The following is a 55,234-nucleotide window of genomic DNA, read 5'->3' as shown; positions in this document are numbered from 1 at the left end:
GTTGAAAGTAGGTGCCTTGTTCGCGGCCGTCGCCCACCGGACGTTCGCCGCCGCACAGCAGGCGGCCGCCTTCCTCCAGACCCAATGCAACGTAACGTTCGACCGTTTCGCGATGTGCCGCGGTAATCAGTGGACCCATCTGCGTTTCGGCACGCGACGGATCGCCGACGCGCAACTTGCGTGCGCCTTCCGCGAGACGCTTCATGAACGCGTCGTAAATCGAGCGCTGCACGAACAGCCGCGAGCCCGCGATACACGCTTCGCCCGACGAACTGAAAATGCCGTACAGCACGCCGTTCACGGCGTGATCGAGATCGGCGTCGTCGAATACGATGGTCGGCGATTTACCGCCGAGTTCCAGTGACACCGGCATCAGCTTGTCCGCAGCGATGCGCGCGATGCCGCGGCCCACTTCGGTGCCGCCCGTGAACGAGACTTTCTTCACCAGCGGATGGCGCACCAGCACGTCTCCGATTACCGAACCTTTGCCGGGCACCACACTTAAGACTCCCTTCGGCACACCGGCTTCTTCGCAGATGCGCGCCAGCGCCAAAGAGACCAAAGGCGTCACTTCCGCGGGCTTCAACACCACTGCATTGCCACCAGCCAGCGCCGGAGCCAGCTTCTGCGCGTCAGAAGCAATCGGCGAATTCCACGGCGTAATCGCCGCGATCACACCGATCGGCTCGTAAATGCTCATCGTCAGATAATCACCGCGCGAGGGCGTGACTTCTTCGTCGAGTGTTTCCAGGCAGGCCGCGAAATAGCGGAAGGTGTTGGCGGCGCTCGCCACCAGTACGCGCGTTTCGCCAATCGGCTTGCCGTTGTCGCGGCGCTGCAATTGCGCAAGCGCTTCGTGACGCGCCATGATCAGATCGGCGATGCGGTACAGAATCAGCGCGCGCTGATGCGGCTTCAAGCCCGACCAATCCGCGCGGCGCCATGCGATATCCGCGGCTTCTACCGCGTCGCGGGCGTCGTCGGCATTGGCCGTCGAGATTTCCATGTTGACCGACTGATCCGCCGGATACAGGCTTTTGTACGGGTTGCCACGCCCTTGCCGCCATTCGCCGCCGATGAAAATGTCGCCGTTGGGCACGAGGCTGGTATCGAAGTGAGTCATGTCGGTCGTTCCAGATTGCTTCAGCTAATCAGCTAATGGCTTAAATCACGCAGCGTGCCGCGCGATTGCGCAACGCACGGATCGCGCTGAACGCGGTCAATGCAGACGTCTTGGGGTTATCCGGCAGCGGTTTGCCGCACATTTCCAGCGACATCTCGCCGAATGCGCCGCGTGCCACGATTCGATGCACGTTGCGCGACACGTTCGGGTCGGCGATCAGGCGTACCGTGGTGTGGTCCAGGCCGAGGCCGGCCAGCGCGATCGTCGCGGCGACGTTGGCGTTCTTCGGATACAACCGCGCTGCTTCACGCGCGCTGCCTTCGAAGATCACGCGCTCTTCGGTCAGCGCGTGCAGATCGCACATCTGTTCCGCGGGCGTGCCGAGCCAGCCGGTGGGCGGCTTGCGGCCCGTATACAGCACTTCGTCAAGGCCGCCGAGCTTCGCTGCAGCCAACGCATCCACGCCGCCGATCGCGCCCGAGAGCAGCGTCAACGTCGCGTCGCCTTCATCGGCGGCAGCGGACAGCGCGTCGAGCAGCATCATGTCGGAGAGCGCGCCGATCGACGCGACCGCGCAATCCGTGCCGGCTTTCAGCAACGGCACCACGTGATCGACCAGGGCGCTGTGCCCCGCGCATTCCAGCGCGAAATGCGGCTGGCTGCTCAACGCGGACACGGAGGCCACCACGTCGACCGACGCACCCACCACGTCACGCACCGACGCCATATGACGTTCCGGCACGATCACGTGCGACACGCGTACGGTCGGATCCGACTCGACCGAGCGATACACCGCCTGGCCGATCGCGCCGAAGCCGATCATCGCGACGTCGACGGGTGCGTGATGCCCCGCGTAGCCGGTCTCACGCATGTTCCGGCTCCTTTTCCTTGACCGGCGGGCCCGCGAACGCGGTAGCGAACGAGCCGACCGACAGCATGTCCACTTCGACCAGCACCGGACCGGTCTTCGCCATGCCTTCACGGATGATCTCCTCGGCCTGGTCGAGCGATTTGATGCGGTAGTGCGTGAGCTTCAGGCTCTCGCAGAACTGCGCGAAATCCGGCTGGTGCAGATCGACGTAGCAGCGGCGGCCGCCGTATTGCGCGTCCTGAATGTTGCGGATCACGCCGTAGCACTGATCGTTCATCAAAACGATCATGACATTGGCGTTTTCCTGCACGGCCGTTGCGAGTTCGCCGACGTTCACCATCAGGCCGCCATCGCCGACCAGGCACACGGTCTTCGCGGCATTGCCCGCGAGTGCCGCGCCGATCCCCATCTGCATGCCCTGGCCGATGCCGCCGCCGAGTGCATGAACGCCCGCGCGCGGCGAGAAGATCTTCAGCATGCGGTTACCCCACGTGCTGTTCGAAATCGTGACGTCGCGCACCCAGTTGTAGTCGCGGCCCACTGCCTGCTGCAGGGCGTCGACGAGGCGCTTGTACGGGCCGAGACCCTTGCCCACATCGGCGACGGCGCTTTCGCGTGCGGCGGCCAGGTCCTGAGCGAATGTCGGATCGACCTTCAGGCGCCCTTCGAGCAGCGTCGCGAGTTCTTCGAGTACGGCCGATGCATCGCCGTGAATGAACATGTCGTTGCGATAACCGCGGTTGTCGGCAAGCGCGTCAGCGTCGACGCGATACAGCGGCTGGGGCAACGCCAGCTTGTACTTCAGCGTTTCATTGCCACGCAGACGCGAACCGACCACCACCAACGCATCGCACGTCTTGTAGAAGCTTTCGACAGCGGCATGCACGTTGAACGCACCGAGCGTCGCGGGATGATCTTCCGGCAGCACGCCACGGCCCTGCACGCTGGTCACCACACCGAAGCCCAACGCCACGAGACGTTCAACCGCGGCACGTGCATGACGCGTGCCGCCGCCGAGCCACAACAGCGGACGCTTCGCATTCGCCAGTTGATCCGCGAGTTGCACGACACGCTGGCTGCAATGCGTAAGCGTGGTGACATGAGGCGCGGCCAGATCGGCGGGCCATTCGACTTCGGCAGCTTGAATGTCGATCGGAATTTCAACGCTGACCGGGCCGCTCGGCGCGGTTTGCGCGACACGTACGGCTTCGCGGATCGTCGGCAACGCGGTTTCGACCGAACGCACGCGGAACGCGGCCTTCGAGATCGACGACAGCATCGACAGTTGATCCGGCGCTTCGTGGATATACGCGAGGTCCTTGTCGAGATACTCAGTTTCGATCTGACCGGTGACGTGCAGCAACGCGGTGCCTGCGGTCAGTGCTTCGACCATCGCGCCCGCTGCGTTGCCCGCTGCGGTGCCCGTGCTGGTGAACGCGACACCGAGGCCGCCGGAGACACGTGCCAGTCCGTCGGCCATGTTCACCGCGCCCGCTTCGCCACGTGCGCCGACGTAGCGAATCTTGCCGCGGTTGTGGATCGCGTCGAGAATCGGCATGTTGTGGATCGAGATCACGCCGAATGCGGTTTGAACGCCGCATTGCTCGAGAAAAGCGGCGATCAGTTCGCCAACGGTGGTTTTGTTAGACATGTCGTGCAACGCCTCCAGAAACATCGATGTGACTGCCCGTCGTATAGGACGACAGCGTCGTAGCCAGATAAAAGAGCGCTTGAGCGGCTTCTTCGGGTTTGCCGAAGCGGCCTAGCGGAATGTTTTTCTTGCGCGCCAGTTCGGCGGTCCAGTCTTCCCAGCTCTGGCCCGGTTGTGCTTCTTTCGCGTAACGGCGGCGCCACTGACCCGATTCGACGATGCCGATCAGAATCGAATTCACGCGGATACGTTGCGGCGCGAGTTCGACCGCGAGTGACTTAATGAGGCTCAACACGCCGGCACGTGCCGACGAAGTCGCCACCATGTGCGGCTCGGGTTGCAACGCAAGCAGCGAGTTCACGCAAACCACTGCCGGATTTGCAGCATCGCGCAGCATCGGCAGGAACGCGCGGGTCGGGCGAATCACGCTGAAGTACTTCAGGTCGAGTTCTTCGCGCCAGGCGTCGTCGGTGGTGTCGGCGAACGTCGACACGCGGCCCTGGCCGGCGTTGTTCACCAGCATGTCGGTACGGCCGAAACGCCCTTGCACCGCTTGCGCGAAGGCCGCGACTTCGCTCGCATCTAGCACGTCGCAGGTTTGCGCCAGCAGTTGCGCTTGAGGAAACTGCGCCTTCAGCGCGGTTTCCGCTTGCGCGAGACGCTCCGTGTCGCGTCCGCAGATCGCAACCGAGGCGCCTGCCCGCAGAAACAGTTCGGCGGTTGCAAGGCCGATGCCGGACGAACCGCCCGTCACCACCGCCACCTGTCCGGTCAAGTCGATTTGAATCATTTGAGCCCCAATGCCTTCATGTATTTCGCGCCTGCGTCCGGGCCACCCTTCGGCCGATAGTTGAGCCGCTGCGAGAGTTCGTCGGCCGCGCGGCGGACCTTGTCGATCAGGCCGCTGTCGAGCAGCGAAGCGTCGATCTCATGACGCGGAATCGTCGTCGTAATCACGGCGACAATGCGGCCCGTGTCGTTGCGCACCGGCGCGCTCACCACCGAAATGCCGCGTTCGAACGACGACTCGCTGATCGCGAAACCGCGCCGTGCGTCGTCGCGAATGCGCTCGTACAGATCGTCGACGGTGGCGGGCGTCTGTTTCGTGAAGCGTTCGAGTTCCGGCTCGGGATAGAGCTTCTTCAAGTCGTCGAGCGTCATGTCGCCCATCAGTACCTGGCCGTGCGTCGTCGCATAGGCAGGCAGGCGGGTGCCGACATTCACCTTCACCGAGCTGAAAATCGGCGCATGGCTTTGTGCCTTGGCAACGAATACGACATCACGTCCGTCGCGAATCACAATGTGACTCGTCAAACCCGTGTCGTCGCGCAGCGCTTCGATGATCGGCAAACCGAGGTCGGTCAATTCGAGCGAGCTCAGATATTCGAAACCGAGCCGCAGCACCGCGACACCGAGGCGATAGTTGCGGTCCTTGTCGGCGCGCTCGAGAAAGCCGAGCGATTCGAGTGTTTGCAGCAGACGGAACACCGTCGTGCGGGGAATCTTCAGGCGCTTCGATAATTCCGGTGCGCCGAGAACCGGCTCGCGCGGCGAGAACTCCGTCAGAATCTTCAGACCGCGCTCCAGACCCGGTACGCGATAGCTGATATCGCTGCTGGTGTCTGCGTCGTTGCGGTCGGCGTCCGCGTCGCGCTCGGCGCTAACCATGTCATGCGTGTCGGACGTCATTCATTGGCTCCGTTGTCTGTCGCTCGCGCGGCAGAACGTGTCGATGATCGCGGTGTACGCGGCAGGTGCTTCGATATAACCGGCATGTCCGGCGCGTGGCACAACCTGCAGTTTGGTGCCCGCGGCCAGTGCGAGCCGCTCGCAGGCTTCGGGCGTCGTAATGGTGTCTTCAGCGCCGACCGCGACGTTGACGCGGCCTGTGTAGCGCGCGAGATCGCGGGCAAGATCGGCGTTGGCCAGAAGATGCGTCGCTTGCGCGTAGCCATGTGGGATCACGCGCGACATGTTCCAGCGCACCCATTCGCGGGCTTCGTTGCTCGCATAGGCGGACAACATATTGGCGCTGCGTTTTTCGGCGAGACCCTGCGGACCCAGCTCTTTCAGCATGGCAAGACGTTGATCGCGTTTCGTTTCGCGCACTTCCGCTGCGGAAGCGCCGTAACCGCCAGCCGGCGACAACAACAGCAAGCCGGTCACGCGCTGTGGATTCGTCACAGCAAACGCACCCGCGATAATCGCGCCAAGCGAATGACCGAGCAGCACGCAGCGTTCAATACCGAGTGCGTCGAGCCACTCTTTCAATACCGTCGCGTAGTCGCTTGCAGTGGGCGAATCGGCTTCTACTGGCGTCGATGCGCCATACCCCGGCGCATCCCACGCCAGCACACGGCGCGCTTCGCTCATCGCCTCAAACTGCTGTACCCACGAAGCCGCGCCCGAACCGATACCGTGAAGCAGCACCAAAGGCAGCGCTTCACTTTCGGCGCTATCCGCGTCGCGATAGCTCACCGCGCGTTGCGATGCCAGCCAGATCTGCTGCGCCGGGAAGCGTGCAAGGCGCGCTTCGAGCGTAGCGTTCTGATCGGCGGTAGCGGACGGGACTGCGGACATGATTTCCTTCGTGGGCGTTTTTAAAGCAATGCCTGTGTTTAAAGGCTTAGCGCTTGAGCTTGGCCAACGGCGAATCCGGCGGATACGTCGGCGTAATCGGCTTGGCTGCGCCGAGCATCACGCACATCAACGCGTCTTCTTCGCCGATATTCACTTCCGTGCGATACACGCCCGGCGGCACCGAAATCAGATCGCGCTCGCCCAGCACGGCTTCCCACGTTTCGCCGTCTTTCTCGCAGATCACTTTCATCTTGCCGCGCAGCACGAAGAAAATTTCTTCGACATCCATATGGATATGGCTCGGGCCGATGTTGCCGGCCGGGATCACCATCGTCGAAAACGTGAAGCCGCCGGCAGGCACCGTATTCATGTCTTTCGCGACGCCCGTGCCGCCCGTGCCGACATAACGCATTTGCGCGCGGCGATATTTCGGGTCGTAGTCGGCCTGGAACTTCAGCGCGTCCCAGTCATAGCGACGCGTTTCCAGGCGCGCGACGCGGCTGTCCAGCCATTGTGCAAAGCTCGCGTCCGCAGGTTGTTCCCACGATTTGCGTTCGAGTTCGGCGTCCGCCATCTCTTTCTCCTTTCGATTCGACAAGATCAATTCATCACGAAGCCGCCGTTGACCGGCAACAACTGGCCGGTCACGAAGCGCGCGGCATCGGACAACAGGAACAGCACCGGCCCGGTGACGTCGTCGGGCACTTGTGCGCGCGTGAGCGCGCGGCCTTGCAGGTAATACTGGTGACGCTCGGCAGGCACGTAGGCGGTGGCCTCGACTTCGGTAAGACCCGGCGCGATGGCGTTAACCGTCACGTGATGCGCACCGAATTCGCGGGCCAGCGAGCGGGTCATCGAGATCACGGCGCCTTTGCTCGCGACATAGGCAAGCAGCTTCGGCGCGCCCCACATCGCCGTATCCGACGCGATGTTGACGATGCTGCCGCGGCCCGAGTCGCGCAGATACGGCAGCGCGGCGGTGCTCATCAGCCACGTGCCGCGCACGTTGACGTTCATCACGGCGTCCCACGTGTCGACCGACAACTCGTCGGCGAACTTGCCGCCCGAGTTGGTGATCGCCGCGTTGTTGATCAGCGCGTCGAGACCACCGAGTTGCGTTGCGGCCTGATCGGCGAATTGCCTGATGCTGGCAGGGTCGGCGAGATCGAGCGGCAGATACGTCACCGCATGACCTTGCTCGACCAACGATGCAGCAAGCGCACGGCCTTCGTCATGCAACACGTCGCCGAACACGACTTGCGCACCGGCTTGAACCAGCGAGCGGACGAACGCTGCACCTAGGCCGCGCGCGCCGCCCGTCACGAGGACGCGCCGGCCTTGGAGTGCAGGCAATGCCGGAAGCGCTTCGTTATGCATGGCTGTGGCCTGCTGCTTCAGTTTGCGCAGTGCCGGCTTGAGCCGCTTGAGCGTGAAAAGCATCCAGTTCAGCGAAGTGCTGTTGCGCGCGCTGACGGAACATGCGGCGCACACGCGTCATGCCGACGTCGTGCTGATAGAGGAACTCGTGCTCGCGTGCATTCGGCGCCATGCTTTCGAGAACATAGCGGTCCTGTTCCAGCACGGCCCAGTGCAGACCTTCCAGGCGGTTGCGATACATGAAACGCCATGCGTCGCGCTGCCAGCCCGACACCTTGCGTGTGCGCCAGAAGTAAACCTGGCAATTGTTCTCGTCGACCGGCGTAGCAAAGCCGATGATCCCGAAGTTGCCGCCCGGGCCGAACTTCTTCTTGTACGGAATCGCGAGGCGCATCCACAACGCGCCGGTTTCGCCCAGTTCGACCCAGTCGAAATTCACGTCACGTTGACCGACCTTCTCGAACATCAGACCCGTTTCGGTCTTGCGCACACGCATGTCGGCCTGCTTGTCGCCCTCGGCCATCGAATGCGACGTCGCGTGCAGATACGCGCCGTGCATCGGGTCCATCACGTTGTCGATCGCGTACTGGTAATTGCACTTCCAGTTCGACATGCACAGGAAGTTCGCGTACTCGTCGCCCACCAGTTCTTCCGGCAGCACGAGCGGCGTAGGTTCTTTATGAGCGTCGTCGCCGAACCACAGGAAGATCGCGCCGGCGTGCTCTTCGACCGGATACGACTTCACGCACTTCTGGCCTTCCAGCGGGCAGGCCGACACCGCCGGCACCTTGACGACCGTGCCGCCGCCGTCGATCTCAATGCCGTGATACCAGCACGCGACGCTGCCGCCGAGGTTCCAGCCGAGCGAGAGACGCGCGCCACGGTGCGGGCAGCGATCTTCCAGCGCGCGGACTTGGCCTTCCTTGTCGCGCCACAGCACGATCTGATCGCCGAGGCGCGTGACGCCGATCGGCGCGTCGCCAACTTGCCAGCTCGGTGCAACGGGATACCAGTAATTACGCAGGCCTTTGTTCAGATACGACTGGATCGGATCGGCCGCGGCTTGTGTCGTTGTAGTGGGGGACGTCATGAAGAGACTCCGGATACGAAAGCGATGAGGCGTGTTCGGGAAAGTGCGCTTATTCGGCGAGCAGGCGGAATTCGGCGGCGAGACGGTCGGCATCCCACGTGTTGCCTTCCGGGGTGCGGAAGCCCACGCGATTCAACCCGTCAACGACTTCCTGCAACTCATTCGCGCCGGCTTCGAAAACTTTTTCGAGCGCATCGCCGAAGTCGTTTTCGTATTGGGTCGGCTCGGCTTTACGTGTTTGCCAGATGAAGTTTTCGGTCTCGCCCGGCTTTTCGATCACACCCTTGCCGGCGACGTTGTTCGGCTGCGGCGCGAGCCACGGCTTCAGGAAGGGATTGAAGTTCACGGTTTGCTCTCGCATGTCATTCCACCTTGATCTGGATTTCTTCGCCGGCGAGGCGTACCGAGTACATCTTCAGGTCGCGGCCACCGGGCTCTTTCAGACATTTGCCGGTCGGGATATGGAACACGGCTTCGTGCAGCGGGCATTCGACGGTGTCGCCGTCGACAAAGCCCTGCGTCAGCAACGCGTACGCATGGGGGCAGACGTTTTCCAGCGCGTACAGCGCATCGCCCACCTTGTAGATGCCGATTTCGGTGCCGTCGAGTTTGAACTCGAGCGGCGCGTCTTCGGACAGGTCGCCGGCATGGCCGGCGCAGCGCCATTGTTCACTCATTTCTCGCTTTCTCCTGAAGCCTTATGTTCCATACAAGGAACATCAGTTCGTGTATGGATAATTATAGGAGTGACGTTGGCCAGAGAAAATAAAAATCTGGGCTGGTAGGGGAAAACACCGACTGTCGCGTTCACAACACAGCTTTGCGTGAACTGACATGAATGGCCTTTTTTGCTCAAGAGCCTTTACAGGCTTGAGTTTCCACATAATTTTCAGACGAATGCCAAAGCCCTGATGCGGGTTTGTACGGGGTCCGAAAATTTATTTTGACCACTTCCAGACTCACTATAATTTTCCATAGGCGATACAGACGCCCATAGGTGGAACATAAAGCGGTGCGGTTTTGGCGCATAAACCCGAAGCTGCATTCATCCCAAAGCAAGGATCAGGGACGACGAAATCGGCGCGAGCTATCCGTCGTGTGATCAGGAGAACCAACGGTGAAGCACATCATTGCGGCGGCCGGCTTGACGGCAATCTGCGCGACGACTGGCGCATGGGCACAGAGCAGCGTGACGCTATACGGCAGCCTGGATGCCGGTATTGCATACATCAGCAATGCGGGCGGCCATTCGAAGTGGATCGAAGAACAAGGCAACATGCAGCCGGACCGCTGGGGCCTGAAGGGCGTCGAGGATCTGGGCGGTGGACTGAAGACGGTTTTCCAACTGGAAAACGGCTTCTACACGAACACAGGCGCGTTCGCCAAAGCCGGAACGCTGTTCAATCGCCAGGCGTTCGTGGGCTTAAGCTCGGACCAGATCGGCACGGTGACGCTAGGTCATCAGACACCGTTCAGCTTCGACGTGCTGGACCCGTTTAGCACCGCTTATCTGGCCGCGAGCTGGTACGCGTTCCATCCGGGCAACATCGACGAACTCGCCGACACCGGCGTGGTGCCGTTCGACAACTCGGTGAAGTTCCGCTCGGCGAGTTTCGCCGGCTTCTCGGTCGGCGCGATGATGGGTCTCGGCAACACGACCAATTTCTCGACCGGCAAGACACTGAGCTTTGCGCTTAGCTATGCGAACGGTCCGTTCAAGGCCGGTGCGACCTATGCGAACGAGCACAATCGCACGCCGTCGATCGTGACGACGGGCATCACCAGCTTCCAGGGCGTCGCTGCAGCGAACTACACGGCGGACAAGGTCGAGAACATGGGCGCGGGCGCGTCATATCAGTTCGGCAAACTGCTGGTGCACGGTTTGTACACGCGTGTGAAGCTGGAATCGTCCGGCCATTCGGACACGTACCAGAGCTACGACGTGGGCGCGAATTATCAGTTCACGCCGTTCAACACCGTCGCGGGTGGTGCCGCGACAACCACAATGGCCGGCCATCGCTGGACGCAGTTCGAGATCGGCGATATCTACGCGCTGTCGAAGTCGACGCAGTTGTATGTGAATGCGCTGTATGAGCGTGCGGGCTCCAATACGGACGCCGCGTTCTTTACGGCAGGGGTGTCGAGCGGCCGGAACCAGACGATTTTCCTGACGGGTATTCACCACTCGTTCTGATGTCGGGCACGCCGGTATAGATACTGGCGCTGCAATGCAAACGGCCCGGCTGCTTGTGCAGCCGGGCCGTTTTACATGAGCCAAAACAGAAGCCGGATCAGCTCGCCGCAACCGGTCTGCGACGCGCTTGAGCCGCAGTCGGATCATCCGGCCGCGGACGGTAGCTCAGACGCTCGGACAATTCGAGCGCCGCCTGGCAAACCGCGATGATGAGCGGCTCGCGTTCTTCCGCTTCGCCGATATCCGAACGCGGAATGGTGACCGTCAACGCGGCCGTGATCTTGCCGCTTTGATCGCGCACCGGCGCGCTCACCACCGAGATCCCTCTTTCAAAAGACGCTTCGCTCAACGCGTAGCCGAGCGCCGCGCTTTCGCGCACTCTTCCATACAGCTCTTCGACAGTCGCCGGCGTGCGTTCGGTAAAACGTTCGAGTTGCGGTTCGGGGTACAACTGACGCAATGCTTCGAAACTCAAATCGCCCATCAGCACCTGGCCATGCACCGTGGCATGCGCGGGCAGACGCGTCCCGACGTGCACCTTCACCGAACTGAACATCGGCTCATGGGTTTGCGCTTTGGCGACGAACACCACGTCGCGCTGATCGCGGATCAGCAGATGCGTGCTGAGGCCGGTCGCGTCGCGCAAACGTTCGAGAATCGGCGTGCCGACGTCGGTCAGTTCGAGCGAACTCAAGTATTCGAAGCCAAGCCGCAGCACCGCAACGCTCAAACGGAAATAACGGTCGCCATTCACGCGCTCGAGAAAACCTAAAGCCTCGAGCGTTTGCAGTAGACGAAATGTGGTGGTGCGTGGAATGCCGATGCGCTTCGACAATTCGGGCGCACCGAGAATCGGCTCGCGGGCGCTGAATTCGGCGAGGATGCGCAGGCCGCGTTCCAGCCCCGGCACGAGATAAGTCGATCCGCCGGTGCTCTCTTCATCGGTGGAATCGGTTGAATCGGCGTTGTCCGCGTGGGACAACGCCGCATCGTTCTGCGACGTCGAGGCCAACGCGCCGCGTGGTCTCGCGTGCTTGCGTCCCGCTCCTGTGTGCTCTTCTTTTGCCATCTTGGCTGCCGTCTTTGCCGTTGTCTCTACTGTTCATCGGGTACAGATCAACATGATAGCGCGAAGCACACGGTGGTCATTTTCGTTTCGCGCGGTGCTATCCTTTGATGCGGTTCATTGCGCGAGGTCTCCGCACCGCGCTTTCGTTCCCGTCAGGTGTCCGGAGGCCACGCCCATGTCCGAATCCGTCCAGGTTCAAGTTGCCGACTCGCATCTTCATCCGGGCAGCGCAGTGCCTATCTCTGAACCCGGTGCCGCGCGCACGCCGCCCCGAGCGGTCGCCAAAGGCTGTTGAGCGCTCGTCACGCTAAATCGAAACCTACCGATGACAGACAACGACTCCCCCCTCCCGCCGAACCCCGACAACGCCCCCGACGATCCTGAGCGCCGCCGTGTCCTGACCGGGCTCGCGGCAGTCGGAATCGGGCTCGCCCTAACCGGTTGCAAAACCGGGCAAAGTGCCGCGAGCGACGCGGCGCCGCGCAGTGCCGCCGACTTGCGGCTCGACGCCGCGCTACACGACCAGGTCAGGCAAATCGTGGTGATTTATGCAGAGAACCGCAGCTTCGCGAACCTGTACGGCAACTTTCCCGGCGTCCAGCATCCACTCGACGCGGTCAGCGCCGAGCGTTATCTGCAACTCGATCGCGACGGCAAGACGCCGCTGCCACGTCTGCCCGCCATCTGGGGCGGCCTCGTGCCACAAGCGCAGGAAGTGGACGGCAAGCGCTACATGATTGGCCAGAAAGATATCGGCAACCTTCGCAACGGCCCCTTCCATATCACCGACGCGCAGGGCGCGGCGTTGCCGAACGGCGTGATCACGCGCGATCTGGTACATCGCTTCTATCAGAACCAGATGCAGATCAACGCCGGGCGCAACGATCAGTTCGCCGCCTGGGGCGATTCCGGCGGCCTGGTGATGGGCCACTACCGCAACTCCGCCGACACGCTGCGTCTGTGGAATCTCGCGCAGCAATACACGCTGTGCGACAACTTTTTCATGGCGGCCTTCGGCGGCTCGTGGCTGAACCATATCTTTCTGATCTCGGCGCAGGCGCCGTTCTATCCCGACATCCACAATAGTCCGGCGAAGAAGATGGTCTCGGTTGTCGAAGGCGACGATCCGACCGGCATCCGGCTGAAACTGGCGGCCGACTCGCCCGCGTCCGCGCTCGACGGTCCGCCGAAATTCGTCAACGACGGCGCATTTACCGCCGACGGTTACGCCGTCAACACAATGGCGCCGCCGTATCAGCCGAGCAACGTGCGGCCGGCCGAAGGCGGCAATCCCGCGTTCGCCGACCTGTCGAATCCGCGCGTGCTGCCGCCGCAAAACTTCGCGACGATCGGCGACCGTCTGACGGACAAGGGCGTCGACTGGGCGTGGTACAGCGGTGCGTGGCAGTACGCGCTGGAACATCAGGACACGGGCGCGGTGCCTGACTTCCAGTACCACCACCAGCCGTTCAACTACTTCACCAATTACGCGCCAGGCACAGCGGCGCGGCGCAAGTATCTGCGCGATGCGGGGCTCGGCAACGACGCGTCCACCAACCGCCTGCTTGCCGATATCGACGCGGGCCGTTTGCCGGCTGTCACGTTCTACAAGCCGCAGGGCGACCTGAATATGCATGCGGGATATGCGGACGTCGCATCGGGCGACCGTCACATCTCGACTGTGATCGAGCATATTCAGCGCGGCCCGCAGTGGGCCAATACGGTCGTGGTCGTCACGGTGGATGAAAACGGCGGCTGGTGGGATCCGGTCTCGCCGCCGAAGGGCGACCGTTGGGGGCCGGGATCGCGGATTCCCGCGTTGGTGATTTCTCCGTTGGCGAAGAAGGGGTATGTCGATCACACGGTGTACGACACCAATTCGATTCTTCGCCTGATTAGCCGGGTGCACGGGCTGGCGCCGCTGGATGGGATCGTCGCACGAGATCGGGCGTTTGCGCAAAATGGCCTGGCGCCGCTTGGAGATTTGACCGGGACGCTGGATCTGGCCTGAACCGGAGCCTAACCTGCTGAGCCGTGCGCGCCACGCACCGGTTTTTTCGTGCCGGATCGTCGTACCTTTTGCCTTGCATAACACGCGTCGCGGCATAGACTGTTAAAGCAATATTTTGCAATTCGTACGGAACTGCCATGCGCCTGACCATCCTCATCAACGGTTCCGATCCCACCGTCAATCACGATTACGCTGTGTTATGGCTCGACACCGAAGAACACCGGTGGTCGAGAGAAGCGCATCAAGGGATCGATCTGCCCCCGTGGGGCGAGTTACACGACGACAATGGCGTGACCACGCTCTGTGCGCCGAGCGCGGATGCGCCGCTGTGCACACTGCGCGGCTTGCACGTCGATCGCAAACAACACGTAAGCGCGGCACAAGGCGCCGCAGCGTGGACAGCCTTGCCCACGCATGCGCCGACCAGCGGCTTCTGGCGTCTGCAAGCCGTCGACCGCCAGAACGTGCACGCCGAAAATAGCGTTTTCGGCAATTAGGTTCCGGCGCTTTTTCGCCAGTCGAAATTTCTACTCATCCGAACCGCACTGCCTGAGTGCAGACACGGACGCGGGCGCGTTCGTGTGCGGATTTGACCGTCAATGCGCATCGCGTATTCAACTTTGCGCGTTTAAGCCGTTCTTAAGTTTGCGTGAGTAGAGTTTGAATTCCACGCATTAGGGTCGCCGCAAGGCGGCCCGTTTTTTTTGGTGCAGGGCTTTTTGCCGTGCACCGTGCGCCGGGCGCTTCTTCCGCTTCTTCCGCTTCTTCCGCTTCTTCCGCTTCTTCCGCTTCTTCCGCTTCTTCCGCTTCTTCCGCTTCTTCCGCTTCTTCCGCTTCTTTCGCTCGAAGTATTTTCATCGTCGCGGATGCCGCGCAAAAGCCATTTTTTTCTCCATGTTTTCCTGCGTTCTGCGTCGCTCGATACGGGCTTGCGACGCTATACTTGCGCCCCCATCCCTCGACTGACTGACACATGAAGAAGTGGTTTGCCTGTCTGTTGTTCGCCGTTGCCGCTCAAGCGAGCGCGGCGCCTTCCTGCACCCAGTTCACCCCGAATGCGCAATGGCCGGTTCTGACCAATAAGAAGATGGCGCCGAAAACGCGCATGCTTTGCTATAGCGATTTCGCGGTGCTGCATTCGGGTATCACGCATGGTCCGCTGTGGTCCGCCGAGCATCTGACGCGCGACCATATCGACGCCGCGAAAGACATGGTGCGCACCAACAAATTCTTCGAAGACGCGCGTTTGCCGGACGGCGAAGGCGCGACACTCGCGGACTATAAGCGCAGCGGCTTCGATCGCGGCCACATGAGTCCGGCGGGCAATCGCTGGAATCAGGAAGCGATGGCACAATCGTTTTCGCTGGCGAACGTCGTGCCGCAAAATCGCGAAAACAATCAGCGCTTGTGGGCACGTATCGAAACATCGGTGCGAAAGATCGCGATGTCGTACGACGATACCTATGTCGTCACCGGGCCGATTTTCAGCGGCCAGCAATTGCAGACCATCGGACCGACGCGCGTCTTCGTGCCGACGCAATTGTTCAAGGTGGTCTACGTGCCGTCACGGCAGATGGCGTTCGCGGTGATCGTAGACAATGTCTCGACCAACCGTTACGACATCAGGACGATTCACGAACTCGAGGCAGCATCGGGCATCCGTTTTCCGGGTATTCCGGAGAATCTCAAAGATCAGCGACCGGGAGGACTAAAAGGTGTTTAAACCCTATTCGAACGATGACGACGTGCTCAACATCCAGGGCGATGCACTCACCGTCAGCAACGGCACGACGCGCGTAGTGCTGAACGGCACGCTGGAGTTGACTCAGGACCAGCGCGGGCTGAAGGCGGCGCTGGCACTGAAGGAAGCAATCGACGCAGTAGTGGCCGCGCTACAGGCGCAGACCAATTTGCCGGCCAAGGTGAAGGACGAGCCGGATGCAAAGCCGGGTGTCGTGCAGAACCCGTTTCAATAGCGCGCTCGGGAATCGCCAGAGCACGCGGGTGTGGATTCTTTTCGTTGCGCCTGTCGCTCGACAGGCGCACGCCTCATGTCAAACCGGGCCTGATGTAGCCAATCCGCGGAAACAGCACGGGATGAATCAGGACCCCGATATGTATCCGCCGTTACGTTTTGTCACCAGAACACCGTCAACTGCTGTCTTCCCGCCAACGTTAAACCGGCAGCGCTGAAACATTTCAGCCGCGACACAAAGAACAACCGGTTTAACCAGGAGTTACATCATGAAGACGCTTTTCGCTGCTCTCGCTTCCGCTCTCGTCGTGTCGACCGCATTTGCTCAAACCGCAGCGCCGTCGGCCGCGCAACCCGCGCAAACGCAACCCGCCGGCCAGGCGAATCTGAAGGCGAGCACCGCCGTGCAAACCGGCGCCACGGATGAAGGCTCCGCCACGACGAAAGCGCCGACCAAGGCCGCGACGAAGGCGCATGTGAAAAAGACTTCTGCCAGCAACCACGCGGCAAAGACCCATAAGGCCACCAAGAAGACCACCGTCGATACAAGCGCAAGCAAGAACAAGACGGAGAGCGCGAAAGAGGCCAGCAATGCCCCGGCAAAAGCCGACGGCGCAAAGACCGACACGACGAAAACGCAATAACACGTGATCGGCTTTCGGCACACACTGGCCAGGCATGCGTAGTTAATCGAAGCCAAACGGTGCCGTTCAGGGAGGGCGAGTCTGATGACTCGCCTTTTTTTATGGGCGCGTCGCATGAACCTGGTTGAAGCTCACGCAAAGTTAAATTGCCAGCAGGGCTTCTGATCCCATTCGAGCAACGCGTCGAGCCTGGTTCGCATAATTTTTCAGCGGACACCTCAATTTTTGCACTGCGTTTACTCGCACAAGCCTAAGCTCGAACTGTCCTGATCAACCATGGCGTCAACGAACGCCGCATTAAATGGCTCTCACGCAATCGCAATCAATCGACAACCTCGAAACGCGACCGCTTAGCGCGCCGCCGGTCCAACACAACAATGTCATCCCTTTCCCCGCGGCTCGTGCCCGCTTGCAAGTTACCCTGCCCCATCCCGCGCACGATCTTCCCGGCACCCAGCTCCGCACACTGCTTCATTCGCCGCTCGGCGTGTATGTGGTCAGCACGGAGGCCGTGCGCGAAGAAGTGCGCGTGCAACTCGACATTGCAGTCGACGACCTCGACTTCACCTTGCATACGCTGGTCTCGACATTGCCCGCAGCACTGATCGGACCATTGAAGCGCCATCATGCCGTCGCAAAGACGCGTTAATCATGTTTTCAGGTATCCGGTTGCCGATCGTCACTCCGTTTCGTCATGGCGAAGTCGGCGCGCAGGTTTTGCAACCTGTCGCTCGGTGCCGAGACGCTCGACCAGTAGTGCCGAAACGATGAGCTAACGCGAGAGAAGTCGAGCAGGTCCGAGAAAGAATGCCGACTGAGCTTCGGCAGTTTTGGGTACCACGGCAAGCGAGACGACGATCGCTGCGAGCAGATGCGTGGCCGCGCGTGACCTCAGCGCGACCCAGTTCCTTCAATCCGTAGCGGGATTCAGATCGGCCAGCGCGCTGAGCTTTTGCACATCGGTAATTTCGATTTCCGCATAGCCCAGCTTCAGCGCACCCTGCGTTTCGAACTGCTTGAGCACCTGATTGATTGTCTGCCGCGACAAAGCCAGCATCATCGCCAGATCCTCCTGCGGCACTTTGAGGACACGCCGCAATGCGCCGGCTTCGCCGTAGCCGCCTGCCATCAACAACAGGCGACGCGCCACGCGCTGCGCGGCGGGAAGCAACGCGGCTTCTTCAATGGCGTCGAAAGCGAGGCGCAGCTTCTGCGTCAACAGCAAACCGAAGGCGTGCCAATACTCGGGCGTGCGCTCGAGCAGCACGGCAAGCGCGGTGCGCGGCACATGAAACAGCTCGGAATCACGCTCGGCATACGCATCATGGGTTCGCGGCCGATTGTCGAACAGCGCGATCTCGCCGAACCAGTTAACCGGCTCGATGACCGCAAGCAACGCTTCCTTGCCGGCCGAACTCGCCGCACCGATTCGCACCAGACCGTCGAGCACACAATAGAGGCCATCGTCGGAATCGCCGCGCGTGAAGAGACGCTCGCCCGCCGCCAGGCGCTCGACACGCCCCGCTTCGATCAACTGCGCCCGCATGGCAGCAGGCGCCGAGCGAAACCATGCGCTGCGCTCGAGCAGGTGACCAAGCTCATTCGATGAAAAACTTGCAGTCATAGGACGGCATCCGTGCCCGATTGTCGGCTACCCGATGGTTTCAAATTCCGCTGACCGCGATTATGCTGACTTTGATCGAGGAGCGGCATACATGAGAACGCTGACGCAACAACTGACGCAATACGCGGCCTACCACCGCGACCGGCGCAATATCGCCACGCATTTCATCGGCATTCCGATGATCGTGCTGGCGCTGGCGGTGTTGTTGAGCCGGCCCGCTTTGAGCCCCGGCGCACTGCCATTTGCGTTGCCGTTTACCTTGTCGCCTGCGTGGGTATTGTTCGTCGCTGCGACCGTCTATTACCTCGTGCTCGACGTGCCGCTCGGCGTGATGATGGCCGTGATATCCGTATTGTGCGTCGCGTGCGGACAATGGCTCGCCGCGCAAACTACCTTCACCTGGCTCGCCTCGGGCATCGGACTTTTCGTCGTCGGCTGGGTGTTTCAGTTTATCGGCCACGTGGCGTACGAACATCGCAAGCCGGCATTTGTCGACGACGTAGTCGGTCTGCTGATCGGGCCGCTATTCGTCCTCGCTGAAGCGTTGTTCGGTTTCGGCTGGCGGCCGGCGCTGCGCGAAGCGATCGAAGCGCAAGTCGGCGCGACGCGTATCAATGCGGATCGCGCGGCAGCGCATCGCTGAATCGCGGCGGCTGATTCGGCGGCTCAAGTTCAACGCTGCACGCCGCCGTCCCCGACCCTGCTCCGTCACTCGCGACGCAGCCGGTGTGGCTCAAGCAACGCACTTCACCGCGGCGCAAGCCGAACGAGCCGCACGCTGTGCAATGCCGTCAGCGCAACCGCAATCCAGATCGGAATATATGTGGCTAACTGCGCGGCACTCAGCACCTCGCCGAGCAAGGTGATCGAGACCAGCACCAGCAGCACCGGCTCGACATAGCCGAGGATGCCGAACAATGCGACCGGCAACAAACGGCTCGCCTTCAGATACGAAGCCAGCGCAATGGTGCTGAGCGCGCCGAGTCCCGGCAACAGCAGACACCACATATCGATACGTCCGCCGATCATTGTCAGCGAACCGCCGACGACGATGAACACAGCCGCCGCCGGCAACAGCAGCGTCATTTCTACCGTGAACATCGCCAGCGAATCCTGATTGATTTTGCGGCGCAGCACGAAATACGGCGGATAGCCCAGTGCGACCAGCACGGTCGGCCACGAAAACGCACCCGTCATCCACAGTTCATGCCCCACGCCCAAAGCAGCACAGATAACCGCTAGCCACTGCAAACCGTCGAGGCGCTCGCGATAGTAGAAGCGCCCCACCAGCACCATGACCATCGGCAGCAGAAAATAGCCGAGCGAGACTTCAAGCATGCGTCCATGCAGCGGCGCCCAGAGAAACACCCATAGCTGCGCGCCCAGCAGAACCGCGCTGACGACCATCGCCACGCCGAGCGTCGGCTCCGTCACCATGCGGTAAAGAAGTTGCCTGAGAATCGGCAGACGTTTGCGCAACGCGATCAGCAATAGCGCCCCGGGCACGGTCCACACGATACGCCACGCGAAAATGTCGAGGCCGCTCAACGGCGCAAGCAGCCTGGCGTAAGCGGACAGTAAAGCAAACATCGCCGACGCGCCGACCGACAACGCGATACCGCGCTTTGGGTCATACTGGTTCATTGCCCGGCCCGTGGCGCAATCATCCCGGCATACGGCGTGGATGCGCAAACCGGTTCAGATACTGGTGTGTGCGGCGCAGCATGCCGTTGCGCGCCTCGAGTTGTTGTCATTGGAAGTGAAGTCTCACAAGCAGGCAGTGCGGATCAAGCGCTGCATTTTTATCGTGGATAGGCGATGCAAGCGGGCATTCTAGACGGGTTCCCCGTCAACGTGCCCGCGCGTTCCTTGCAGTAAGCAGCAATTTTTCCCGTGCGCATCACGCGCTGATGCACTAGAACATAACTTCACGCGCGACAGGCGGACCCGTAGCTTCCGCACCGGCAACTTCTCGCGCAACTGCTCAAGCTCGAATCTTGCTAAGAAGTGTGGCAACACGATTTGCGCCGCGATCCGGGACATCCTGGACCACCGTCGCAACCGTCATCTGCAACAGCAACGAGCCGGGCCGGCACCGGCAGTCCAGGCGGACCGAGCCAGCCCTTCTTTCCCACGGCACGCAGCAACTGCGTTTCATTGCACCTGCCGTTACCCGGCCAGCAATCCTGCTCATCGAATGTGACTACTGGAGCCAGCATGACCCAGCCAGCCCTATCGCACGACGCATCGCCCGATCTGCAACGCGCTACTTTCGCCGCCGACGTTCGCGCCGGACTCATGCACGCGCCGCAGAAGGAACTGCCCTCGAAGTATCTGTATGACGAAGTCGGTTCCGCGCTCTTCGAAGTGATCACGGTACTGCCCGAATACGGCGTGACGCGCGCCGAGGAGAACCTGCTCACGAAGCACGCAGTGGACATCGTCGCGCACTTGCCGCACGACGTGACCGTCGCCGAACTGGGCAGCGGCAGCGGTCGCAAGACGCGGCGCATTCTGGAGGCGCTGTGTAAAAAACGCCCCACGTCTTACTTCCCGATTGAAATTTCGCGCAGCGCATTGCAGTTATGCAGGCGCGAACTTGGCGACATCGAGCGTATTTCGATTGTCGGTTATGAACGCGATTACCTGGCCGGACTCGCCGAAGTGAGCAAGGATCGCGCGGCGGGTGAGCGGTTACTCGTACTGTTTCTTGGCAGTACGATCGGCAATTTCGGCAGACTCGCGGCGACGCGTTTCCTGCGCGATATCCGCAACATGCTCGCACCCGGCGACGCGTTGCTGCTCGGCACGGATCTGATCAAGCCGACGCCGGTACTCGTGGCCGCCTACGATGACGCGGTCGGCGTGACTGCATCGTTCAATCTGAATCTGCTCGCGCGCATTAATCGTGAGCTCGACGGCGATTTTCCGCTCGATGCATTCGAGCACGTCGCGCGCTTCAATCCGGACGCGCGCAGCATCGAGATGCATCTGCGGGCGAAACGCGATATCACCGCGCACGTGGGCGCCGCGCAATTGACGGTCTCGCTCAAAGCAGGTGAAACGATCTGGACCGAGAGCAGCCACAAATACCGCGCTGACGAGGTGCCCGCGATCGCCGACGATGCGGGCTTCGTGTGCAGCCATCAGTGGATCGAAGATGGATGGGGGTTCGCCGAGAGCTTGCTGGTGGCGCGCTAGGCGCAAAGCGTTATCGGCTGACCAAGCGGACAAACGAGACTCGCAAACTGCAAGGCGGCGCGCTATCGAGGTGATGGCGCGCCGCCTTTGTTTCGTGTGAAGCTTGCGGACTCAGTGCTGCTCGAACCGCTCGTAACGCTTTTCGGTCGCGCGCTCTTCACCGGTCACTTCGGTCACGCGCGCCGCCGGCGGCCCATGACGCAGCCACGACAGCATCCGGTCGACCTGGTTGGCCGAGCCCTGCAACATGGCTTCGACGGAGCCGTCGTCGAGATTCGCCACCCAACCTTTGATACCGAGCGCGTGGGCCTGCCGCACGGTGGCGTGGCGAAAGCCGACGCCCTGCACGGTGCCGCGCACTCGCACGTAATACGTTTCGATCCGCTGATCCAGATCCGGGGCCATGCCGTCCTCGCTTGACAATCTTTCAAGCCGGCATTCTAGCCGCGTCGCGACGAGAATGCTCGGCCATCCCTGAACTCACCTGGGCAGCCCGGCGCGACACACGGCGCGCGCGACACGTACAATCCGTCGACTGTCACGCAGGGAATCAAACAGAATGACCGAACAGAATCGCGATCTCGTGCTCGTGACCGGCGCATCCGGCTTCGTCGGCTCGTCGGTGGCGCGCATCGCGCAACAGAAGGGTTTCAAGGTGCGCGTGCTGGTGCGCGCCACCAGTCCGCGCAAAAACGTCGAGGCGCTGGATGCGGAAATCGTCGTCGGCGATATGCGCGACGAAGCGTCGATGCGCAACGCGCTGCGCGGCGTGCGCTACCTGCTGCACGTGGCGGCAGACTACCGCCTGTGGGCGCCGGACCCGAGCGAAATCGAGCGCTCGAATCTCGAAGGCACCGAGGCGACCATGCGCGCGGCGTTGAAGGAAGGCGTCGAACGCATCGTCTACACGAGCAGCGTGGCGACGCTGAAAGTCACCAGTTCCGGCCAGTCCGCCGACGAAACCTCGCCGCTCAAAGCCGATCAGGCGATCGGCGTGTACAAGCGCAGCAAGGTGCTGGCCGAACGCGCGGTGGAGCGCATGATCGCCGAAGACGGCCTGCCGGCCGTGATCGTCAATCCGTCCACGCCGATCGGTCCGCGCGACGTCAAGCCGACGCCGACCGGACGCATCATCGTCGAAGCGGCGCTCGGCAAGATTCCCGCATTCGTCGACACGGGACTGAACCTCGTGCACGTGGACGACGTGGCCGCCGGCCATTTTCTCGCGCTCGAACGCGGCAAGATCGGCGAGCGCTACATTCTCGGCGGCGAAAATCTGCCGCTGCAGCAAATGCTCGCGGATATCGCGGCGCTGACCGGCCGCAAGGCGCCGACGCTGAGTTTGCCGCGCTGGCCGCTTTATCCGCTCGCCGCGGGCGCGGAAGCCGTCGCCAAGATCACGAAGCGTGAACCGTTCCTCACCGTCGACGGTCTGAAGATGTCGAAGAACAAGATGTACTTCACGTCGGCGAAGGCGGAACGCGAGCTCGGCTATCGCGCGCGACCCTATCGCGAGGGTTTGAGCGATGCGATCGACTGGTTCCGGCAAGCCGGGTATTTGAAGCTCTGACGCGGGCAGGACAAGCGGCACCGTCCCGCGCGGGCTGTATTACCCAAAGTCGTGCAGGCTGCGCTGGCCCGCGCAAGCGTCATCACCCAGGCCGCGCAAGCTACGCCGCGCCGGACAGCATCGGTGCGGCCTGCATGCACTTTGTTACAACGTCACTGTGTTTGCGACAGGTAAAAGCCTACGCGCAGCAGGTAAAATCGTGGGTCTTACCAGAGAAACCTCGCATGAATCTTCACGAACAGCTCGGCGCCCTGGAAACAGGCGTCGATCAGCTCATCCAGGCTGTCGTGGCCCCGCAGGCCAAAAACATCACCGAGACACCCGCAGAGGCAGCAGCGCAGGAAGCGCCGGCGGCAAACCACGTCTCGTCCGAAACGAAAGCGGAACGCGTCGAAACTGAAGGCACGGTAGCCGTAGCGGAACAAACGCCGGTGGCCGCTGAAGCGCCGGACGCGGAACCCGTCGCCCCCGTGCCGCCCACGCTCGAAATCAATCGCCCGGCGCAGAACGAGATCACGATGACGATCGGCGGCCAGACGGTCGCGCTGCGTGCTGAGCAGATCGGGCAACTGATCGAGGAATTGTCGAACGCGCGCGCCTCGATGACGCCGGAACCGCCGCCGGGCATCCCGCCGGGCTGGCGCTTCGTATCCACGAAGAATCCCGTCATGGCCGTGCAGAAGCAGTCGAATGGCGACCGTCTGCTGGTCATGCGCCATACCGGTCACGGCTGGGTGCCGTTCACGTTCTCGCCCGACATGGTGATCCAGATGTACATGATGCTCACCAAGGGCTGATGGAAAGATCGAGTCATGGTCGATGTAAAAAAAGCGGCGCCTGAGCGCCGCTTTTTTTGTCCGATGAATCTCTGGACCTGCGCGTCCTAACGCTCCTGCACCGGCGCCTGCACGCGCGCCTTCCATTGCCCGCCCTTACCGCGCCAGTAACGCACCGCCGACGCAAACGTCGCGCCCACATAGAACAGCGCCACCAGCGGCAGAAACGGCGCCCACAGCGGCGAACGGCGGTAGTAGCCAAGCATCGGCGCATACGCGCAGCACATGAGCGCCCACGCCAGCCATGCGGGCCAGCCCAACGGACCGAGCACCAGCGCGGCTACCGGCGGCATCAGGTAAATGATCGTCATACCCAGCAGCGTGCCCGCCAGCAGCAGCGGCGAGTAGCGCAACTGCGTAAAAGCCGTGCGCGCGATCATGTTCCAGATCTCACGCCAGCTATCGTAAGGACGCAGTGACACGCTGCGCGCCGCCACATCCAGACGAATCGCATGACGCCCTGTGCCGCGATGCTTGATGCGCGCAGCGAGGCTGCAATCGTCGATCAGCTCGGCGCGAATCGACTCGATACCGCCGGCCTCTTCGAGCGCGCTGCGCCGGACCAGCATGCAGCCGCCCGCCGCCGCTGCCGTGCGGTTGCGCGGGTTATTGACCCACGAGAACGGATACAGCTTGGCGAAGAAGAACACGAAGGCCGGAATCAGCGCCTTCTCCCAGAACGAATCGCAGCGCAGACGGACCATCAGCGAAACGAGATCGCGCTTTTCCGCATCCGCACGCGCGACGAGTTGTGTGACGGCGTCCGCGGGATGGCCGATGTCGGCGTCGGTCAGCAACAGAAACTCCGCGGGCAGGCCGAGCGTGCGCACTGCCTCGATACCTTGCGACTGCGCCCACACCTTGCCCGACCAGCCCGGCGGCAGCGGCTTCGCGCTCAGCACCGTCAGGCGATCCGGGCATTGCAGTTGCAATGCGGCCGCGCGGGCGGCGTCGGCGGTGCCGTCGGTGCTGTGGTCGTCGACGACGATCACGTGGAATTCGCCCGGATAGTCCTGCTCGAGCAAGCTGGTGACCGCTTCGGCGATCACGTCGACTTCATTGCGCGCCGGCACCACGGCGGCGACCGCCGGCCAGCTTTCGCGCGGTTCGGGCGCGAGCGGTGCGGCCGGACGCGCCCGCCAGAAACCGCCGCGCGCAAACAGCAACACGCACCAGATCAGCAGGGAAAGACACGAAAGAAGAAACAGAACCACCGCCATTAAGCATTACCCTCGAGTGAACCCGCTTGCACGCCGACGCGCCGCGACAGGCGCATCACCACAGTGCGTACCGCGACAACGCACCAGTCAAAAGTGTTGAGCACCGGCCGCTCGCGAAATACGTCATAACCGGCCGTTTCGATCCGCTCGAGGATGCGCAGGCCGGCGTGAATGGCGCCGCACAACCCGATCCCCAAACGCCCGGGGATCCGCAACGCGAGCGGCAGTTTATACTGTGCAACCACGCTGGCAAGCTTGCCGAACGGGAGCGGATGCACCGGCGCCGCTGCGTTACCGCGCCGAGGCCGGCGCGGAAGTCGGCGAGCTATGAAACCATTCTGTAATGCGGCCGCAAACGCGCGCCGCGGGACCACGTAGTTTAAGGGTTCCGCCAAACCGGTGCAGCGCGTAATCCTTACCACCTGCGCATTACAGCATGCGCCATGAATGCGGCGTTCGGCGGCGGACCCGCGGCGCGGCGGCGTCCCAACACCTGGGCAGGCGCGCCAGAGCAAAGCCGGCCTGATAGCGTTAGAATGCGCGTTTGGTTTTGCTGTACCGGCCTGGTCGCCGGGGCTCAAGACGTCAACTAAATAGATGGTCGCGGCGATAAAGTCATAGTTACCGGCTTCTTCGAAACCCGCGTCAGTCGGAGTTCGCCAATTTATGCGAGTCATCCTTGCTCAACCCCGCGGCTTTTGTGCGGGTGTTGTTCGTGCGATCGAGATCGTCGACCGCGCGTTGCAGCAGCACGGCGCGCCCGTGTATGTTCGCCACGAGATTGTTCACAATCGCCACGTGGTGGACAATCTGCGCCAGAAAGGCGCGCGCTTCGTCGAAGAACTCGACGAGGTGCCGCAAGGCGCCGTGGCGATTTTCAGCGCGCATGGTGTCGCTCAGACTGTCGAGCGTGACGCGGAGCAGCGCGGCCTGGACGTGCTCGACGCGACCTGCCCGCTCGTGACCAAAGTTCACGTGCAAGGGCGCCAATATGTGGCGGCGGGTCGTACCCTGATCCTGATCGGCCATGCGGGCCATCCGGAAGTGGAAGGCACAATCGGCCAGATTCCCGGCGCGGTGCTGCTGGTGCAGAGCGAGGCCGAGGTCGCCCATCTGGACCTGCCGCTCGATACGCCGCTCGCGTATGTCACGCAGACCACGCTGTCGGTGGACGACACACGTGGCATTATCGACGCCTTGCTGCGCCGTTTTACCGACATCGTCGGTCCTGACACGCGTGACATCTGCTACGCCACGCAAAACCGTCAGGCGGCGGTGCGCGAACTGAGCAAAGAGGTCGACGTGTTGCTGGTGGTAGGTGCAACCAACAGTTCCAACTCGAACCGGCTGCGCGAGATCGGCAGCGAAAGCGGCGTGAAGAGTTATCTCGTCGCCGACGGTTCGGAAGTGAAGCCGGAGTGGTTTGCGAATGTGCAGACTGTCGGCATCACGGCCGGTGCTTCGGCACCGGAAGAGATGGTGAAGAACGTAATCGATGCGCTGCGCGCATTGGGGCCCGTCGATGTCACGACGATGGCGGGCCGTGAAGAGAAAGTCGAATTCAAGTTGCCATCGAAACTGATGCAACCACTCGCTGCACGCGAAGTTTAAGGAGGACGTCTTGTCTATTCCGCTGCTACAGAAAGTCCGGGTCGGCGCATACATCATGCGTCAGCACCTTTCGCGCAACAAACGCTACCCGCTCGCGTTGATGCTGGAGCCGCTGTTCCGCTGCAATCTCGCCTGCAATGGCTGCGGCAAGATCGATTATCCGGATCCCATCCTGAATCAGCGTCTGTCGCTCGAAGAATGCCTTGGCGCAGTCGACGAATGCGGCGCACCGGTTGTTTCGATTGCAGGCGGCGAGCCGCTGCTGCACAAGGAAATGCCGCAGATCGTGAAGGGCATCATCGCGCGCAAGAAGTTCGTGTACCTGTGCACGAATGCGCTGCTGATGGAAAAGAAAATGGACGACTACGAGCCGAATCCGTATTTCGTCTGGTCGGTTCACCTGGACGGCGACGAGCAGGCGCACGATCACTCGGTGTCGCAGGAAGGCGTGTACGTCAAGGCCGTCGCCGCGATCAAGGAAGCGAAGCGCCGTGGTTTCCGCGTGAACATCAACTGCACGCTGTTCAACGACGCCGTGCCGGAACGCGTTGCCGCATTCTTCGACACGCTCGGCCCGATGGGTGTGGACGGCATCACCGTCTCGCCGGGTTATGCGTATGAGCGCGCGCCGGATCAGCAGCACTTCCTGAACCGCGACAAGACCAAGCATCTGTTCCGCGAAATTTTCAAGCGCGGCAACAATGGCAAAAACTGGTCGTTCAGCCAGTCCGCGATGTTCCTGGACTTCCTCGCCGGCAATCAGACCTACGAATGCACGCCGTGGGGCAACCCGGCGCGTACCGTGTTCGGCTGGCAGAAGCCGTGCTACCTGGTCGGCGAAGGCTACGTGAAGACCTTCAAGGAACTGATGGAAACCACGGAGTGGGAGAAATACGGTACGGGTAACTATGAGAAGTGCGCGGATTGCATGGTGCACTGCGGCTTCGAAGCGACCGCCGTGATGGATACGGTGGCGCACCCGTTGAAGGCGTTGAAGGTCAGCCTGCGCGGCCCGAAGACTTCCGGCGCCTTCACCAAGGATATTGCTTTGGACAAGCAGCGTCCCGCCGAGTACGTGTTCTCGCGTCACGTCGAGATCAAGCTCGAAGAGATCGGACGTGCGGGTAAGGGCAAGAAGGTGCAGACGGCGGCTTCCGCTTCCGCACACTAAGCTGTCAATCATCGGGGCGGTTTTGCCCGCCCCATGATGCGCATGTTTTGTATAAAAAAGCGCGGTGGCAATCAGGCCACCGCGCTTTTTCTTTTTGCTTTCTCTTCTGCGTTATTTCAGCCCGCGCTTCGTGCGTTATGCGCGGTCAGGAACTTGATCAGCCCATCGACGCCGCCTTTGGACAGCTGATCGGCAAACTGCGTCTGATAGACCTGAATCAGCCAGGCCCCCATCATGTTGATGTCGTAAATCTTCCAGCCGGATGCGCCTTTAGTCAGGCGGTAATCGATCGCATCGTCCCCGCCGTTGCTGATCACGTGTGACTGCACAACGATGTCCTTGGCGCCGGCCGGTACGCTGACCGGCAGGAACTTGAACTTCACGTCCTGATCGCGCAGCTGCGACAGCGAAGAGGCGTAGGTACGCACCAGCAGCAGCGTAAATTGCTCATATAACTGCTTCTGCTGCTCCGGAGTCGCCGTACTCCATGCCTTCCCTACCGCGATCCGCGTGGTCCGTTGAAAATCGGTAGCCGGCACAAAGCGCGTCTGAACCAGTTCGGTAATCTTCGCCATATCGCCGCCGCGCGCCTGCGGATCGGCCTTCATCGCGGTAACCGTGCCTTCGACGGCACTCTTCACCAGCGCATCAGGTGCGCTTTGTGCATATGCCGCAGTGGTCACCACGGCCGCAGCCAGAAAAGCAGACAGATAACGTTTCATACGCTCGCCAAAACCCCAAGAAGTAAGCGCCGGCGGGCTCATGAGCTCGCGGCGAAAGCTGGATAGACCAGTATACCGATATTGCGTTCCCGCCCCCGGCCGCGCCGCCCGGGAAGCGTCCTTGCTGCTGAAGTGGAGCCGAGTCGCTCCGGCTCTGTATACTTGTGCACTTTCGTCAAAAACACCGTCCGTGATAAGGCCACCCCCGCCTACATGCTGAAGTCATCTATTGTTCGTCTCGTCGCCTATTCGGTGCGCCATCCGTTACGGATCATCGCCCTGTCGCTTGTGCTCGCCGTTTTGAGCGGTTTCTACGTTGTCAATCACTTCAAGATCAACACCGATATCAGCAAGCTCATCGAGACCGACAAGCAATGGTCGTCGCTCGAAAATGCCATGGACAAGGCCTTCCCGGATCGCGGTCAAACCGTGCTGGTGGTGGTCGAAGCCCGTGCCCCCGAGTTTGCCGACGCCGCTGCCAATGCCCTGACGGCCGCGCTCAAAGCCGATCCGAAGGAGTTCGTCGCGGTTTCGCAGCCCGCCGGCGGCCCGTTCTTCGAACACAACGGCCTGCTGTTCCCGTCAACCGATGAGGTGATGTCGACCACCTCGCAGCTCGTCCAGTCGCGCCCGCTCGTCAATGCCCTCGCGCACGATCCGAGCCTGACCGGCCTCGCCGGCACGCTCACCACGAGCCTGTTGCTGCCGCTGCAACTGGGTCAGGTGAAGCTGGCCGACATGAGCCATCTGCTGTCGCAAAGCGCCGCCACGCTCGATCGCGTGCTGGCCGGTCAGCCGGCGGCGTTCTCGTGGCGTGCGCTGGTCGACAAGAGCGCCGCTGCGGAACCGGCGCGTGCCTTCGTCACGGTGCAGCCGGTCGTGAACTACGACGCGCTGGAGCCGGGCGCGACGGCCTCGAAAGCGATCCGCGACACCGCCGCCTCGCTGCACCTCGATACGCGTTATGGCGCCACGGTCCGCCTGACCGGCGAACAGCCTCTCGCGGACGAAGAATTCGCGTCGGTCCAGGACGGCGCCGTGCTCAACGGCATCGGCACCTTCATCGTCGTGCTGATCATTCTGTGGCTGGCGCTGCGTTCGGGCCGCATGATCGTCGCGGTGTTCATCACGCTGTTCGTCGGGCTCGCGATCACCGCGGCGCTCGGCCTGCTGCTGGTGGGTGCGCTCAACATGATTTCGGTCGCCTTCATGGTGCTGTTCGTCGGGCTCGGGGTCGATTTCGGCGTGCAGTTCGGCGTCAAATATCGTGAGGAACGCAATCGCGACGACCGTCTTTCCGCCGCCCTCATGCACACCGCGCACAGCATCGGCGTGCCGCTGACGCTCGCTGCCGTAGCGGTCGCGCTGAGCTTCTTCTCGTTCCTGCCCACGGCTTACCTCGGCGTGTCGGAATTGGGCGAGATCGCCGGCGTCGGCATGTTCGTCGCGTACTTCACCAACATGACGCTGCTGCCGGCACTCCTGAAAGTCTTCAACCCGCCGGTCGAAGCCGTGTCGCCCGGCTTCAAACAACTCGCGCCCGTCGACGATTACCTCGATCGGAACCGTAAGCCGGTGCTGATCGGCACGCTCATCGTCGTGATCGGCGCCACGCCGTTACTCACGCATTTGCGTTTCGACTTCAATCCGCTGCATCTGAAGGACCCGCACACGGAATCGATGGCGACGCTGCTGTCGCTGAAGGATTCGCCGGAAGCAGCGGTCAACAACGTGAATGTGCTGGCGCCCACGCTTGCCGATGCGGACCAGAAGGCCGCGCGTCTGCGCACGCTGCCGGAAGTGGGCCGCGTCACGACACTGGATAGCTTCGTTCCGGCCGAGCAGCAGCAAAAGCTGATGCTGGTAGCCAGCGCCGCGCAGCAACTGTTGCCCGCGCTGCAGCAACAGCCCGCGCCTCAAGCCACGGACGCGATACGCGTCGCCGCTTTGAAGCGCGCGTCGAATCAGCTCTCGCTCGCTGCTGACGACCATCCGGGTCCGGGCGCCGCCGAAGCCAAACATCTGTCCGCCACGCTGCAAAAGCTGGCTGCCGCCGACACCGCCACGCGCGACCGCGCCGAAACCGCGATGTCCGAGCCGCTGCGCATCGCGCTGAAGCAACTCGCGGATCTGCTGCAGCCCACCGAGATTACGCGCGACAACCTGCCCAAGGAGATCTCCGCGAGCTGGGTCTCGAAGGACGGCCACGCACTCGTCGACATCGCGCCGAAGATCAAACCCGGCGCCGATCCGAACGACGACGCGACGCTCGCCGGCTTTGTGCACGCGGTGAAGAAAGCCGAACCGGACGCGATCGGCGGCCCGATTTCGATCCTGCATTCCGCGGACACGATCATCAAGGCGTTCCTGCAGGCCGCCGGCTATGCGTTGTTATCGATTGCAATCTTGCTGTGGATCGCGCTGCGGCGATTCAGCGATATGCTACGCACGCTGGTTCCGCTGCTGGTGTCGGCGCTGGTGACGTTGGAATTGTGCGTGGTGTTCGGCATGCCGCTGAACTTCGCGAACATCATTGCGTTGCCGCTGATGCTGGGCGTCGGCGTAGCATTCAAGATTTACTTCGTGATGGCATGGCGCCACGGCCAGACCAGCCTTTTGCAGTCGAGCCTCACGCACGCCGTGCTGTTCAGCGCGGCGACCACGGCGACGGCGTTCGGCAGCCTCTGGCTCTCGCACCATCCGGGGACGTCGAGTATGGGACGTTTGCTGGCACTCTCGTTGTTTTGCACGCTGATCGGCGCGGTGGTGTTCCAACCCGTGCTGATGGGCAAGCCGCGCCAACGTCGCGCGAAGCACAAAGGAATTTAAGTATGAAGCTGCAAACCACCGTGCTGGCGCTGGTCGCCACCGGTCTGATCTCCGGCTGCGCGACCGGCCCCGACCGCAAACCGGGCGACCCGTTCGAGCCGGCGAACCGCGTGATTTTCAATTTCAACGATGGTGTGGACCGCTTCGTTGCCGCCCCGGTTGCCAAGGGTTACCAGAAGGTGACACCGCAGCCCTTGCGTACAGCGGTGAGCAACTTCTTCTCGAATCTGGGCGATCTGACCAACGCCGCCAACAACCTGCTGCAGTTGAAGATCACCGACGCGACCGAAGACTTCGTGCGTTTCGCGTTCAACTCGACCTTTGGACTCGGCGGCTTGCTCGACTGGGCAACGCCGGCCGGTTTGCCGAAGCACCATCAGGATTTCGGATTGACGCTGGGCCACTGGGGCATCCCGTCGGGCCCGTACCTGGTCCTGCCGCTGTTTGGTCCGAGCACGGTGCGTGACAGCATGGGTCTGGTGGTGGACGTGAAGTTCAACCCGCTGAACTACATCGAGCCGGCGGTACGCAATCCGCTATACGTGTTGCAGTTCGTGAGTGTGCGCTCCGACCTGCTGGGTGCGACCGACCTGCTGCAACAGGCCGCGCTGGACAAATATTCGTTCGTTCGCGACGCTTATACGCAGCAGCGTAAAGCGCGCCTGCGCGGCACCAACGACAACGCCGCACCGCTCCCGAACTACGACGACCAGGGCGGCGACTCCGGCGCCGCACCCGCCAACGGCGCATCAGGCGCGGCGGCAGGCTTGCCGAATTCCGCGGACCCGGGCGACACGGCGGAAGCCCCGAACGCGGCATCAGGAAGCGCCACAGCCGCCCCGGCAGGCGTACCGAACTACACGGATCCCGGCGAGACGCCAAACACCCCAGCGGCGACGCCTGCCGCAGCATCGGCACCGCAAACTGCACCTACGGACAAGAAATCCCAGGAAGCAGTCCCGGCGCCCCAATAAGGAACGGGCACCCGGCGCGCGCAACGCGCGCCGGAAGAATGACTGCCTTGTCACCGAGGCTGAATGCGCGAGAACACAGATTCCAGATGCACCACTACCGCGACTGTGCGGGGGACCCGCTTAAGAGCTGGCGGTGTGAGCCGCTTTCTTTGCTTATCTTTCTTTGCGGCGGCAAAGAAAGTAAGTGCCGCCCCGCACAGGGGCGAACGCTAATAGACCAATAAGAAAAGAAAAAACCACCACCACAGACAAACGAACAACAGCCCCCAAACAGACAAACAAAATCAGGAAAAAAACCAAACCCTTCAACCAACCCCCAACCGAAAAACCCCCGCCTCGCCCATAGCATGCCGCGCCTGCACCAGCGAAGTCCGCGCCGCCCGCGCATCGACCGCAACCTGAATCAGCGCCCCCAACTGCGACGGCTGCCGCAACAGCTCCCGCAAAATCGGCCCCAGCGCCGTGGTGCCATCGTCCTGCAAACCAGCGGTAGCAGCAGACGGCAACGTCCGCCAAGCCGGATCGACAATCGCGCGGCACACCGCAAACGGCAAACCATGCGCGGCGGCTGTCGCACCGGCAATATGCGACTCCATATCAACCGCCAAAGCGCCTGTCGAGCGATGCAATGCACGCTTGTCGTCGGCGGTCACTAAAGGCGCGGTCACAGCCGCCATCAAACCGCGACGGAGCCGCGCCACCAGCGGCCCAGTCGCAAGGGCAGCAGCGAGCCTGTCAGCCCACGGCCGATCGGTCTCGAGCCGCCCAAACGGCCCCTCGACGGCTTCCGCGACGATCAGCGTGCCCGGCTCCAGATCAGGCGCCAAACCGCCCGCCGTCCCAAAACTGACGATCCCCGAACAGCCGCGCGAAACCGCCGCACTCAACGCCCGCTCCAGCAAATCGGCGCGCGCCGCGTAGACCACCTCGACGCCCTTGCCGCGCGCGATGCGCGCTTCGAACGCCATACCCGTCACCACGATCACCGGCAAAGTACTGCGGCCAGCGTCGGTTGACAGCGTTGTCGAAAACGTCATCCGTTACATCCCGACCGCAACGCGCGTCAGCCCGTTGCGTTTCAAATGACGGAAGCGCGCCAGCGCCCACAACGGGAAGAACTTGCGATAGCCGTGGTAACGCAGATAGAACACGCGCGGGAAACCGGTCGCCGTGAAGCGCGTTTCGTCCCACAGGCCGTGCTCGCGCTGCTCACGCTGCAAATACGCGACGCCGCGCGCCACCGCCTCGTGATTCACTTCGCCCGCCGCCATCAGGCCCATCAGCGCCCATGCGGTTTGCGACGCCGTACTCGGCGCGCGCTCGTAGCCGCGATAGTCGAGTTTGTAGCTTTCGCCGCCTTCGCCCCAGCCGCCGTCCTCGTTCTGGATCGACAGGAGCCACTGTGCGGCGCGCTTCATGCGCGGGTCGTCGTGCGGCAAGCCTGCGGCATTCAACGAACACAGCGCGGTCCACGTGCCGTAGATGTAGTTCAGGCCCCAGCGGCCATACCAGCTACCGTCCGATTCCTGTTCCTTCAGCATGTAGTCGAACGCACGCTGCGCCGGCTCGCTGCCCGGCGGAAACTCGCCGAGTTGCGCAAGCATCGACAGGCAGCGGCCCGACACATCCGCGGTCGGCGGATCGAGCAAGGCGCCATGGTCGGAGAACGGAATGTTATTCAGGTAGTACTGCGTGTTTTCCGGTTCGAACGCGCCCCAGCCGCCATCGCTGCTTTGCATGCCGACCACCCATTCGCGCGCCCGCGCAATGGCTTCGCGATCGACATCCGATTGCGTCAGCGCCGCCGAGCGTTGCATCGCCATCGCGACCACCGCCGTATCGTCGACGTCGGGGTAGTGCGCGTTGTTGTACTGGAACGCCCAGCCGCCAGGCCGCACGTTCGGACGGCGCGAGATCCAGTCGCCGCGCACGTCGAGAATCTGCAGCGGACGCAGCCAGGCAAGCCCGCGTTCGGCCGCCTGTTCGGCATGCGCTTCGCCGGTTTCGAGCAGCGCATGCGCCACGAGCGAGGTGTCCCACACCGGCGACAGGCACGGCTGGCAATATGCTTCGTCATCCTTGATGACGAGCAGCTTTTCGATCGATTGACGAGCGATTGCGCGGTTCGGATGATCGGCCGGATAACCGAGCACGTCGTACATCATCACCGAGTTGGCCATCGCCGGGAAAATCGCGCCGAGGCCATCTTCGCCATTCAGCCGTTCGTCGACGAACTTCACCGCTTCACGCACCGAACGCTCGCGCGTCGCCTGCGGGAACAGGCCGTCGATGGTACGCAGCACGACGTCCACGCCGCGGAAGAAACGGAACCAGCCGAGATGCTGATGCGGCGCCCGATCGCGCATGCCGGTATTGACCGGCGCGCCGCGGAACAACTCGTCGATCCGCACACGGCGCGGATTGCGCGCCACCGGCCGCTTTGCGTTCAGCACCAGCAACGGCACGATCACAGTACGCGCCCAGTACGACACCTTCGACAGATGAAACGGGAACCACTGCGGCAACAGCATGATTTCCACGGGCATCATCGGCACGGCGCGCCAGGACACCACGCCGAACAGCGCGAGCAGAATCCGCGTGAACACGTTCACCGTTTCCGCGCCGCCGTTCGCGAGGATCGCTTCGCGCGCGCGGGCCATGTGCTCGGCTTCCGGCGAGTCGCCGATCATCTTCAGTGCGAAATACGCCTTCACGCTGGCGCTGATGTCGAGCGCGCCGTCGGTGAAGAGCGGCCAGCCGCCGTCCGCCAGCTGGATGCGGCGCAGATAGCGGCCGATCTTCTGCTCCAGTTCCACGTTCGGCGTTTCGCCGAGATAGTGGACCAGCAACACGTATTCGGCGGGAATCGTCGCGTCGGCTTCGAGTTCGTAGACCCAGTGACCGTCCGGCTTCTGCACGGCGAGGATCGCGTCGGTGGCGCGCGTGATCGCGGCGTCGAGCGACGGGTCGGAAGCCTGCGTTGCAGCGACGGGCGCAGCGTTCGCCGCTGTCGGCGCCGCATCGGCGAATTCAGGCAGGACGGCGTCCAGCGGCTGGGCTTGAGATAAGTCGTTCATCGGCGTTCCATCGGTTGATTCAGCAGCGTGTCCGCGGCCTTCTGGCCGGAGCGGATCGCGCCTTCAATCGTCGCGGGCAGGCCGGTGGCCGTCCAGTCGCCCGCGAGCATCAAATTGTTCCAGCGAGTGCGCGTGCCGGGGCGCAGCGTTTCCTGATCCGGCAACGCGGCGAACGTCGCGCGCTTTTCCATCACGACCTGCCAGGCCGGCATCGGCTCGGCCGGCAGATTGGCAATCTGCGCCACTTCGGCCCAGACGGTTTTCGCGAGCGCTTCATGCGGTGTGTCGAGCAGGCGCTCAGCGGCGTTGATCGTAACGGACACGCGACCCTCGAAGGCGAGCAGCCAATCGGCTGTCGCATTGAGCAGTCCCGTGACCGGCGCCATACCGAACGGCGGCTCGACTGCGAAATGCACGTTGACGGTCGCCGCGAAGCGACTCGGCGAGCGCATGCCGGGCACGAACGTCTGTGCGACGTCCGGCGGCACCGCGAGCACCACGGCCTGGTTGGCTTCGAGCGCGATGCGTTCGTCCGCGAAATTCAGCGCCGTCACACGACCCGGGCCGGTGTCGGCAAACTCCATGTCCTTCAGGCGCGAGCCGAGCCGGATTGCCGCGCCACCATGTTGCAGCAGACGCAGCGCCGGGTCGACAAAAGCACTGCCCAGGCCGTTGCGCGCCACCAGCGGCCGGCACGCCAGCCCTCCGGCAACGAGCGTTTCCCGGACCATCGCGCTCGTCAACTCCGCCGACGCTTCACGCGGCTCGACGTTGAGCATGGCGAGAAACAGCGGCCGCAGCAGCCGGTCCCACAGCGGACCATTGCAGCGCATGGTCTGCGCCACACTACGTCCGGGCTTGGCGAACAGCAGCGGCACCAGCGCCAGATAGTCGCTCGGGCCAGTATTCGGCACGCGGACGTTCGGGTCGAAGATCCACCACGGCAGACGCCCCGGCGACATGCGCACCGTCCAGCGCGCCCGCGTCGCCAGATCCACGAACGGATACTCGGGCTGCGCCGGGCCGGCCAGTTCGTCGGCGGCGCCGATCGCGCGCAAATAGTTGAGCGTGGCGAAATTGCCGGACAGCACCAAGTGATTGCCGCTGTCGATCGTCGCGCCCAGCTTGGGGTCGTAGTACGAACGGCAACGGCCGCCCGCCTGGGGCGCCGCCTCATGCAGCACGACTTGCGCACCGCGGCGCTGCAATTGCACTGCGGCGGCCAGGCCGGCGAGGCCGGCGCCGATCACATGGATGAGCTTGGGCATCAGCTCAAAAGAGCGCGTAACGCGCGACGATCCACAGCAGGCGCAGTTTCGGCTTGCTGACCTTCGTACGCGGAATGTCGAAACCGCGGTCGAGCGTGCGGTCGAGCAGCACGCGATAAACGCCCGACATGATGCGCGGCGCACGCACGTGGTTGCGCGGCTCGCGGTCCATGATCGCGTCGGAGGCGGCGAAATGCTGCCTGGCACGCTCGACGAGCGTGGCGCAGACGCGCGGCAGCGACGGGTCGTCAGCGATCTGCATCGGGTTCGTCACGGCGATGCCTTCGCGCGCCAGCAATTCGTGCGGCAGGTAGCAGCGGTTGATACCGGCATCTTCGTCGATATCGCGCAGGATGTTGGTCAATTGCAGCGCGCGGCCCAGATGGTGCGCGAGCAAACGGCCCGGCTCTTCCTGCATCCCGAATATCCTCACCGATAGACGGCCCGCCGCACTGGCGACACGGTCGCAGTACAGGTCGAGGGTGGCTTCGTCGGGTGCGCAGATGTCCTCGGCGGCGTCCATCGCCATACCGTCGATCATCGCGTGAAAATCTTCGCGTTGCAGATGAAACGTATGAATGTGCCGCGTCAGCGCGCGCAAGGAAGCGCGCGGTGCGCCGGCGTAGCACGCGTCGATGTCGGCGCGCCAGCGCTCGAGCGCGGCGTCGCGTTCGGTGCGCGGCAGGTCGCTGTCGGCGATATCGTCGACAGCGCGGCAGAACGCGTAGACCTGATACATCGCGTCGCGCTGCGCGGCCGGCAGGATACGCATCGCGAGATAAAACGAGCTGCCGGACGTGGCGGCAGCGGCGTCGATTTCTGTATCGTCCACGACAAGATTGGAAACAGCCAAGACGATCTCCGCTGGAGGCGCCCGCTGAAAGGCGTTCAAGAAGTTTTAATGCTTATCCGCAGGACAAGCGGCCCGCGCGCGCGGACACGCGCGAAACACCCGGCAGGGATGCCGGAAACGGCGAAAAGTATAACAACCTTTGTGAGATGTCGCAGTCCGGGGGCGAATAAGGGGCCGGAAGAAGGGCCTTGGCGCTTCGCGAGAAGGGCTCAGGCAAACGCGACCGAGCGGTTGCGCCCCTGCCGCTTCGCGCTATACAGCGCCGCGTCGGCTTCGTTGATGAGCACGTCGTACGCCGGCACACCCACGCGCGCCGCCGCACCGCCGACGCTGGCGGTCACCGGCACGCTCGTGCCCTGCACGTCGACCGGCGTGTCGGCGATCGTGTGACGAATCTTTTCCGCGACGCGCATGGCGTCTTCGAGCGGCGTGCACGGCAACAGCAAGGCAAACTCCTCGCCGCCGAAGCGCCCGAAGGTGTCCTGTGCCCGCACCACCTCGGCGACCCGCTGCGCCATCACGCGCAACACCGTATCGCCGACGCCATGACCGAACTGGTCGTTGATTTTCTTGAAGTGATCGAGATCGAACAGCAGCACGGACATCTCGCCGCCGTAGCGCTGCCAGCGCGTGTATTCGTCGCGCAGGCGCGCTTCGAAGTAACGCCGGTTGGCAATCCCCGTCAGACCGTCGCGGTCCGCGTATTCCTGCAGCTTGGCGACCGCTTCTTCACGTTCGCGCTGCACGATGCTGACATGCGTGACGTCGGAGATGGTCACGCATACGGCCACCACTTCGCGATCGCGCATCAGCGGCATGAACGTGCAGTCCTGCTGCATGAAATCGACGCCGCCGGTAATCGGCCGGTCGTGATCGAACTTGAAGAGGTACGGGCGCTGCTCCCACGAACTGAACGCGAAACTGCCGAGCTGAAACACGCTTTCGATCTTGCGCGACAGCCACACGCGCGGCAATTCCGGAAAATGCGCGAAAAGCGATTTGCCGACCACCTGCTCCGCCGACAAGCCGCTGTGGTCCTGCATGAAGCGGTTCCACATGAGCACGCGCATGTCCCGATCAAGCACGAAGATACCGAAACCGACACGCTCGACAACCAGATCGCTCAACGACTCCACAGGCACATTCATAGACTGGACAACAGCTCGTCGAGCGCCTCGTTCATATGCCGGATCGATTCTTCGGCCATCAGCATCACAAGGTGCGCGCGGAAGCTCTGGTCTTCGAGCGCGAAATTGACTTCGACCAGCAGCGCGACTTCCCATTGCAGCACGCCGGGCTGGAACACTTCGTCGAGCGTCATCGCCTCGCCGAGCAGACCCGGCGCGGAGAAGACCGGCGTGCGGCCGAGCTGGTCGAGAATGCACGAGACACACGCGCCCGTCAGCACGTTCGCGACGTCGAACACGAGTTCCTGCTGGCTTACCGCCTCGTAGCTCGAGCGCGAATACGGATCGCTGACGAGCGAACACAACTGGTCGATGCTGTCGCTGCGGCAAATCACCAGCGCTTCGCCCTTGATGTCGGAACGAAAACCCTGGCGTACCGCGCTCACCGTGTCCTCGATCCCGGTCATCTCGCGCAGCGCCTCAGCCGCCTCGCTCACCGCCACCACCTTCACGCGCGGCACCGACAATTCGATGAACGCATCGAGCAGGCGCGCGAGACGCGTCGCGGCCTGGCCCATCGCCAGATTGGCGACCTCTTGCAGCGCGTCGCGCCGGTCTTCGGTGAGGACTGGCTCAGACATACAACCCGTACTCCTTGAGGATGGGTAGTACCGCCTCGGGCGTCACGGGCTTGGCGATGAATGCGGCCGCGCCGAGCGCGCGCACGCGCGACTGGGCCATCGGCTGAACATCGGCGGAGACGACGATAACGAAGGTGTTCAGGTCCTCATGCTGCAAAGCTTCCAGCACCTGATAGCCGGTCATGTCCGGCATCGTCAGGTCGAGGAACATCACCGACGCTTTGCCTTCGCGATACAGGCCGAGCGCTTCGCGCCCGTTCGTGGCGTAGGACACGTCGACATCCCAGTCCGGCGGCAATGCCTTGGTGAGCACCTTGCGGGCAAGCAACGAATCGTCGGCGATCACAATAGGCAAAGGCATGGGCGGGTGGGTAAGCGAAAGTAGCTCTTGCGCGTTAACGGCGGGTAGAGTGGGTTTCTTTAGCGCGCGGTCTTTCGACCGGCAGTAAAGCGGACTGAAGCTTGCGAGAATGCAGCTTGCAAACGAGCGGGGAAAACGCGCGGCGAGGCGCTTTTGACTGAACCCGTGGGCGCGCATGGATGCGTGCAAGCACGGTGGACGACGGCTATGACCGGCATGTTCGAAGCCTACCCCGTAGATGAATCCGCGCAGACGGATCGGGCTGGTTCCCTTGCCGCGCGCCTGTTTCCGCGAGCGCCCTCGGTCACGCGTTGTGCGCGTTGTCTGGCGGCCCTCACGGCAGATGCATCCGAACATGGCGGACACATTATTTATGGTGGCATCGATTTTCGAAGCAAAACGGCGGAAAGGCAACTCGCCAATTTGGCATTGGTTAAAGAGATTTTCCCATTAAATGCTATTTTTAAAAATGTTTTTGTAGATTCAGAGAGCTTTCTTTTGCATTTATACTTTTGTGTACGTTTGCGCTTCTCGATTTGTCACTGATTCAAATGGTCGACAAATCAGGGGCCGACCATTTGTCACAGTAACAACTACTACTGCCGCTGCATGTCTATGCTTTCTGTATGAAGCTGACTTCCGTCCCGAACGACTTTAGCGTTACCAACCATGACACCAGACCGGTTCGACCCGCCCGAAGCGAGCCGTCCTCCCGCTAGCCGCCAGGACGAGGCGCGCTTCCCGGCCGTGCCGGAACAGAATTTCCACGTCCGGCGCATCACGCTGATCGCGCTGCTGGTTGCGGCCATCGTGCTGCCTTGCGTGTACGTCGCGGCGATGGCGTTCAGCGATCTGCGCACGCGCATGGCCGACGCGACCGACGTGACGCTGCGCACCGTGCGCGTGGCGGAAGAACACGCGCTGAAAGTGTTCGATATGAACGAGACGCTCGACTCGCGCATCGTCGATCTGACACAGGGCCTGGACGACAACGGCGTTCGCGCTCAGGAAGGCGAGATTCACGAGAAGCTGCGCACCATGGGCGGCGGCTACCCACAGGTGGCGGCCGTTTCGATTTTCGGCCGTGAGGGCGCCCTGCTCGCCACCAGCCGTTTTTATCCCGCGCCGGTGTTGTCGATTGCCGATCGCGAGGATTTCATCGGCATTCGCGATGGCAAAGGTCTCGAGCATGTCTCGAAGGTGATGACGGGACATGTCGTGGGCGAGCAGGTGTTCAACACCGGCGTGGAGCGGCTCGCCGACGACGGCTCGTTTGCCGGGGTCGTTTCCGTGGCACTGCGGCCCAGCTATTTCGATGCGTTCTACCGGGAATTGCTCGGCGGCAGCGATAGCACGCCGGTGGCCATGAGCCTGCTGCGCACTGACGGCGCGGTCCTCGCGCACTATCCGCGCCGCCCGCGCGAGCCGATGGCCATGGCGCCGGCTTCGCCACTAGCCGAAGCGCTCGCGCAAGGCCGGCGAGCCGGCGTCGTACGGATGCATTCCGACCTCGACGACGACAATGTGATCCTCGCATTCCGCCGCGTCGGCGCCTATCCGGTGTACGTGTCGTGCGGCTACCGCACCTCGGCGATCTGGGCCGCGTGGTACCGGCACCTGAGCGTGCTGATCCTGTCGATGTTCACGCCGTCCATCGTGTTGTGGTGCGTGATCTGGCTGTCGCTGCGGCGCCTTGGCGCCGAAGAGGAAGCGTGGGAGCGCTGGCAGGCCGAAGCTTCGATGCGCCGCTCAATCGAATCCGCGTATCGCCAGTCGCGCAAGATGGAGGCGCTCGGCAATCTGGTGGGCAGCGTGGCACACGATTTCAACAATCTGCTCATGATCGTGTCGGCCAACGTGCAGATCGCGCGGCGGCGCGGCACACCGGGGTTGGACCGCGAGTTGTCGGCGATGGAGCGGGCGCTCAAGGGCGGCCAGTCGCTGACGCGGCAATTGCTCGGCGTCGCACGCAAGCAGCCGTTGCGCAACGAGACACTGGCGCTCGAACGCTGGCTGCCGGCGTGCCGCGAATTGCTGCGTGCCTCGCTCGGCGCGAAGATCTCGCTGGTGATGGATATCGGCGTCGATATCTGGCCGATGCGGGTCGACGTCGCCGAACTCGAACTGGCGCTGATCAACATCGCGGTGAACGCGCGCGACGCCATGCCCAACGGCGGGCGTTTCACCGTGCGGGCCGCCAATATCAATTTCCGCCACGAAGACGGCTTCCCGTTGACCGGCGACTTTGTGCAACTCTCGCTCGAAGACACCGGCGGCGGCATGCCGCCTGAAGTGCTCGCACGCGCCTTCGAACCGCTCTTCACCACGAAGCCGAAAGGCATGGGCACGGGTCTCGGGCTGCCGCAGGTTTTCGCCTTCTGCGAGCGCTCCGGCGGCCTTGCCGCGATCGACAGCGCAATCGGCGCGGGCACCTCCGTGCGCCTCTATCTGCCCCGAGCCACGGCCGCGCCCGAAACCGAGTCGCCGGCTGAGCCAGGCGTCGAGGAAAGCGGCGTGCCACACGGTCTGCGCATCCTGCTGGTCGAGGACAACGACGAAGTCGCCGCGGGCACCGAGGCCCTGTTGCAGATGATGGGCCACCAGGTCACGTGTGTATTCAATGCCGATACCGCGCTGTGCCTGTTCGACGACGCTCACGCGAGGCAGGCGCGCACCGGCGAGCCGCTGCCGTTCGATCTGGTGCTGTCGGACATCCACATGCCCGGCACGATGAACGGCATCGACCTCGCTGAAGCCGTGCAGGCCTTCGACACCCGGCTGCCGGTCATTCTGGTCACCGGCTACGCGGAAGAACTCGACCGTGCGCGGCATGTGGATGTGCGCGTATTGTCCAAGCCTTTCGATATCGCGTTGCTGGAAAAACTCCTGCAAACGATCCAGCGCGAACTGGCGCAGACGGGCGCCGATCCGGCCGCGGCCACCCACCCGGCCGGCTGAAGCCTGCTGCTCCGGCGTCGCCGTCAATTACCGGCGATTGTAAAAAGGCGCGGCCTCGCATGCCGTTTCTCCATGGCCGAATCGCCGCAAGCTGGCCACCGCAGGCGTACGCGCGCAGGATGCCGCCCCGGCATGATCGTTGCGACGTTTTCAGGGAGGAAGGCCGGCGCGCCGTAACGCCGTCCGTTCCGCCTTATACGTGGGGAGACTGCCATGCGCCACACCGTGATTGGTTTATTCGACAGCTATTCTCAAGCGGAAGTCGCGCGCGATACGCTTGTGCAGACCGGTTTTGCACGTGAAACGATCGAGTTGCAGGCAAACCCGGAACCCTCCGCCGGCTCCGCAACCGATGAGGTTGCCAGCTCCGGCGTGCTCGCCAATATCGAACGCTTTCTGTCGAGCCTGTTTGCGACCGGATCGCGAGCGCCGGATACGGCGCGCTATGCCGAAGCCGTGCGCCGCGGCGCCGTGCTGGTGTGCGTGAACGCGGCCAGCGAATCGCATGCGGAACTCGCGCGCAATACCTTGAAGAGGCTGGGCGCGACCGATATCGGCGAACGCTCGCCTGATTGGGACGCACAGCCGGAATCGAGCCGCGATCATTCGATACTCGACGAACTCGGCATCGGCGCCGTGATGCCCGGCACGCCGCATACCGCGAGCGTAGCAACGCCGGGGTCAACAACCACGCGGCCTGCAACGCCGGCCGATCCACGCTATCCGCCGCCGCTCATGGGCACCGACGCCGAGCCGTTCGTCCCGCCGCCGCTATCCGAGCGGCCGGTGCGCGACCCAGTCAACGAGCCGGTCACCGATCCGCTGGTCGGCGACGCGGGACGTACCGCGATCGCTGCCGGTTCGATGCCGGGATCGGGCGCGATCTTGCAGCCGTCGGAAGTCGTCTCCGAAGCGGCGCAGCCGACCGCAGGTTTAAGTGGGCAGATTCCGAACGAGTATCTGGAATACGAAGAGGATTTCCGCACGCACTTCGACGAGCAATACGCAGCCGAGGACTCGCGCTACGAAGATTACGTGCCGGCCTATCGCTACGGCGCGGAGATCGGCCGGGACGCGCGTTATCGCGACCAGCCGTGGGACGACGTCGAGCCGGAGGCCCGGCGCCATTGGGAATCCACCTCGCCGGACAGCACGTGGGAGCGCTTCAAGCTCGCCGTGCGTCACGGCTGGGAACGGGTAACCGGACATCACCACGTATAGGCAGATGCGGCGGCAGCGCCGACGTGCCATGAACTCGCGGCAACGGCGGCGCTTCCCCGGTGAGACGTCTACGGAGTACGCGAAGCCGCCGTCAGGCAGCGGTCTGACGTTTGACCCACGCGACGTAGCGGTCGACGAAAGTCTGCAAAAACTTGCGCGTGCCGTCGTTCACGATCTCGCCTTTCTCGTTGATGACCGCCGGGTCGTGCTTGATGAACACTTCAGGTTGGCCGAGTGTGGCGACATCGAGATACGCCAGCACATTGCGCAGATGCTGTTGCGCCAGCGCCGTGCCGGTCGCGCCGAGCGAGGTGCCGATCACGGCGCCTGGCTTGTTTCCCCACGAATTGGTACCCCACGGCCGTGAGCCCCAGTCGAGCGCGTTCTTCAGAACGCCCGGCATGGAGCGGTTGTACTCGGGCGTGACGAACAGAAGGCCATCCGCGGCTTCGATGCGCTGCTTCAGGTGTTTGGCGACTTCGGGATAGTCGGCGTCGTAGTCCTGGCTATAGAGCGGCAAGGAGCCGATATCGAGGAATTCGAATGTGAAGTCGGCGGGCGCGAGGGAAATCACGGCTTGCGCCAATTGGCGGTTAAACGACTCGCGGCGCAGGCTGCCGACGACAACTGCGATGTGATAGGCCATGTTCGCTTCCTTGAGGTGAGGCGCTTGACGCGCGAAAGGGTACGAACTGTCCATCATAGGCAAAAGCGGCGCGGGATGACGGCGGGGAGTTCAAAAACTTCCCCACTTTCGGCGGCGCACATTCAGGCCTTGAAAATACGGCCGGTGGATAACCGGGTAGCGCCTAAAGTTATCCACAGATTTACTGAATAACCTTGTGGATAACTGGTACTTTTGCCTTGTCAATCAAGCATGCTTTCGGCCTAGGACGTTTTTAGGCAAACGGACATTCTCCGCTGCCCTGGCGGATGAAAATCCAGCCGTGCAGCAGAGATGGGAGCATTCATTCCGGAACGGCGATGTCGCCATCCACAAGCTGCCAGCCGTAGGTCTCGGCAAACACCTGGGCCTCGTCGGCGTTTTCAAAAAACGGCATGTCCGCGTGGCCCTGAAAGGGGTAGATCACGCGCTCATCGCTCAAGCGGACCACTTTCAGCGTGGGCACCGTCCCGCTGGATGTTCGACGCGACGACACCACGACCTGATAGTTCGCGCGGCCGGTGAGCGGCGTGGAATCCGCGCCCTGCGCGCGCCTGGAAACGTGACTTGCCATCGGTGCTCGCATCAAAGCCCGGCGATCGACTGGCCAGCTACCATGCCGTCGATCAACCGTTCCGCGTAACTTGCCGACGCAATGCGCGCGTCGCCGGCCGCGCCAAACGGAGAACGGCTCGGCACGCGAAATACGCGGCTGGAGGTCAAGGTGTCGTCCGAGCCGCGCCGGCAGATTCGCACGGCGGCGTCGAAGCCCGCATCGTAGTGGCGGGCGCCATCGGGAGAGCGCGGCTGGTGCGGATAAACCAGTGGATAAATCTCGAGGCCCCGGTAACTTCTGATCGTATTGCTCATGGTGATCGTCTCCGATGAAGGATTCCGCTTGAAACGTGTGGCTGTCTGCCCAGAGTGAGGCCGGACGAATCGCTGCGTTTCAGCGAAAACAAGTGTTGATCAACGATGCGCGTATTAGGCGGCCGCGCCTGTCAGGCCACGCCGACGACACCGTAAAGCGTTGTAGAAGGAAAGGACCCCGTTCGATTCAGGGCGCGGTGATGAGAGGCTAATGCCTGAGAGACTACGCAAGACGCGCAGGAGAGCTGCAAGCTGTTGGCTCACTGTAACACGTTAGAAGAGCGAGCATTAGGCGCATTTGCGTGCCGGGCGCGAGTGTTGCTTTAGCGTGCCGGGTATGGTTTGCGGCTTTCTGTTTTGTGATGCTCATACGCCGATGGGATGGGCCCGCCGCCACATTCCGCAGACACATTCGACGTGATTCAAACAACGTGTCGGATCAAGTCCGATCAAATGCAAAAAAGGGCGCCTTTATCAGCGCCCTTCTTGATTTCGACAATTCGTCTTGTCGGCAGACTTGTGCCGGACATGCTTCCGGCTGCGTCCACCAGACGATTAGTTGCCGAAGAACACGTTGCAATACGAAGCCGGGCCATTGCATTGAGCCGGCGCAGCGGCTTGAGCTGCGCCCGAAGCTGCTGCAAACAGGGCGACGGAAGCGATCAGGGCGGTAAGAATGCGTTTCATGGTGCTACTCCTCTTCAGCATTTGGTTTGCGATCTGGTGCGATCGATGGAGTGAAGAATAGCGATTCAGTGTCCGCATAAAAACACCGAAGACGAGAAGACTTTTTTTCAAATAATGAAATAATCCGGATGCGTGTTTAGGGCGAGTCTGAGAGGTATGCGGCTGCACGCCTCACTCACCTACTCACAGGTTGCAGTTCGTCACCACCGCCTTGATTTCATTTTGCGCAATAATGTTTTTTGCTGTCATAAAGCTTGCTGTGGCACGACTAAAGTCATCAGGTCATCGCTGCTGGCGGGCACATGTTCAATACCGATTCGCTTGCGCAGGAACGTGCGGGAGAATGGCGCACACGTCCAGGAAGTGCGCAAGGAGACCCCCTCACCTATGAACCACAGCGATTCAGGAGAAAACGTGCGGCAACGGCCGGCGCGGCGACGGAGCGTGCCATGGCGCAAGTAAGCGGGCCGGCGCTCGACGATCCCGTCTATCTGACGCAACTGCGGCGCGACCTGTTGCGCTTCGCCCGTTTGCAACTCCGCGATGCCGCTGCCGCCGAAGACGCGGTCCAGGAGGCACTGGCCGCCGCCTGGACACAGGCCGACCGGTTTGCCGCGCAGTCAGAGCACAAGACATGGGTGTTCGGCATCCTGCGGCACAAGCTCGTCGACACCTTGCGCGCCCGGCAGCGCACGGTGAACCTGTCGGCGCTCGAATCCGAAATCGACGGCGAAGCGCTGCTCGATCGCGAGCTCTTCAAGGACAACGGCCACTGGTCGCGCGAGAGCAAGCCACAGCCCTGGCCGACGCCGGAAACCGCACTGCGTCAACAGCAATTCTGGACCTTGTTCGAGATGTGTCTGGAACACTTGCCCGAGCACATCGGGCGTGTGTTCATGATGCGCGAATTCCTCGATCTCGATACTGAAGCGATCTGCGCCGAACTGCAGATGACCGCCAATCACTGCAGCGTGCTGATCTACCGCGCGCGGCTGCGCTTGCGCACTTGCCTGAGCGAAAAGGGCCTATCCAGGGAGGATGCGAATGGGGAAGTGTAAGAACATCACGCGTCTGTTGTCGGACGCGCTCGACCGCCGTTTGACGACCGGCGAATGGGTCGCGATCCGGCTGCATCTGCCGACTTGCAGCGGCTGCCGCAATTACCGCAAACAGATCCGTCTGCTGCGCGTGGCGGCGCACACGGCGAGCGGAATTGCGACGCCGGGGGCGAATGGCAGCGACGATTGATGCGCGGCGTCCGGGCTTTGGCGGGGCTCTGAACTGCGGGAGTGGAGCAGCGGCGTTGAGTTGCGGCGTTGAGTTGCGGCGTCGAGTTGCGACGTTGAGTTGCGACGTTGAGTTGCGACGTTGAGTTGCGACGTTGAGTTGCGACGTTGAGTTGCGACGTTGAGTTGCGACGTTGAGTTGCGACGTTGAGTTGCGACGTTGAGTTGTGGCGTCGAGGGCCGCGGCGAACGGCGGCGGTATTGAACGCTTCCTCGACTGTTGACTCTGTTTAGCGCTCCCCGGGCGGCGTGTTTCGATAGCGTTCGAAGAAGCTTGCGTGCGACGCTTCATCAATGGCAACGGGATGCACTTCGGCGCGAGCCGGATGCTTGACCAACTGCGCCCGCGTGCGGATCGGCCGATGCTGGAAATTGCCGCCGCAGTTCGGACACACGTTGCGCAGCGTGCTGAGCGCACACACTTCACAGAAGGTGCATTCGTACGTGCAGATCATCGCGTCGGGCGCGTTCGGCGGCAGTGATTTACCGCATCCTTCGCAGGACGGTCTCAGTTCAAGCATGGTGCCTCTCCGCGTTGGCAGGGAACGAGGTGCGGGAGCGCACCTCGCATGTCCGTATCGAAGCAGTGTAAGCGGACAGGGATATGAGGAATTGACGGTTGAGCATCAATTCCTGCCACTGCTTGCGGTTCCTGGGCCGCGGTCAGGTCAGGTCAGGTCAGCAGGGTCCACAACGCGAACGTCAATACAAGGCCGACGACGGATACGATCGTCTGCAGCACCGACCAGACCAGAACCGTCTGCTTCAATTGCAACCCGAAGTATTCGCGCACCATCCAGAAGCCCGCGTCATTCACGTGGCAAAAGAACACGGAACCCGCGCCGATCGCGAGTGCCATCAGCGAATTGTGAGTCGTGCTGAGGCCCGCCACGACCGGCGCGACAATACCGGCAGTCGTGGTGGTGGCAACCGTCGCGGAACCGGTGGCCTGCCGCAGCGCGACGGCAATCAGCCACGCCAGCAGAATCAGCGGCATGTGCGCACCAATGGCGATCTTGCCGATCGTCGTGCTGATGCCGGCCACCACCAGCGCCTGCTTGAGGCCCCCACCTGCGCCGATGGTCAGCAACAGCGCGGCGATCGGCGGCAAGCTCTTGCGCAGAATGCCGCCGACCCGGTCGCGCGCCATGCCACGCGACCAGCCCAGCGCAACCACGGCGAACAGCACGGTGAGGCCGAGCGCAACCAACGGCTCACCCAGGAAATTGAGTGCGTTGAAGAGAAAGGTTTCCGGTTGAAGCAGAAGTTTGGCGACCGTGCGGCCCAGCATCAACACGACCGGCAACAGGATCGTGATGAGCGAGACCGCGAAACTCGGCGGTTCACCGGTATCCTGGTACGCGGTGAAAAGCTTGCCCATTTCTTCCGGCTCGACCACGTGCATCCGTTTCGACAACCAGATGCCGTAGACCGGGCCCGCGAGGATAACCGCCGGAATTGCGACAATCAGGCCGAGACCCAGCGTCAGACCGAGATCGGCATGCAACGCGCTCACCGCGATCAGCGGGCCCGGATGCGGCGGCAGCAGCGCATGCAACGTGGTCATGCCCGCGAGCGCGGGAATCGCAATCCGCAGGATCGGCTGCTGCGAGCGGCGTGCCATCACGAAGATGATCGGCACCATCATCACCAGACCGACTTCAAAGAAAAGCGGTAAGCCGACGATGATCGCCACCAGCGCCATCATCCACGGCAGCGTGCGCGGCGTGGAGTGTTTGAGGATGGTCGAGACGAGCCGGTCGGCAGCGCCCGATTCGGCCATCAGCGCACCGAGCATCGCGCCAAGCGCAATGATGATGCCGACGTCGCCGAGCAACGCACCGGCGCCTTTGCTGAATGCGCTGGCGACCGCTTCCAGCGGCAGTCCGGCCGAAAAGCCCGCCGCGAACGTGCCGACCAGAATCGACAGAAACGGCGCGAGCTTCAGCACGCTGATAAAAACGATGATCAGTGCGAGCCCGAGCACGCACGACAAAATCAGTTGAGTGTCGTGGGATGACCACGGCGCGAGTGTTGTCGTCAGATGCACGATGTCCCTTTTTCGGTTGACGCAGCCGCGACTACGCGCGGATGACGGATTGTAGCGGGGCAAGGTGACTTGACGCAGTCAGACGCGCAGCGAGGAACCTCGGACGTATCCCGTCCCTTCCGGCGTGATTTGCTTATGCGAATTTATCGGTTCGTCCAGGCTGGCAGACGAATTATCGTCTGCAGCTAATCGGTCCGTTTTGCGTCCGTCTTTTTAACGAGCACTTTTATGTCCCGTCATCCGCTGCTCAACCGCCGCGCGTTTATTGCCGGCGTGGGCGCCTCGCTGGCCGCTGCGGCCTTGCCCGTTGTCTCTACATCAGTCTTCGCCGCGGATGCGCATCCGAAGGAATTTCGTATCGGTTATCAGAAAGCGGCCAATACGCTCGTATTGCTGAAGGCGCACGGCACGCTCGAAAAACGGCTCGCGCCGCTCGGCATCACGGTCAAGTGGACGGAGTTTCCCGCCGGGCCGCAGCTGCTCGAAGGGTTGAATGTCGGCGCGATCGACTTCGGTTATGTCGGCGAGGCGCCGCCGGTATTCGCGCAGGCGGCGGGCGCGAACTTCGTCTACACCGCTTATGAAATTCCGACGCCGCATGCCGAAGGCATCCTCGTGCATCAGGACGCGCCGATCAAAACGCTGGCCGATCTGAAGGGCAAAAAGATCGCGCTCAACAAAGGCTCGGACGTTCACTGGTTTCTGGTCGCCGCGTTGCAGAAGAGCGGCGTGAAGTACAGCGACATCCAGCCCGTTTTTCTGGCGCCCGCCGATGCACGGGCGGCCTTCGAACGCGGTGCGATCGACGCATGGGCGATCTGGGATCCGTTCCTCGAGGCGGCAAAACGCCAGTCCAATGCCCGCTTGCTCGCCGACGCCGAAGGTATCGTAAGTCACCATCAATTCTTCCTGAGCGCGCGACCGTTTGCGCAGCAAAACGGCGACGTGCTCGCGATCATGATGGACGAGGTAAGCAAAGAAGGCACGTGGGTACGCGGCCACTACAGCGAAGCTGCCGCTCAACTCGCACCGATTCAAGGGCTCGACGCGGGCGTGATCGAAGCGGGCTTGCGGCACTACGCGCACATCTACAAGCCCATCGACGCAGCCGTGCTTGCAGAACAACAGCGTATTGCCGACACATTCAGCGAATTGCGCATCATCCCGACAAGGATCGTGACGAAGGATGCTGCGTTGCCTGCCAAGGCTTAGGTTACTTAGGCCGTGTTGTTCGACGCTTAGGCGAATAGTGCTCCGACATTTTCCGGCGGGCGGCCAATCACGGCCCGTCCGTTTCGCACGACAATCGGTCGTTGCAGGAGAATGGGATGCTTCGCCAATGCTTCGTATAACTGAGCGTCGCCTAACGTGACGTCGGAAAGTCCGAGTGCTTTGTATTCAGCTTCGGTGTCGCGGATCATCTCGCGGACTGTGCAGCCTAGCTGCGCGTTGAGTTGCTTTAACTGTGCGACCGTGAGCGGCTGCTTCAGGTATTCGACGATTTCCGTTGCTTCGTTTGCGCTGTTGTAGGTGGAGACGATCAGGTCGCAGGTGGCTCGCGATTTTGAACAGCGGGGGTTGTGGTAGATGGTGATCATGGGCGTTTAGATGGGCGTTGCCTGTTTCGGGTTGCGGGGAGTCTTGGAGGGGATTTTAGCGGGTGCTGAGGATCGGGTGAGGTGATGAGTGACGCTGAGCGATCGGGGGGTTGTTTGGTCGGGGACGCGGTTTGTCTGTTGGTGATGATGTCGTTCGATTTATGCGCATAAAGCGTCGGTTGGGGATTGTCATTGCGTGCCCTTAGGGTGGTGTGCGTGGCTCCGGAGGACGCTTCGATTCGTATTGGGTGCTCGTCTTTGATGGTATGAGCGCTGTGCTTCTTGCGCCATCGCCATCGCCATCGCCATCGCCATCGCCATCGCCATCGCCATCGCCATCGCCATCGTCCCAGTCCCAGTCCCAGTCCCAGTCCCAGTCCCAGTCCCAGTCCCAGTCCCAGTCCCAGTCCCAGTCCCAGTCCCAGTCCCAGTCCCAGTCCCAGTCCCAGTCCCAGTCCCAGTCCCAGTCCCAGTCCCAGTCCCAGTCCCAGATGCCGTGCCGTGCCGTGCCGTGCCGTGCCGTGCCGTGCCGTGCCGTGCCGTGCCGTGCCGTGCCGTGCCGGTAGGATCATGCGGCGATCTGCCCGGTTAAACCAAGCAGTAGCGACGACTCGATCCGTGAGTGGCGCCCAAGAAGTTTATGCGCATAAAGTCATCGACTCGAGATGAATCACGGCACGATCCAGATAGGCGTAGCCCCTTCACGAACCTATAACCTCGCCATGCCAAAGTGACACGGTCAAACGAGGCAACGACAAGTCCGCGCTGACTGGTACTCCCGGCTATGTCCAATGGCGACACCCCATGTCACGTTGGATCGTCTGGCTGCTTCACACCTTTCGCTATCCTCATTCCGGTTGATATATCCCAGACGCCATCCCCGCGTTGCCGCCGCGGATAGCGTTTCCGGTCGCCACGCTGTAGCACCCCGCGCAACCGTCTTTATGCGCATAAACCTATCCCGAACGGCTAATTCTTCTCGCGTTTACACAAAAACGATTGAAATGCGAATTCATCCAGGTAAAATCCATTTGCGTCTAAAAAGAGGAGGTGAAGATTGGCAGCAGAAATCATCGCGGTAACTCAGCAGAAGGGTGGAGTCGGGAAGAGCACAATCGCGATGCACCTCGGCGCTGCGTTCCATGAGAAAGGCAAGCGCGTCCTCGTCGTAGACGCAGATGGTCAAAACACACTGATCCACTGGGCCAGTGCATCATCAGACGGCGACACCGGCATCCCCTTTCCGGTAGTCAACCTCTCCGAAGCCGGCAGCCAGATCCATCGCGAGATCAAGAAATTCGTGGCTGACTACGACATCATCGTCGTCGACTGCCCGCCCTCCATCACCGAGAAAGTGTCCGGCGTCGTGCTGCTCGCGGCGAGCGTCGCGATTATGCCGACGTCGTCGTCGCCCGCCGACTATTGGTCGAGCGTCGGACTGGTGAAGCTCGTACAGCAAGCCCAGGTAATGAACGAAGACCTGCGCGCAGTCTTTCTGCTGAATAAGACCGAAGAGAAACGGATGCTGACGCGTGAACTGAAGCGCGCGTTGGAAGAGCTCGGTTTCCCACTGCTCAAGACTCAAATCCCAACGCGTGAAGCCTATAAGCAGGCGATGGCGTTAGGGCAGACAGTGCTTCAGATGAACGATCGCGGCGCCAAGCTCGCCGCCATCGAAGTACGGGCGTGCGCCAACGAGATCGCAGCCCTGCTCCCCTGAATTTATGCGCATAAAGGACCCTGAATGAAACCCTCCCAATTCGCCAAAGGCTTTCAAGCACGTCCTGATACGACCAGCAGCGAAAAGCGAACCGCTCTCGACCGCTTGAATGCGATCGACGGTTTGGTTAAGAACGGCGCCAAGACTGGCGACATACCGAGCCGCACCGTCCAGTCAGTCATGTCGCAGGACACCCCGGAAGCGGACGCCGCCGAGATCGCCAACGAGTCGGCGAACTACCGTGCATGGCGGCTCGAACATGCCTATCGGCCGGGCCAGGTCGTCGAACTCGCACTCAAAACGATCAAGCCGAGCCCGTTCAATCCGCGCCATTTCTATCTGAAGCCGTCGATTGCCGACCTTGCCGTCAATCTGGCCAAGCAGGGCCAGCAGCAGGCGATCCACGTCATTCCCGATTACGACAATCCCGGCACCTACTTCGTCAGCGACGGTGGCCGGCGTGTGCGTGCGCTTAAAGAAGCGAACAAGGAATCGGTTAAGGCGATCGTCATCGATCTGCCGATCGGCATCCAAAGCTATAAGCTCGGCTACGACCTCAACGTCCAGCGCGATTCGCAGACGGTGTTCGACAACGCCGTCGTCTGGAGACGCTTTCTCGACGAGCAGCATTTCCAGAGCCAGAAGGAACTCGCCGAGCATCTCGGACTGGACGAGTCGACCGTGGCGGTCGCCTTGTCGATTGCGAAGCTTCCCGAGGCGGTCATGCATGAAATGGTCGCGCGGCCCGACCGCTTCGGCTCGAACATGGCCTATCAGGTGGGCCGTTATCACTCGGCCCGCGGCGCCGACGCTACGCTGCGCCTGATCAACAAGATCCTCTCGGACGACCTGAGCACGCGACAAGTCGCGGACATCGTGAAGGGCAGGGCAAGCACACAGGAAAGCACCAAGCCGGCAGGTCGGCAGCGCTATGCACAGCGTCTGGAAATCAAGCTTGGCGGTGTCTCCGTCGGCGATCTGAAATCATATGGGGACGATCGGATCGAACTGCGCCTGAAGGGTCTCACGCGTGAAAAGCGCGACGACATTCTTCGTCAGATTGAAAAGATGCTGAAGTAACAGCGGGGAAAGTATCCGCAGGAAAAGAAACGGCGGCACACTCACGTGTGCCGCCGTTTTTCCTGAAGCGATCTTGATGGCTAAGCCGCGCGCGATTGGCTCAGCGTGAAGGCGAGCAGGTCGCCGTCGGTGGGTTGGCCCCACGTTTTGCGAGCCAGCCAATCGAAGAACGCCGTTTCGACGATCTTCGATTCCAGTCCACGACGGCGCCAGTCGTCCCGCATGTGCGTGCCGAGATCCGGCAACTCGTCGTCCTCAAACGACTTCCGCGCAATCTCCCGTTCCGACTCACCTTGTTCTTCATAAAGCTCGCGCGCTTCCTTGCGACGAACCGCCGAGTACTCGCCAAGCAGACGCGCTTTCAGGTCGTCCGCCGGCGCAGCGACCGCGGCTTTGCCACCACTACCGGACGGCAGTACTTCGACCGGCGGCGCATAGCCTTTCTTCAACGCATCCTTGAACAGCGCCGGCGCGCTACGCACAGCGGGCAAAGACGTGCTGCGCATGCGTTGTTCGGTCATCTGCAAAGCGGCGCGAATCCGGTTTTCTTCGCTATCGGCGTAGAGCGTTTGCGCTTCTTTCAACGGAATACCGATCTTCACCATCCGGTCGACCAGGGTGCTGTCGAACACATTCGGGTGTTCGTCGAGTGCAAGCATGGGCTGCTTGCGCTCGGTCACGCGGAACTGGATCTCGGCGACACGCCGTCCTTCCCGGTGCTCGATCAATTCGACGAAGATATTGGTGACCGCATTCACTTCGGCGATAGCCGGCCGCAGGTAATCACGCTTGAAGTATTTGTACTCGCGCTTCGCCTCGTCGCCCGCCTCGGTATCAGGCGTGCCGGAGAGGATAGGGCGCCACCATTCCCATGATTCGCGCATCGTCAGATGGCTCGGGTTGGTCAGGTAGCGAACGCAAATCTCGTAAAGCGCGAGACCCGCGCTACTGCGCAACTGGCTCTGGAATTGCAGACTCAGCCGTGCATACTGAACCGGATCGAGCAGCTTCTTCTTGATCTTCGGCGCGAACGAGAACTCCACCCAGACGCGGCGGGTGGTGGGGTCTTCGAGAATTTCCGCATCGGCAATCAGCGTGGAAATACCCCATTTCCGGCCCGGCTTCTGGCTGGACGTGCCGGTACTCCATTCAACCTGCACCGACACCATGCGCCGCAGGTGCTCTTTCACGAGTGCGGTGTCGTTCGAATCGAAAGCCGAATTGGCGACGATGTCGGACAGCAAGGCCCGATAAGTGTCGCCAGACTCGTCAGCTTGCTGGGCGACGGCGAGGAGCACGTTGAACAGCTTACGGGTGAGGAGCGTGATCTTGCCGCTCTTAGGCTGGATGGCGATCGCCTCTACGGCCTTGCGCAATTCGGCCGAACTCGGGCTGACTACGTCTGTCTTCTTCGCGCGCTTCGTGGCCAT

General features: G+C 62.2%; 57 protein-coding genes (1 of these 57 cut by a window edge). 23 read left to right on the top strand and 34 right to left on the bottom strand.

The window, feature by feature from the left end:
• The 11 genes in view from ACOSV0_RS20720 to ACOSV0_RS20670 are tightly spaced (at most 49 nt apart) and all read right to left on the bottom strand, a layout consistent with a single transcriptional unit that may run on beyond the window.
• A protein-coding gene (locus ACOSV0_RS20720; protein WP_434113125.1) for an aldehyde dehydrogenase crosses the window boundary here: on the bottom strand, nt 1–1,123 show its 5' portion. It extends 368 nt beyond the left edge of the window; only the first 1,123 of its 1,491 coding nucleotides appear in the window; it begins with the start codon at nt 1,121–1,123; the stop codon falls past the left edge of the window.
• Between the two features lie 40 nt (nt 1,124–1,163).
• Entirely contained in the window at nt 1,164–1,994 is an 831-nt protein-coding gene (locus ACOSV0_RS20715) for an aspartate dehydrogenase (protein WP_434113123.1), read from the bottom strand.
• A complete protein-coding gene (locus ACOSV0_RS20710; RefSeq protein WP_434113122.1) occupies nt 1,987–3,645 on the bottom strand; it encodes a thiamine pyrophosphate-binding protein in 1,659 nt (552 codons plus the stop codon). Before ACOSV0_RS20710 ends, ACOSV0_RS20715 begins: the two co-directional genes overlap by 8 nt.
• Nucleotides 3,638–4,435, bottom strand: a complete 798-nt coding sequence (locus ACOSV0_RS20705; RefSeq protein WP_434113120.1) for an SDR family oxidoreductase — start codon at nt 4,433–4,435, stop codon at nt 3,638–3,640. Before ACOSV0_RS20705 ends, ACOSV0_RS20710 begins: the two co-directional genes overlap by 8 nt.
• Entirely contained in the window at nt 4,432–5,313 is an 882-nt protein-coding gene (locus ACOSV0_RS20700; protein WP_434116037.1) for an IclR family transcriptional regulator, read from the bottom strand. Before ACOSV0_RS20700 ends, ACOSV0_RS20705 begins: the two co-directional genes overlap by 4 nt.
• A 21-nt stretch (nt 5,314–5,334) precedes the next feature.
• Entirely contained in the window at nt 5,335–6,225 is an 891-nt protein-coding gene (locus ACOSV0_RS20695) for an alpha/beta fold hydrolase (protein WP_434113118.1), read from the bottom strand.
• Between the two features lie 46 nt (nt 6,226–6,271).
• The gene (locus ACOSV0_RS20690) at nt 6,272–6,799 is read right to left on the bottom strand and encodes a cupin domain-containing protein (protein ID WP_074289220.1); all 528 of its coding nucleotides are present in this window, start codon (nt 6,797–6,799) and stop codon (nt 6,272–6,274) included.
• 26 nt (nt 6,800–6,825) lie between these two features.
• Nucleotides 6,826–7,602 carry an SDR family oxidoreductase gene (locus ACOSV0_RS20685; protein ID WP_434113116.1) on the bottom strand — a complete coding sequence of 259 codons (777 nt, stop codon included), beginning with the start codon at nt 7,600–7,602 and terminating at the stop codon, nt 6,826–6,828.
• Nucleotides 7,595–8,692 (bottom strand): Rieske 2Fe-2S domain-containing protein, encoded by a 1,098-nt coding sequence (locus ACOSV0_RS20680; protein WP_434113114.1) that lies wholly within the window; start codon nt 8,690–8,692, stop codon nt 7,595–7,597. The genes ACOSV0_RS20685 and ACOSV0_RS20680 overlap by 8 nt, the downstream gene beginning before the upstream one ends.
• Nucleotides 8,693–8,741: 49 nt before the next feature.
• The gene (locus ACOSV0_RS20675; RefSeq protein ID WP_169486338.1) at nt 8,742–9,053 is read right to left on the bottom strand and encodes a recombinase-like helix-turn-helix domain-containing protein; all 312 of its coding nucleotides are present in this window, start codon (nt 9,051–9,053) and stop codon (nt 8,742–8,744) included.
• A gap of 1 nt (nt 9,054) precedes the next feature.
• Complete coding sequence (locus tag ACOSV0_RS20670) at nt 9,055–9,369, bottom strand: non-heme iron oxygenase ferredoxin subunit (RefSeq protein WP_408233783.1); 315 nt, start codon at nt 9,367–9,369, stop codon at nt 9,055–9,057.
• Nucleotides 9,370–9,809: 440 nt separating this feature from the next.
• Between ACOSV0_RS20670 and ACOSV0_RS20665 the strand changes: the two genes are divergently transcribed.
• Complete coding sequence (locus ACOSV0_RS20665; RefSeq protein ID WP_434113111.1) at nt 9,810–10,886, top strand: porin; 1,077 nt, start codon at nt 9,810–9,812, stop codon at nt 10,884–10,886.
• 97 nt (nt 10,887–10,983) lie between these two features.
• Here ACOSV0_RS20665 and ACOSV0_RS20660 read toward each other — a convergent pair whose 3' ends face one another.
• Nucleotides 10,984–11,955, bottom strand: coding sequence for an IclR family transcriptional regulator (locus tag ACOSV0_RS20660; protein WP_434113109.1), 972 nt, complete (start codon nt 11,953–11,955; stop codon nt 10,984–10,986).
• A gap of 325 nt (nt 11,956–12,280) precedes the next feature.
• Between ACOSV0_RS20660 and ACOSV0_RS20655 the strand changes: the two genes are divergently transcribed.
• Entirely contained in the window at nt 12,281–13,966 is a 1,686-nt protein-coding gene (locus tag ACOSV0_RS20655) for an acid phosphatase (RefSeq protein ID WP_434113107.1), read from the top strand.
• A 137-nt stretch (nt 13,967–14,103) separates the two neighbouring features.
• Nucleotides 14,104–14,463 (top strand): DUF3564 domain-containing protein, encoded by a 360-nt coding sequence (locus ACOSV0_RS20650; protein WP_434113105.1) that lies wholly within the window; start codon nt 14,104–14,106, stop codon nt 14,461–14,463.
• Nucleotides 14,464–14,605: 142 nt separating this feature from the next.
• Here ACOSV0_RS20650 and ACOSV0_RS20645 read toward each other — a convergent pair whose 3' ends face one another.
• On the bottom strand, nt 14,606–14,824 hold the full coding sequence (locus ACOSV0_RS20645; RefSeq protein WP_434113103.1) for a hypothetical protein: 219 nt from the start codon (nt 14,822–14,824) through the stop codon (nt 14,606–14,608).
• Between the two features lie 115 nt (nt 14,825–14,939).
• Between ACOSV0_RS20645 and ACOSV0_RS20640 the strand changes: the two genes are divergently transcribed.
• From ACOSV0_RS20640 to ACOSV0_RS20625, 4 genes are all read left to right on the top strand, one after another.
• Complete coding sequence (locus ACOSV0_RS20640; protein ID WP_434113101.1) at nt 14,940–15,689, top strand: DNA/RNA non-specific endonuclease; 750 nt, start codon at nt 14,940–14,942, stop codon at nt 15,687–15,689.
• Nucleotides 15,682–15,942: a hypothetical protein gene (locus tag ACOSV0_RS20635; RefSeq protein ID WP_121107400.1), complete on the top strand. Its 261-nt coding sequence runs from the start codon at nt 15,682–15,684 to the stop codon at nt 15,940–15,942. The genes ACOSV0_RS20640 and ACOSV0_RS20635 overlap by 8 nt, the downstream gene beginning before the upstream one ends.
• Before the next feature lie 268 nt (nt 15,943–16,210).
• Complete coding sequence (locus ACOSV0_RS20630; RefSeq protein WP_434113099.1) at nt 16,211–16,585, top strand: hypothetical protein; 375 nt, start codon at nt 16,211–16,213, stop codon at nt 16,583–16,585.
• A gap of 301 nt (nt 16,586–16,886) precedes the next feature.
• Complete coding sequence (locus tag ACOSV0_RS20625; protein ID WP_434113098.1) at nt 16,887–17,234, top strand: hypothetical protein; 348 nt, start codon at nt 16,887–16,889, stop codon at nt 17,232–17,234.
• Nucleotides 17,235–17,495: 261 nt separating this feature from the next.
• Here the strand turns inward: ACOSV0_RS20625 and ACOSV0_RS20620 are convergent, their stop codons facing one another.
• Nucleotides 17,496–18,209: a Crp/Fnr family transcriptional regulator gene (locus ACOSV0_RS20620; protein ID WP_434113096.1), complete on the bottom strand. Its 714-nt coding sequence runs from the start codon at nt 18,207–18,209 to the stop codon at nt 17,496–17,498.
• A 91-nt stretch (nt 18,210–18,300) separates the two neighbouring features.
• Here ACOSV0_RS20620 and ACOSV0_RS20615 point away from each other — a divergent pair, with 91 nt between their 5' ends.
• The gene (locus ACOSV0_RS20615; RefSeq protein WP_434113094.1) at nt 18,301–18,852 is read left to right on the top strand and encodes a DUF962 domain-containing protein; all 552 of its coding nucleotides are present in this window, start codon (nt 18,301–18,303) and stop codon (nt 18,850–18,852) included.
• A 104-nt stretch (nt 18,853–18,956) separates the two neighbouring features.
• On the opposite strand, the gene rarD is transcribed toward ACOSV0_RS20615, so the two are convergent.
• On the bottom strand, nt 18,957–19,853 hold the full coding sequence (gene rarD / locus ACOSV0_RS20610) for an EamA family transporter RarD (protein ID WP_434113092.1): 897 nt from the start codon (nt 19,851–19,853) through the stop codon (nt 18,957–18,959).
• A 573-nt stretch (nt 19,854–20,426) separates the two neighbouring features.
• Here rarD and egtD point away from each other — a divergent pair.
• Nucleotides 20,427–21,410 carry an L-histidine N(alpha)-methyltransferase gene (egtD, locus tag ACOSV0_RS20605; protein WP_434113090.1) on the top strand — a complete coding sequence of 328 codons (984 nt, stop codon included), beginning with the start codon at nt 20,427–20,429 and terminating at the stop codon, nt 21,408–21,410.
• Between the two features lie 111 nt (nt 21,411–21,521).
• On the opposite strand, the gene ACOSV0_RS20600 is transcribed toward egtD, so the two are convergent.
• Nucleotides 21,522–21,815 carry an acylphosphatase gene (locus ACOSV0_RS20600; protein WP_063500556.1) on the bottom strand — a complete coding sequence of 98 codons (294 nt, stop codon included), beginning with the start codon at nt 21,813–21,815 and terminating at the stop codon, nt 21,522–21,524.
• Nucleotides 21,816–21,969: 154 nt separating this feature from the next.
• On the opposite strand from ACOSV0_RS20600, the gene hpnA reads away from it, so the two are divergent.
• Both hpnA and ACOSV0_RS20590 read left to right on the top strand, forming a co-directional pair.
• Complete coding sequence (gene hpnA / locus ACOSV0_RS20595; protein ID WP_434113087.1) at nt 21,970–22,980, top strand: hopanoid-associated sugar epimerase; 1,011 nt, start codon at nt 21,970–21,972, stop codon at nt 22,978–22,980.
• Nucleotides 22,981–23,204: 224 nt separating this feature from the next.
• Nucleotides 23,205–23,777, top strand: coding sequence for a hypothetical protein (locus ACOSV0_RS20590; protein WP_434113085.1), 573 nt, complete (start codon nt 23,205–23,207; stop codon nt 23,775–23,777).
• Nucleotides 23,778–23,863: 86 nt separating this feature from the next.
• On the opposite strand, the gene ACOSV0_RS20585 is transcribed toward ACOSV0_RS20590, so the two are convergent.
• Both ACOSV0_RS20585 and ACOSV0_RS20580 read right to left on the bottom strand, forming a co-directional pair.
• Entirely contained in the window at nt 23,864–25,036 is a 1,173-nt protein-coding gene (locus tag ACOSV0_RS20585; protein ID WP_434113083.1) for a glycosyltransferase, read from the bottom strand.
• Nucleotides 25,036–25,314 (bottom strand): hypothetical protein, encoded by a 279-nt coding sequence (locus tag ACOSV0_RS20580; RefSeq protein WP_434113082.1) that lies wholly within the window; start codon nt 25,312–25,314, stop codon nt 25,036–25,038. Before ACOSV0_RS20580 ends, ACOSV0_RS20585 begins: the two co-directional genes overlap by 1 nt.
• Nucleotides 25,315–25,702: 388 nt before the next feature.
• Here ACOSV0_RS20580 and ispH point away from each other — a divergent pair, with 388 nt between their 5' ends.
• Both ispH and hpnH read left to right on the top strand, forming a co-directional pair.
• Complete coding sequence (gene ispH, locus ACOSV0_RS20575) at nt 25,703–26,647, top strand: 4-hydroxy-3-methylbut-2-enyl diphosphate reductase (protein WP_434113080.1); 945 nt, start codon at nt 25,703–25,705, stop codon at nt 26,645–26,647.
• A 10-nt stretch (nt 26,648–26,657) separates the two neighbouring features.
• Nucleotides 26,658–27,818: an adenosyl-hopene transferase HpnH gene (hpnH, locus tag ACOSV0_RS20570; protein ID WP_434113078.1), complete on the top strand. Its 1,161-nt coding sequence runs from the start codon at nt 26,658–26,660 to the stop codon at nt 27,816–27,818.
• Between the two features lie 116 nt (nt 27,819–27,934).
• Here hpnH and ACOSV0_RS20565 read toward each other — a convergent pair whose 3' ends face one another.
• The gene (locus ACOSV0_RS20565) at nt 27,935–28,540 is read right to left on the bottom strand and encodes an MlaC/ttg2D family ABC transporter substrate-binding protein (RefSeq protein ID WP_434113076.1); all 606 of its coding nucleotides are present in this window, start codon (nt 28,538–28,540) and stop codon (nt 27,935–27,937) included.
• Between the two features lie 213 nt (nt 28,541–28,753).
• Here ACOSV0_RS20565 and ACOSV0_RS20560 point away from each other — a divergent pair, with 213 nt between their 5' ends.
• Nucleotides 28,754–31,369: an MMPL family transporter gene (locus ACOSV0_RS20560; RefSeq protein WP_434113075.1), complete on the top strand. Its 2,616-nt coding sequence runs from the start codon at nt 28,754–28,756 to the stop codon at nt 31,367–31,369.
• A 2-nt stretch (nt 31,370–31,371) separates the two neighbouring features.
• The gene (locus ACOSV0_RS20555; protein ID WP_434113073.1) at nt 31,372–32,343 is read left to right on the top strand and encodes an MlaA family lipoprotein; all 972 of its coding nucleotides are present in this window, start codon (nt 31,372–31,374) and stop codon (nt 32,341–32,343) included.
• Between the two features lie 305 nt (nt 32,344–32,648).
• Here the strand turns inward: ACOSV0_RS20555 and ACOSV0_RS20550 are convergent, their stop codons facing one another.
• The 7 genes from ACOSV0_RS20550 to ACOSV0_RS20520 form a co-directional block, all read right to left on the bottom strand.
• A complete protein-coding gene (locus ACOSV0_RS20550; RefSeq protein WP_434113071.1) occupies nt 32,649–33,380 on the bottom strand; it encodes a phosphorylase in 732 nt (243 codons plus the stop codon).
• A 3-nt stretch (nt 33,381–33,383) separates the two neighbouring features.
• The gene (gene shc / locus ACOSV0_RS20545) at nt 33,384–35,420 is read right to left on the bottom strand and encodes a squalene--hopene cyclase (RefSeq protein WP_434113069.1); all 2,037 of its coding nucleotides are present in this window, start codon (nt 35,418–35,420) and stop codon (nt 33,384–33,386) included.
• On the bottom strand, nt 35,417–36,688 hold the full coding sequence (hpnE, locus tag ACOSV0_RS20540; protein WP_434113067.1) for a hydroxysqualene dehydroxylase HpnE: 1,272 nt from the start codon (nt 36,686–36,688) through the stop codon (nt 35,417–35,419). The genes shc and hpnE overlap by 4 nt, the downstream gene beginning before the upstream one ends.
• 4 nt (nt 36,689–36,692) lie before the next feature.
• Entirely contained in the window at nt 36,693–37,541 is an 849-nt protein-coding gene (gene hpnD / locus ACOSV0_RS20535; protein WP_434113065.1) for a presqualene diphosphate synthase HpnD, read from the bottom strand.
• A gap of 209 nt (nt 37,542–37,750) precedes the next feature.
• A complete protein-coding gene (locus ACOSV0_RS20530; RefSeq protein ID WP_434113063.1) occupies nt 37,751–38,689 on the bottom strand; it encodes a sensor domain-containing diguanylate cyclase in 939 nt (312 codons plus the stop codon).
• A complete protein-coding gene (locus tag ACOSV0_RS20525) occupies nt 38,686–39,309 on the bottom strand; it encodes a chemotaxis protein CheC (protein WP_434113061.1) in 624 nt (207 codons plus the stop codon). Before ACOSV0_RS20525 ends, ACOSV0_RS20530 begins: the two co-directional genes overlap by 4 nt.
• Nucleotides 39,302–39,670, bottom strand: coding sequence for a response regulator (locus ACOSV0_RS20520; protein WP_028195969.1), 369 nt, complete (start codon nt 39,668–39,670; stop codon nt 39,302–39,304). Before ACOSV0_RS20520 ends, ACOSV0_RS20525 begins: the two co-directional genes overlap by 8 nt.
• 207 nt (nt 39,671–39,877) lie before the next feature.
• On the opposite strand from ACOSV0_RS20520, the gene ACOSV0_RS20515 reads away from it, so the two are divergent.
• The 3 genes from ACOSV0_RS20515 to ACOSV0_RS20505 all read left to right on the top strand — a co-directional run bounded on the left by ACOSV0_RS20515 (nt 39,878) and on the right by ACOSV0_RS20505 (nt 43,849).
• On the top strand, nt 39,878–40,216 hold the full coding sequence (locus tag ACOSV0_RS20515; RefSeq protein ID WP_434113058.1) for a hypothetical protein: 339 nt from the start codon (nt 39,878–39,880) through the stop codon (nt 40,214–40,216).
• A gap of 123 nt (nt 40,217–40,339) precedes the next feature.
• Nucleotides 40,340–42,628 (top strand): ATP-binding protein, encoded by a 2,289-nt coding sequence (locus ACOSV0_RS20510; RefSeq protein WP_434113056.1) that lies wholly within the window; start codon nt 40,340–40,342, stop codon nt 42,626–42,628.
• Between the two features lie 213 nt (nt 42,629–42,841).
• Complete coding sequence (locus tag ACOSV0_RS20505) at nt 42,842–43,849, top strand: hypothetical protein (RefSeq protein ID WP_434113054.1); 1,008 nt, start codon at nt 42,842–42,844, stop codon at nt 43,847–43,849.
• 91 nt (nt 43,850–43,940) lie between these two features.
• On the opposite strand, the gene ACOSV0_RS20500 is transcribed toward ACOSV0_RS20505, so the two are convergent.
• From ACOSV0_RS20500 to ACOSV0_RS20485, 4 genes are all read right to left on the bottom strand, one after another.
• On the bottom strand, nt 43,941–44,495 hold the full coding sequence (locus tag ACOSV0_RS20500; RefSeq protein WP_434113052.1) for an NADPH-dependent FMN reductase: 555 nt from the start codon (nt 44,493–44,495) through the stop codon (nt 43,941–43,943).
• 322 nt (nt 44,496–44,817) lie between these two features.
• Nucleotides 44,818–45,087, bottom strand: a complete 270-nt coding sequence (locus ACOSV0_RS20495) for a DUF6723 family protein (protein WP_434113050.1) — start codon at nt 45,085–45,087, stop codon at nt 44,818–44,820.
• 11 nt (nt 45,088–45,098) lie between these two features.
• Nucleotides 45,099–45,383: a hypothetical protein gene (locus tag ACOSV0_RS20490; protein WP_434113049.1), complete on the bottom strand. Its 285-nt coding sequence runs from the start codon at nt 45,381–45,383 to the stop codon at nt 45,099–45,101.
• A 555-nt stretch (nt 45,384–45,938) separates the two neighbouring features.
• The gene (locus ACOSV0_RS20485; RefSeq protein ID WP_256737959.1) at nt 45,939–46,070 is read right to left on the bottom strand and encodes a hypothetical protein; all 132 of its coding nucleotides are present in this window, start codon (nt 46,068–46,070) and stop codon (nt 45,939–45,941) included.
• A gap of 449 nt (nt 46,071–46,519) precedes the next feature.
• On the opposite strand from ACOSV0_RS20485, the gene ACOSV0_RS20480 reads away from it, so the two are divergent.
• Nucleotides 46,520–47,128, top strand: coding sequence for an RNA polymerase factor sigma-70 (locus ACOSV0_RS20480; protein ID WP_434113047.1), 609 nt, complete (start codon nt 46,520–46,522; stop codon nt 47,126–47,128).
• Entirely contained in the window at nt 47,115–47,318 is a 204-nt protein-coding gene (locus tag ACOSV0_RS20475) for a zf-HC2 domain-containing protein (protein ID WP_434113045.1), read from the top strand. The genes ACOSV0_RS20480 and ACOSV0_RS20475 overlap by 14 nt, the downstream gene beginning before the upstream one ends.
• A 268-nt stretch (nt 47,319–47,586) precedes the next feature.
• Here ACOSV0_RS20475 and ACOSV0_RS20470 read toward each other — a convergent pair whose 3' ends face one another.
• Together ACOSV0_RS20470 and ACOSV0_RS20465 are read right to left on the bottom strand one after the other, a co-directional pair.
• Nucleotides 47,587–47,877 (bottom strand): DUF1272 domain-containing protein, encoded by a 291-nt coding sequence (locus tag ACOSV0_RS20470; RefSeq protein ID WP_434113043.1) that lies wholly within the window; start codon nt 47,875–47,877, stop codon nt 47,587–47,589.
• Between the two features lie 152 nt (nt 47,878–48,029).
• Nucleotides 48,030–49,406: a gluconate:H+ symporter gene (locus ACOSV0_RS20465; RefSeq protein ID WP_434113041.1), complete on the bottom strand. Its 1,377-nt coding sequence runs from the start codon at nt 49,404–49,406 to the stop codon at nt 48,030–48,032.
• 228 nt (nt 49,407–49,634) lie between these two features.
• On the opposite strand from ACOSV0_RS20465, the gene ACOSV0_RS20460 reads away from it, so the two are divergent.
• A complete protein-coding gene (locus tag ACOSV0_RS20460; protein WP_434113039.1) occupies nt 49,635–50,618 on the top strand; it encodes a sulfonate ABC transporter substrate-binding protein in 984 nt (327 codons plus the stop codon).
• Between the two features lie 26 nt (nt 50,619–50,644).
• Here the strand turns inward: ACOSV0_RS20460 and arsC are convergent, their stop codons facing one another.
• On the bottom strand, nt 50,645–51,004 hold the full coding sequence (gene arsC, locus ACOSV0_RS20455; protein WP_434113038.1) for an arsenate reductase (glutaredoxin): 360 nt from the start codon (nt 51,002–51,004) through the stop codon (nt 50,645–50,647).
• Nucleotides 51,005–52,061: 1,057 nt separating this feature from the next.
• Here arsC and parA point away from each other — a divergent pair.
• The gene (gene parA, locus ACOSV0_RS20450; protein ID WP_063498136.1) at nt 52,062–52,724 is read left to right on the top strand and encodes a ParA family partition ATPase; all 663 of its coding nucleotides are present in this window, start codon (nt 52,062–52,064) and stop codon (nt 52,722–52,724) included.
• 24 nt (nt 52,725–52,748) lie between these two features.
• Nucleotides 52,749–53,804: a ParB/RepB/Spo0J family partition protein gene (locus ACOSV0_RS20445; RefSeq protein ID WP_434113036.1), complete on the top strand. Its 1,056-nt coding sequence runs from the start codon at nt 52,749–52,751 to the stop codon at nt 53,802–53,804.
• A gap of 80 nt (nt 53,805–53,884) precedes the next feature.
• Here the strand turns inward: ACOSV0_RS20445 and ACOSV0_RS20440 are convergent, their stop codons facing one another.
• On the bottom strand, nt 53,885–55,234 hold the full coding sequence (locus ACOSV0_RS20440) for a replication initiation protein (protein WP_434113035.1): 1,350 nt from the start codon (nt 55,232–55,234) through the stop codon (nt 53,885–53,887).

Source organism: Paraburkholderia caffeinilytica, from assembly GCF_051027425.1.
GTDB lineage: Bacteria > Pseudomonadota > Gammaproteobacteria > Burkholderiales > Burkholderiaceae > Paraburkholderia > Paraburkholderia caffeinilytica_A.
This window is presented reverse-complemented; position numbering and strand designations above follow the sequence as displayed.

What these genes read in the sequence shown, in the direction of transcription:
- ACOSV0_RS20715 (WP_434113123.1), bottom strand. Translation starts at nt 1,994, where the DNA reads ATGCGTGAGACCGGCTACGCGGGGCATCACGCACCCGTCGACGTCGCG.
- ACOSV0_RS20645 (WP_434113103.1), bottom strand. Translation starts at nt 14,824, where the DNA reads ATGAAAATACTTCGAGCGAAAGAAGCGGAAGAAGCGGAAGAAGCGGAA.
- ACOSV0_RS20695 (WP_434113118.1), bottom strand. Translation starts at nt 6,225, where the DNA reads ATGTCCGCAGTCCCGTCCGCTACCGCCGATCAGAACGCTACGCTCGAA.
- ACOSV0_RS20620 (WP_434113096.1), bottom strand. Translation starts at nt 18,209, where the DNA reads ATGACTGCAAGTTTTTCATCGAATGAGCTTGGTCACCTGCTCGAGCGC.
- egtD (WP_434113090.1), top strand. Translation starts at nt 20,427, where the DNA reads ATGACCCAGCCAGCCCTATCGCACGACGCATCGCCCGATCTGCAACGC.
- ACOSV0_RS20710 (WP_434113122.1), bottom strand. Translation starts at nt 3,645, where the DNA reads ATGTCTAACAAAACCACCGTTGGCGAACTGATCGCCGCTTTTCTCGAG.
- hpnA (WP_434113087.1), top strand. Translation starts at nt 21,970, where the DNA reads ATGACCGAACAGAATCGCGATCTCGTGCTCGTGACCGGCGCATCCGGC.
- ACOSV0_RS20510 (WP_434113056.1), top strand. Translation starts at nt 40,340, where the DNA reads ATGACACCAGACCGGTTCGACCCGCCCGAAGCGAGCCGTCCTCCCGCT.
- ACOSV0_RS20685 (WP_434113116.1), bottom strand. Translation starts at nt 7,602, where the DNA reads ATGCATAACGAAGCGCTTCCGGCATTGCCTGCACTCCAAGGCCGGCGC.
- arsC (WP_434113038.1), bottom strand. Translation starts at nt 51,004, where the DNA reads ATGATCACCATCTACCACAACCCCCGCTGTTCAAAATCGCGAGCCACC.
- ACOSV0_RS20705 (WP_434113120.1), bottom strand. Translation starts at nt 4,435, where the DNA reads ATGATTCAAATCGACTTGACCGGACAGGTGGCGGTGGTGACGGGCGGT.
- ACOSV0_RS20670 (WP_408233783.1), bottom strand. Translation starts at nt 9,369, where the DNA reads ATGAGTGAACAATGGCGCTGCGCCGGCCATGCCGGCGACCTGTCCGAA.
- ACOSV0_RS20460 (WP_434113039.1), top strand. Translation starts at nt 49,635, where the DNA reads ATGTCCCGTCATCCGCTGCTCAACCGCCGCGCGTTTATTGCCGGCGTG.
- ACOSV0_RS20650 (WP_434113105.1), top strand. Translation starts at nt 14,104, where the DNA reads ATGCGCCTGACCATCCTCATCAACGGTTCCGATCCCACCGTCAATCAC.
- ACOSV0_RS20675 (WP_169486338.1), bottom strand. Translation starts at nt 9,053, where the DNA reads ATGCGAGAGCAAACCGTGAACTTCAATCCCTTCCTGAAGCCGTGGCTC.
- ACOSV0_RS20490 (WP_434113049.1), bottom strand. Translation starts at nt 45,383, where the DNA reads ATGAGCAATACGATCAGAAGTTACCGGGGCCTCGAGATTTATCCACTG.
- ACOSV0_RS20480 (WP_434113047.1), top strand. Translation starts at nt 46,520, where the DNA reads ATGGCGCAAGTAAGCGGGCCGGCGCTCGACGATCCCGTCTATCTGACG.
- ACOSV0_RS20555 (WP_434113073.1), top strand. Translation starts at nt 31,372, where the DNA reads ATGAAGCTGCAAACCACCGTGCTGGCGCTGGTCGCCACCGGTCTGATC.
- ACOSV0_RS20615 (WP_434113094.1), top strand. Translation starts at nt 18,301, where the DNA reads ATGAGAACGCTGACGCAACAACTGACGCAATACGCGGCCTACCACCGC.
- ACOSV0_RS20600 (WP_063500556.1), bottom strand. Translation starts at nt 21,815, where the DNA reads ATGGCCCCGGATCTGGATCAGCGGATCGAAACGTATTACGTGCGAGTG.
- ACOSV0_RS20515 (WP_434113058.1), top strand. Translation starts at nt 39,878, where the DNA reads ATGACCGGCATGTTCGAAGCCTACCCCGTAGATGAATCCGCGCAGACG.
- ACOSV0_RS20520 (WP_028195969.1), bottom strand. Translation starts at nt 39,670, where the DNA reads ATGCCTTTGCCTATTGTGATCGCCGACGATTCGTTGCTTGCCCGCAAG.
- ACOSV0_RS20485 (WP_256737959.1), bottom strand. Translation starts at nt 46,070, where the DNA reads ATGAAACGCATTCTTACCGCCCTGATCGCTTCCGTCGCCCTGTTTGCA.
- hpnE (WP_434113067.1), bottom strand. Translation starts at nt 36,688, where the DNA reads ATGCCCAAGCTCATCCATGTGATCGGCGCCGGCCTCGCCGGCCTGGCC.
- ACOSV0_RS20445 (WP_434113036.1), top strand. Translation starts at nt 52,749, where the DNA reads ATGAAACCCTCCCAATTCGCCAAAGGCTTTCAAGCACGTCCTGATACG.
- ACOSV0_RS20530 (WP_434113063.1), bottom strand. Translation starts at nt 38,689, where the DNA reads ATGAATGTGCCTGTGGAGTCGTTGAGCGATCTGGTTGTCGAGCGTGTC.
- rarD (WP_434113092.1), bottom strand. Translation starts at nt 19,853, where the DNA reads ATGAACCAGTATGACCCAAAGCGCGGTATCGCGTTGTCGGTCGGCGCG.
- ACOSV0_RS20525 (WP_434113061.1), bottom strand. Translation starts at nt 39,309, where the DNA reads ATGTCTGAGCCAGTCCTCACCGAAGACCGGCGCGACGCGCTGCAAGAG.
- ACOSV0_RS20640 (WP_434113101.1), top strand. Translation starts at nt 14,940, where the DNA reads ATGAAGAAGTGGTTTGCCTGTCTGTTGTTCGCCGTTGCCGCTCAAGCG.
- ACOSV0_RS20655 (WP_434113107.1), top strand. Translation starts at nt 12,281, where the DNA reads ATGACAGACAACGACTCCCCCCTCCCGCCGAACCCCGACAACGCCCCC.
- ACOSV0_RS20660 (WP_434113109.1), bottom strand. Translation starts at nt 11,955, where the DNA reads ATGGCAAAAGAAGAGCACACAGGAGCGGGACGCAAGCACGCGAGACCA.
- ACOSV0_RS20590 (WP_434113085.1), top strand. Translation starts at nt 23,205, where the DNA reads ATGAATCTTCACGAACAGCTCGGCGCCCTGGAAACAGGCGTCGATCAG.
- shc (WP_434113069.1), bottom strand. Translation starts at nt 35,420, where the DNA reads ATGAACGACTTATCTCAAGCCCAGCCGCTGGACGCCGTCCTGCCTGAA.
- ACOSV0_RS20680 (WP_434113114.1), bottom strand. Translation starts at nt 8,692, where the DNA reads ATGACGTCCCCCACTACAACGACACAAGCCGCGGCCGATCCGATCCAG.
- ACOSV0_RS20585 (WP_434113083.1), bottom strand. Translation starts at nt 25,036, where the DNA reads ATGGCGGTGGTTCTGTTTCTTCTTTCGTGTCTTTCCCTGCTGATCTGG.
- ACOSV0_RS20475 (WP_434113045.1), top strand. Translation starts at nt 47,115, where the DNA reads ATGGGGAAGTGTAAGAACATCACGCGTCTGTTGTCGGACGCGCTCGAC.
- ACOSV0_RS20630 (WP_434113099.1), top strand. Translation starts at nt 16,211, where the DNA reads ATGAAGACGCTTTTCGCTGCTCTCGCTTCCGCTCTCGTCGTGTCGACC.
- ACOSV0_RS20700 (WP_434116037.1), bottom strand. Translation starts at nt 5,313, where the DNA reads ATGGTTAGCGCCGAGCGCGACGCGGACGCCGACCGCAACGACGCAGAC.
- ACOSV0_RS20470 (WP_434113043.1), bottom strand. Translation starts at nt 47,877, where the DNA reads ATGCTTGAACTGAGACCGTCCTGCGAAGGATGCGGTAAATCACTGCCG.
- ACOSV0_RS20560 (WP_434113075.1), top strand. Translation starts at nt 28,754, where the DNA reads ATGCTGAAGTCATCTATTGTTCGTCTCGTCGCCTATTCGGTGCGCCAT.
- ACOSV0_RS20495 (WP_434113050.1), bottom strand. Translation starts at nt 45,087, where the DNA reads ATGGCAAGTCACGTTTCCAGGCGCGCGCAGGGCGCGGATTCCACGCCG.
- ACOSV0_RS20565 (WP_434113076.1), bottom strand. Translation starts at nt 28,540, where the DNA reads ATGAAACGTTATCTGTCTGCTTTTCTGGCTGCGGCCGTGGTGACCACT.
- ACOSV0_RS20625 (WP_434113098.1), top strand. Translation starts at nt 16,887, where the DNA reads ATGGCTCTCACGCAATCGCAATCAATCGACAACCTCGAAACGCGACCG.
- ACOSV0_RS20500 (WP_434113052.1), bottom strand. Translation starts at nt 44,495, where the DNA reads ATGGCCTATCACATCGCAGTTGTCGTCGGCAGCCTGCGCCGCGAGTCG.
- ACOSV0_RS20440 (WP_434113035.1), bottom strand. Translation starts at nt 55,234, where the DNA reads ATGGCCACGAAGCGCGCGAAGAAGACAGACGTAGTCAGCCCGAGTTCG.
- ACOSV0_RS20690 (WP_074289220.1), bottom strand. Translation starts at nt 6,799, where the DNA reads ATGGCGGACGCCGAACTCGAACGCAAATCGTGGGAACAACCTGCGGAC.
- ispH (WP_434113080.1), top strand. Translation starts at nt 25,703, where the DNA reads ATGCGAGTCATCCTTGCTCAACCCCGCGGCTTTTGTGCGGGTGTTGTT.
- ACOSV0_RS20505 (WP_434113054.1), top strand. Translation starts at nt 42,842, where the DNA reads ATGCGCCACACCGTGATTGGTTTATTCGACAGCTATTCTCAAGCGGAA.
- ACOSV0_RS20550 (WP_434113071.1), bottom strand. Translation starts at nt 33,380, where the DNA reads ATGACGTTTTCGACAACGCTGTCAACCGACGCTGGCCGCAGTACTTTG.